36 protein-coding genes and 2 pseudogenes are annotated in these 43,638 nt (G+C 69.7%); 31 read left to right on the top strand and 7 right to left on the bottom strand.

Features of this window, described 5'->3' with window-relative positions; translation table 11 throughout:
• The first annotated feature begins 316 nt into the window (after positions 1–316).
• Positions 317–1,063, top strand: a complete 747-nt coding sequence (locus JM949_RS09270; protein WP_203148010.1) for a Fic family protein — start codon at positions 317–319, stop codon at positions 1,061–1,063.
• Positions 1,064–1,154: 91 nt separating this feature from the next.
• On the opposite strand, the gene JM949_RS09265 is transcribed toward JM949_RS09270, so the two are convergent.
• Positions 1,155–1,961 carry an HAD family hydrolase gene (locus tag JM949_RS09265; protein WP_203148009.1) on the bottom strand — a complete coding sequence of 269 codons (807 nt, stop codon included), beginning with the start codon at positions 1,959–1,961 and terminating at the stop codon, positions 1,155–1,157.
• Positions 1,962–3,383: 1,422 nt separating this feature from the next.
• Between JM949_RS09265 and JM949_RS09260 the strand changes: the two genes are divergently transcribed.
• The 7 genes and pseudogenes from JM949_RS09260 (at position 3,384) to JM949_RS09230 (ending at position 11,424) form a co-directional block, all read left to right on the top strand.
• A complete protein-coding gene (locus tag JM949_RS09260; RefSeq protein WP_203148008.1) occupies positions 3,384–4,694 on the top strand; it encodes a hypothetical protein in 1,311 nt (436 codons plus the stop codon).
• Positions 4,588–5,253, top strand: coding sequence for a GNAT family N-acetyltransferase (locus JM949_RS09255; RefSeq protein WP_309232081.1), 666 nt, complete (start codon positions 4,588–4,590; stop codon positions 5,251–5,253). The genes JM949_RS09260 and JM949_RS09255 overlap by 107 nt, the downstream gene beginning before the upstream one ends.
• Positions 5,254–5,314: 61 nt before the next feature.
• Positions 5,315–5,674 (top strand): hypothetical protein, encoded by a 360-nt coding sequence (locus tag JM949_RS09250; RefSeq protein ID WP_203148007.1) that lies wholly within the window; start codon positions 5,315–5,317, stop codon positions 5,672–5,674.
• Between the two features lie 153 nt (positions 5,675–5,827).
• Positions 5,828–6,976 (top strand): DUF262 domain-containing protein, encoded by a 1,149-nt coding sequence (locus JM949_RS09245; RefSeq protein ID WP_203148006.1) that lies wholly within the window; start codon positions 5,828–5,830, stop codon positions 6,974–6,976.
• 8 nt (positions 6,977–6,984) lie between these two features.
• Entirely contained in the window at positions 6,985–7,473 is a 489-nt protein-coding gene (locus JM949_RS09240; RefSeq protein ID WP_203148005.1) for a HEPN domain-containing protein, read from the top strand.
• A gap of 1,691 nt (positions 7,474–9,164) precedes the next feature.
• Positions 9,165–10,221: pseudogene (locus tag JM949_RS40155) on the top strand (IS110 family RNA-guided transposase).
• A gap of 75 nt (positions 10,222–10,296) precedes the next feature.
• Positions 10,297–11,424, top strand: coding sequence for an AlbA family DNA-binding domain-containing protein (locus tag JM949_RS09230; RefSeq protein WP_203148004.1), 1,128 nt, complete (start codon positions 10,297–10,299; stop codon positions 11,422–11,424).
• Positions 11,425–11,500: 76 nt separating this feature from the next.
• On the opposite strand, the gene JM949_RS09225 is transcribed toward JM949_RS09230, so the two are convergent.
• Positions 11,501–12,190 (bottom strand): hypothetical protein, encoded by a 690-nt coding sequence (locus JM949_RS09225; RefSeq protein ID WP_203148003.1) that lies wholly within the window; start codon positions 12,188–12,190, stop codon positions 11,501–11,503.
• Between the two features lie 1,542 nt (positions 12,191–13,732).
• On the opposite strand from JM949_RS09225, the gene JM949_RS09220 reads away from it, so the two are divergent.
• The 11 genes and pseudogenes from JM949_RS09220 to JM949_RS09170 all read left to right on the top strand — a co-directional run bounded on the left by JM949_RS09220 (position 13,733) and on the right by JM949_RS09170 (position 22,405).
• Positions 13,733–14,152, top strand: a complete 420-nt coding sequence (locus JM949_RS09220; RefSeq protein WP_203148002.1) for a RidA family protein — start codon at positions 13,733–13,735, stop codon at positions 14,150–14,152.
• Positions 14,153–14,263: 111 nt separating this feature from the next.
• Positions 14,264–14,956: an SMI1/KNR4 family protein gene (locus JM949_RS09215; RefSeq protein WP_203148001.1), complete on the top strand. Its 693-nt coding sequence runs from the start codon at positions 14,264–14,266 to the stop codon at positions 14,954–14,956.
• A 205-nt stretch (positions 14,957–15,161) separates the two neighbouring features.
• Positions 15,162–15,716, top strand: coding sequence for an RNA polymerase sigma factor (locus JM949_RS09210; RefSeq protein ID WP_203148000.1), 555 nt, complete (start codon positions 15,162–15,164; stop codon positions 15,714–15,716).
• Positions 15,716–16,723, top strand: a complete 1,008-nt coding sequence (locus tag JM949_RS09205; RefSeq protein WP_203147999.1) for a CU044_5270 family protein — start codon at positions 15,716–15,718, stop codon at positions 16,721–16,723. The genes JM949_RS09210 and JM949_RS09205 overlap by 1 nt, the downstream gene beginning before the upstream one ends.
• A 220-nt stretch (positions 16,724–16,943) precedes the next feature.
• The gene (ssd, locus tag JM949_RS09200) at positions 16,944–18,047 is read left to right on the top strand and encodes a septum site-determining protein Ssd (protein ID WP_203147998.1); all 1,104 of its coding nucleotides are present in this window, start codon (positions 16,944–16,946) and stop codon (positions 18,045–18,047) included.
• Positions 18,037–19,253: pseudogene (locus tag JM949_RS09195) on the top strand (TadA family conjugal transfer-associated ATPase). The gene ssd and the pseudogene JM949_RS09195 overlap by 11 nt, the downstream one beginning before the upstream one ends.
• The gene (locus JM949_RS39035; protein WP_309232084.1) at positions 19,250–20,548 is read left to right on the top strand and encodes a type II secretion system F family protein; all 1,299 of its coding nucleotides are present in this window, start codon (positions 19,250–19,252) and stop codon (positions 20,546–20,548) included. The pseudogene JM949_RS09195 and the gene JM949_RS39035 overlap by 4 nt, the downstream one beginning before the upstream one ends.
• Positions 20,549–20,772: 224 nt before the next feature.
• Positions 20,773–21,354: a type II secretion system F family protein gene (locus JM949_RS09185; protein WP_309232083.1), complete on the top strand. Its 582-nt coding sequence runs from the start codon at positions 20,773–20,775 to the stop codon at positions 21,352–21,354.
• 21 nt (positions 21,355–21,375) lie between these two features.
• Positions 21,376–21,543, top strand: coding sequence for a DUF4244 domain-containing protein (locus JM949_RS09180; RefSeq protein ID WP_151492073.1), 168 nt, complete (start codon positions 21,376–21,378; stop codon positions 21,541–21,543).
• A 47-nt stretch (positions 21,544–21,590) separates the two neighbouring features.
• Entirely contained in the window at positions 21,591–21,986 is a 396-nt protein-coding gene (locus JM949_RS09175) for a TadE family type IV pilus minor pilin (RefSeq protein ID WP_203148013.1), read from the top strand.
• Positions 21,980–22,405 carry an Rv3654c family TadE-like protein gene (locus tag JM949_RS09170; protein WP_203147997.1) on the top strand — a complete coding sequence of 142 codons (426 nt, stop codon included), beginning with the start codon at positions 21,980–21,982 and terminating at the stop codon, positions 22,403–22,405. The genes JM949_RS09175 and JM949_RS09170 overlap by 7 nt, the downstream gene beginning before the upstream one ends.
• A 369-nt stretch (positions 22,406–22,774) precedes the next feature.
• On the opposite strand, the gene JM949_RS09165 is transcribed toward JM949_RS09170, so the two are convergent.
• The 3 genes from JM949_RS09165 to JM949_RS09155 form a co-directional block, all read right to left on the bottom strand.
• Positions 22,775–23,353 carry an LURP-one-related/scramblase family protein gene (locus tag JM949_RS09165; protein WP_203147996.1) on the bottom strand — a complete coding sequence of 193 codons (579 nt, stop codon included), beginning with the start codon at positions 23,351–23,353 and terminating at the stop codon, positions 22,775–22,777.
• Positions 23,354–23,513: 160 nt separating this feature from the next.
• Entirely contained in the window at positions 23,514–23,723 is a 210-nt protein-coding gene (locus JM949_RS09160) for a hypothetical protein (RefSeq protein WP_203147995.1), read from the bottom strand.
• A 99-nt stretch (positions 23,724–23,822) separates the two neighbouring features.
• Positions 23,823–26,321 (bottom strand): DEAD/DEAH box helicase, encoded by a 2,499-nt coding sequence (locus tag JM949_RS09155; protein WP_407664718.1) that lies wholly within the window; start codon positions 26,319–26,321, stop codon positions 23,823–23,825.
• A gap of 140 nt (positions 26,322–26,461) precedes the next feature.
• Between JM949_RS09155 and JM949_RS09150 the strand changes: the two genes are divergently transcribed.
• The 10 genes from JM949_RS09150 (at position 26,462) to JM949_RS09105 (ending at position 37,786) form a co-directional block, all read left to right on the top strand.
• Entirely contained in the window at positions 26,462–26,818 is a 357-nt protein-coding gene (locus tag JM949_RS09150; RefSeq protein WP_203147994.1) for an STAS domain-containing protein, read from the top strand.
• On the top strand, positions 26,815–27,252 hold the full coding sequence (locus JM949_RS09145; protein WP_030334228.1) for an ATP-binding protein: 438 nt from the start codon (positions 26,815–26,817) through the stop codon (positions 27,250–27,252). Before JM949_RS09150 ends, JM949_RS09145 begins: the two co-directional genes overlap by 4 nt.
• A 318-nt stretch (positions 27,253–27,570) precedes the next feature.
• Positions 27,571–29,931: a sodium-translocating pyrophosphatase gene (locus tag JM949_RS09140; RefSeq protein WP_203147993.1), complete on the top strand. Its 2,361-nt coding sequence runs from the start codon at positions 27,571–27,573 to the stop codon at positions 29,929–29,931.
• A gap of 103 nt (positions 29,932–30,034) precedes the next feature.
• Entirely contained in the window at positions 30,035–30,574 is a 540-nt protein-coding gene (locus JM949_RS09135) for a nucleoside/nucleotide kinase family protein (protein ID WP_203147992.1), read from the top strand.
• Positions 30,565–31,287 carry a hypothetical protein gene (locus JM949_RS09130; RefSeq protein WP_203147991.1) on the top strand — a complete coding sequence of 241 codons (723 nt, stop codon included), beginning with the start codon at positions 30,565–30,567 and terminating at the stop codon, positions 31,285–31,287. Before JM949_RS09135 ends, JM949_RS09130 begins: the two co-directional genes overlap by 10 nt.
• A 351-nt stretch (positions 31,288–31,638) precedes the next feature.
• Entirely contained in the window at positions 31,639–34,509 is a 2,871-nt protein-coding gene (gene topA / locus JM949_RS09125) for a type I DNA topoisomerase (protein WP_203147990.1), read from the top strand.
• Between the two features lie 248 nt (positions 34,510–34,757).
• On the top strand, positions 34,758–35,393 hold the full coding sequence (locus JM949_RS09120; protein WP_203147989.1) for a TetR/AcrR family transcriptional regulator: 636 nt from the start codon (positions 34,758–34,760) through the stop codon (positions 35,391–35,393).
• Positions 35,390–35,689, top strand: a complete 300-nt coding sequence (locus JM949_RS09115) for a hypothetical protein (protein WP_203147988.1) — start codon at positions 35,390–35,392, stop codon at positions 35,687–35,689. Before JM949_RS09120 ends, JM949_RS09115 begins: the two co-directional genes overlap by 4 nt.
• The gene (locus JM949_RS09110; RefSeq protein WP_238432839.1) at positions 35,689–36,669 is read left to right on the top strand and encodes an NADPH:quinone reductase; all 981 of its coding nucleotides are present in this window, start codon (positions 35,689–35,691) and stop codon (positions 36,667–36,669) included. The genes JM949_RS09115 and JM949_RS09110 overlap by 1 nt, the downstream gene beginning before the upstream one ends.
• 16 nt (positions 36,670–36,685) lie before the next feature.
• Positions 36,686–37,786, top strand: coding sequence for a GDSL-type esterase/lipase family protein (locus JM949_RS09105; RefSeq protein WP_203147987.1), 1,101 nt, complete (start codon positions 36,686–36,688; stop codon positions 37,784–37,786).
• Positions 37,787–37,796: 10 nt separating this feature from the next.
• On the opposite strand, the gene JM949_RS09100 is transcribed toward JM949_RS09105, so the two are convergent.
• Complete coding sequence (locus JM949_RS09100) at positions 37,797–39,113, bottom strand: D-arabinono-1,4-lactone oxidase (protein WP_203147986.1); 1,317 nt, start codon at positions 39,111–39,113, stop codon at positions 37,797–37,799.
• Between the two features lie 226 nt (positions 39,114–39,339).
• Between JM949_RS09100 and JM949_RS09095 the strand changes: the two genes are divergently transcribed.
• Positions 39,340–39,945, top strand: a complete 606-nt coding sequence (locus tag JM949_RS09095; RefSeq protein WP_203147985.1) for a TetR family transcriptional regulator — start codon at positions 39,340–39,342, stop codon at positions 39,943–39,945.
• 20 nt (positions 39,946–39,965) lie between these two features.
• On the opposite strand, the gene JM949_RS09090 is transcribed toward JM949_RS09095, so the two are convergent.
• A complete protein-coding gene (locus JM949_RS09090) occupies positions 39,966–41,171 on the bottom strand; it encodes an amino acid deaminase/aldolase (RefSeq protein WP_203147984.1) in 1,206 nt (401 codons plus the stop codon).
• Positions 41,172–41,478: 307 nt separating this feature from the next.
• On the opposite strand from JM949_RS09090, the gene tmk reads away from it, so the two are divergent.
• The coding region (gene tmk, locus JM949_RS09085; protein ID WP_309232080.1) for a dTMP kinase at positions 41,479–43,638 on the top strand (2,160 nt) is incomplete at its 3' end.

Below are 43,638 nucleotides of genomic sequence, written 5' to 3'. Positions count from 1 at the left end.
CCGCCCCGGGCCTTCCGCCCCCGGGCCTTCCGCCCCCGGGCCTTCCGCCCCCGGCTTGCGGTCCGCGCTCGGTCCGGTGCTTGATCAACACGGGTTCCTGGAAAACGGGGTGTCCTACTGGCCTGGATGCCCCGACTTCCAGGAACGCGTGTTGATAAGCCGGGTCGGGGAGAGGGCGCGCCGGGTCGAGGGGAGGATGCGTTGGGCGAGGGAGAGCGCACCGGGTTGAGGGACGGTCGCGCCGGGGCGGGTGGTGCCGGTCGCGTTGCGGGCGGGTGCGACCCGCCGCGCCCGGGCGGGTCGCTAGCGTGGCGGGGTGACCACCGACCCGCTCGCGCCCCTGCTCGCGCTCGCCGACATCGCCGCCGCCGTCGAGCAGGCGCGCGAGCGGTTCGACAAGGCGCTCGGGCACCGGGCGCTGCGTCGAAACGGTGGCCAGGTGGCGGCCGAGGTCAGTCTCCGCTCCGCGGTGGCCAGCGCCGCTCTGGAGGGCGTCGGGCACGAACGCGAGGCGGTCCGGGCCGGCACCGTCACCGACCCCGTGCTGCAAGGGGCGTTGCGGGTCGCCGGGGCGCTACCCGGTCTGAGCGAGCTGTGGCCGAAGGCGCCCCGGCAGGCGTTGGCGAAGCTGCACGTCCTCGCCGCGCGGGGCATCGTGCCGGAAGCCGAGCTGGGCCGTCCGGTGGCCGACCCGGTGGTCGCCACCCGGCTGGACGGGCTCGCCGGGCTGGTCGCCGGTGGCACGAAGGTCTCCCCGTTGGTGCTCGCCGCGGTCGTACACGGGGAGCTGTTGAACCTCCGCCCGTTCGCCGGCCCGTCCGGCGTGGTGGCCCGGGGGGCCGCCCGCCTGGTGCTGCTCGCCAGCGGCCTCGACCCGCGTGGCCTGCTCGCCGTCGACGTCGGCCACCGCGAGCGGGAGCCCGAGTACGTCGGCTCGGCGGGCGCGTTCGCCACCGGCACACCGGACGGGCTGCGCTCCTGGCTGCGCCACTACATGGCGGCCGTCGAGGTCGGCGCCGACCAGCTCACCGTCATCGGCGACGAGATCCTCGCCGCCGCCTGACCGCCCGCCCTGGCGGTCTCGGGTACGCCGGCGGCGGCCCTACCAGGCGGTTCGGGTGGTGACGACGTCCTGCCGCGATCAGTCGTGGGGATCAGGCGGTGGTGGCGGCGGCGCGGGTACGCCGGTGCCGGCCATACCAGGCGATGCCGATGGCCACGCCCACCCCGACGCCCAGGGCCGCCGCGGCCACCGGCACCGCGGGACGTTCCCGCAGCCGTCGACCCAGCGGAATCGGGTGCCGGAACTCCAGCACCGGCCAGGCGTTCTCCGAGGCCAGCTTGCGCAGCTGCCGGTCCGGATTGACCACGCTCGGGTGGCCGACGCACTCCAACAGCGGACGGTCGCTGTACGAGTCGGAGTAGGCGTACGAGTCAGCCAGGTCGTAGTCCCGGGCGGCGGCCAGCTCGCTGACCGCCTCGACCTTGCTCGGGCCGGCCGCGTAGAACTCGACCTCACCGCTGTACCGGCCGTCCCGGACCGCCATCCGGGTGGCGATCACATCCGTCACCCCGAGCAGCTCGCCGATCGGCCGGACCATCTCCTCGCCGGACGCCGAGACCAGCACCACGTCCCGCCCGGCCGCCTGGTGCTCCTCGATCAGCGCGGCGGCTTCGGCGTACACGTAGGGGTTGATCAGCTCGTGGAGCGTCTCCGCGACGATCTGGCGGACCTGCTCCACCTGCCAGCCCTTGCAGAGCGCGGCCAGGTAGTCCCGTGTTCGGGCCATGGTCTGCTCGTCGGTGCCGCCCAGCCGGAACATCAGCTGCGCGTACGCCGACTTGACCACGTCACGCCGAGTGATCAGCCCGTCCCGGTAGAACGGCCGACCGAACGCCAGGGCGCTCGACTTGGCGATGACGGTCTTGTCCAGATCGAAGAAAGCGGCACTTCGGCCCACGGCGCGAAAGTCTAGCCGGATGGTCTATCGTCGGCGGGTGCCCGGGGTCATGCCACCCCTCAGACCTGCGGGCTGGCGCCACCACCTCCGCTCCGCGTGATCGCGCTCACACTCCGCGAGGAGATTTTCGCAGTGAGTGGAGTCGACACCACTCGACGTGACGGGCCCGCTCAGGCAGACTTGTCCGTACGACGAGATTTCACATCCTCGACAACAGACAAGACCCTCGGCGGTTGCACCCCCCGTGACCGCTGAGTGGTTCGGCTCGACCCCCCCGGAGCCGAACCTTCGACGACCCCCGTCTCCCCCCGACGGGGGTCGTCCCTTTCTGCTGGAAGCGCTCCACCGCTGGTCAGCGGTGTGTCCGCCCGGCCAGCCGGGTTGGGGTGACGGGCGAAAGTCAGCTGAGCGTCAGCGAAGGTCAGCCGGACCCGGTCGGCGAACACCGTTGCCCGGCCGTAGACGCTCATCGGAGCGAGCCCTCCGGTGGCAGCTTGCTCGCGCGTACCAGGATCTGTGCCTGAGGGCCGCGACGGCCCGACGGAGAGAGCCTGATGCCCTCGACCCAGATCCACCCGTCTTGGGGAGGGCGGTTAGCCACCAGCCGTACCCCGGTCACCCACAACCGCACGGGCCCGTCCGACGGCAGAAGGCGATCGGCCGCGTCGATGTCCAGCACTGCGCCGAGTCGTACCCGAACGTCAAACACCGCGTCTCCTCGTCGTTGACGCCGCGTTGTGGCGAGGCGGCGCGCTTCCAGTCGTGGGTCGCTGGATCTGAAGACCGGTGATCTGAGCGAACACCTCCCGCCGGGCCAGAGCCTTACCGGTGGCCAGATCGATGGAGTAGCCGGTCAGCCACACCCATCCGTGGTATGTCGGCTTGTCGCAGACCGAGGTCACCCGCAGCCACAGAGCCCGATCACCGCCAAACTGCACCGACGCTCGATCGTCAATCAGCACCAGGTCGCCTGGAACGGGGACACCTGGCCGGCGCGGCGTGGCTGTGCGAGGCACCGGGGCTGGTGGGCCACTCATTGACCGTCGTTCGGGTCGCGGTCCCACGCCAGCACCCACTCCGGGCCAGCCTCGGCAGGTTGCCGCTCGTCCGGGACCGGCACAGCCCAGGCAGGACCGACGCACTTATGGGCCTGGATACCACCCTCGACCGTGTTCGCAACCGAATCGGCACGGGCACGAGGGGTGGGGTGCCGTTTTGCCACGTGCATTTCAGCGGCGAGTACACGCACAATTGCGGTGGGTGAGAGGTCCATGGTGGAGATAGAACACCCGGTTGTGGAGATCGATCGAGGACCGAAGCAGCACCTCTGACGGACCTCGGGCGGACACCATGAGGACCTGCGTTGTGTTCAGGACCTCGCGTAAGTGAGCGTGGAGATAGCCCATCAGGAAGGCGTCGACGATGGCCCGAGATCGCCGCGAACCTCGCACCGTCCTGGAGTACCTGATCCAGTGCAGCGACCGTACGTACGAGGAACTGGCTGACGAGTTCAGCCGCATTGACTCCCGCGCGGCGATCAGCGCGCGGCACCTCGGCCGGCTAGCTCGCGGCGAACGGGACCTGGCCTCATCAACCCCCGCCACACGGCGGGCGTTGCAGGCCATGTTCGGCAAGCCGGTCGATGAGTTGCAGCGCCCCTGGGCATCCCACCAGTTGACCCCTGCGCCGGCCCGACACCTCATCGTCGAGCCCACCGGCGCCGGCCCGGAAAGGAACCTCCTCGCCATGGCCGCACAACGCGCCCGCCAGTACGCAATGCTCGCCGCCGAAGCCACCTCCCCGGCAGCCATCGACCAGCTCACCGAGGATGTGCAACGCCTCGCTCTGGCCTACCCACAACGACCGGTCAGCCAGATCCTGCCGGACCTGGCCGAGACTCAGGACACCCTGTTCACGCTGCTCGAACGTCGCCAACAGCCGACCCAGTCGCGTGACCTGCACTTCCTCGCCGGCATCACCAGCGGCCTACTCGCCAAGGTCTCGCACGACATGGCCGACCCGCACTCGGCCATGCTGCAAGCCCGAACCGCTGTCCTCTGCGCCGACCAGTCGGGCCATCCCGGGTTGCAAGCCTGGCTCCGCGGACTTCAATCGCTGGTCGCCTACTGGGCCGGTCGGTACGCCGAAGCCGTCCGCTATGCCGAGGCCGGACGCGAGTACGCGACCCAAGCAGGCGGCACCTCCGCCGTCTGGCTGCCCGTCAGCGCCGCACGCGCCTACGCCGCACTCGGTAACGCGGAACAGGCCAAGGCCGCCATCACCGAGGCCGAGGACGCCTGGTCCCGGGTACGCCCCGACGAGATGGACGAGATCGGCGGCATCTGCACCTTCAACCAGCCCCGCACGCTCTACTACGCCAGCGACGCCCTCGCCTGGCTGCCCGGCGAAGCCGACGCCACCGAACGCTACGCCCTGCGTGCCGTTCAGGCGTACTCCGACCGCTACGACCCGGCGTGGGCCTTCGGCGACCAGGCCGGCTCCCACACCAACCTCGCCATTGCCCGCGTCGCCAGCGGAGAGCTCGATGCCGCCGCTGATGCCCTCGCCCCCGTACTCGACCTTCCCGCCGACCAGCGCATCAACGGCGTCATCCACTCCGTCCGCCGTGTCCACCAGGCCATCACCCGCGCAGGCCACGCCAACGACGCCCGCGACCTCATCGACGGCATCGAGCACTTCACACACACGCCTGCCAACGCCCTTCCTCGATAAGGCACCATCAGCACATGTACCCGATCACCATCCCCGCCGCGTCATCACCCTTCGCGAACTGCGACCCGATGACGCGGCCGACGCTTTGGCGATCGTCGGTGACGACCGGGTCACACAGTGGCTCTCGTTCGACAGCCGCGACCAGGCCGCCACTGTCGCCATGGTTGAGGGAGCTGTAAGCCGTGCGCAGCTCCACCCGCGCACTGAGTACTACCTAGCCGTCGCTGACACCTCAGATCGGATGATCGGCTTCGCCCGCCTCGGACTCACCGGGCACCAGGCCGCCAAGCTTGGCTACGCCATCGGCGCCGATCACTGGGGCCACGGCTATGCCACCGACGCAGCCCGAACCATCATCGACTACGGCTTTCGAGAGCTGAAGCTTCACCGCGTCACCGCAGCTATCGGCCCCGACAACGCTTCCTCCATCGGCGTTGCCAAGCGGCTCGGGATGCAGTACGAAGGCCGGCTACGCGATCACGTCTTCACCAACGGCGCCTGGCGCGACTCCCAGCTCTACTCGGTCCTCGCCCCAGAGTGGAACGACACCGCCGGCTGACGCCATTGTCGCTCTGCACGCGGCGAGCAATTCCGATCATGGCACCGGTACGATCGCCGCCATGCGCGACGCCGACACGCCGCCGCAGGATCCCGCCGACCGCCCCTACGCCCGCACCGAACTCACACCTCGCCAACGAGCGGCCGTCATCCGAACCGCCGCAGCCGAGGTGCGCCAGCGTGTGCAGGAGTGGCGTAATTCGCCTGGCTGGCAGGACAAACCGACGAACGCTTACCGGTATCAGGCGACCTTCGTCGCAGTCGCGGCGCTTGACGCTGTGCCCGAACCGACCACTGCGGTCGAACTCACCAGACTCGTCGATGCCGTTCGACCCCTACTTGTTGAGTGGCGGCCGAGTCGACCTGGTCCCGAACAGCAGATCTTTGTTGCGGTCGAGCGACTTCGGAAGGCATGCGGGTAGCGCCGGCCGCGCGGAATCTCTACGTCGTCAAGGCAGCTCTTGACAGGGCAGCACGAACGCCGCCCAGGCGCGCACGCCGGTCGCACCGCTGCAACAGTCACAGAAGGGCGGCGGCGTCCAGTTCGACCTGCGGTCGTCGCTAGAGTCATCGTCATGACTGAAGCAGCGCCGTGCAGCGGGCAGCCCGAGGAGGAGACGGGACCAGCCGAAGCCGTTGATCTAACCAGGGAGGACCGAGAGTCTCTGGAGGAGGCCGAAGCGGAAGCGCGTCCGGTCTCGTACAGCGGCACGGACTTCGACGTAGAGGGCATCGTTCGGCGTCTGAAACGGGGCGACATTGTCATCCCCAGGTTCGGAGATGAATCGGTAGAAATTGAGACTGACCGCTTCCAGCGAAGTTTCGTTTGGCGTCGCCCCCAGATGGATCGCTTTATCGAGTCATTGCTTCTCGAGTATCCTATCCCCGGCATCATTCTGGTTCAGCAGTTGGATAAGCGCTACCTCGTTTTGGACGGCCAGCAAAGACTGAACACCTTGGCGGAGTTCTATCGCGGCATGCATCGAGAGCGCGAGTTTTCACTCGTCAATGTCGCAGATAGATTCAAGGGGTTGACATATGAAACGCTTCCTCCGGAGCTACGACGAACCCTTAATAACACGTTTATTCAGGCAACAATTGTTAAGACGGATGGCTCGGCGGGTTCCCTCGACGCAATCTACCAGGTTTTCGAACGCTTGAATTCCGGCGGCACTCAGCTTACCCCTCACGAGATTCGGGTCGCGCTTTACGCTGGAGGTTTCATTGGGCTGCTTGGTCAGCTCAACGACCAACCGGCGTGGCGAAAACTGTACGGCAACAAGTCACCCAGGCTCCGGGACCAAGAGCTCGTGCTGCGCACCTTGGCGTTGTATGTTTCTGCTGCCACGTATCGACGACCCTTGAAGACTTTTTTGAACGACTTCGTTGGGGAATACCGAGAAATCACGAAGTTCCCGGTGGACCGGATTGTGCAGCAGTTCGAAACTGCGGCCCGCCTACTCGAGGCGGGACCCGGGCGGCGCGCACTGCGGTGGGCTGGCAACCGGGCTGTAAATGCTGCCCTTGCTGAAGCTGTTTTTGTGGGCTTGATGCGCCGTTTGGATCTCGGCGGCACCGAGCCGACTCCGGAAGCAGTGGCAGCGGCAGTCGAGCGGTTTCAGGGGGACGAGAGATTGGCCAACGCCGTCACTCGTGCAACCGCAGATGAAGAGAGTGTTCGGACTAGGCTCGCTATCACCACTCGCGAATTCGCTTCGATCTAGGGAGAATGGTGACCTGGCCACCCCTCGAGGTCCGGAACTTAGAGCGAAAGCTGGATGAGCTTATAGCTTTGACTGATGATCGAAGAGATGTAACGGACGAGATCAGGGCGTGGCTGGCTCGGTTACTAGTCGTTAGGTCGTGCGGCTACTTGGAGCAAACGGTCGTCGAGACTCTGCGAGCCTACGTCAGGGAGAAATCGTATGGGATGGTTCGCGCCTTTGCTCATTCTTACCTAGAAAGGAGCAAGAATCCGTCTCTTGCGAACATGGACGATCAGCTAGGCAGGCTCGATGCAGGCCTGCAAGCCGACTTCAGGGAATTTCTAGAGGCGGATGACCAGAGGCTGGCGCGGGAACTTTCTTTCTTGGTTGACCGTCGCCATAAGATTGCTCACGGTCTAAACGAGGGCATAACGCCAGTGCGTGCGCTCCGGCTGGCAGCATCCTCGAAAGAGGTCGCTGATTGGCTCATCCTCCGTTTGAACCCATTTCCTTGACGGGGGTGCGGCACGAGGCGGTTGTCCGGCATCCACGGCGAGCTCCAGAACGTGCGCGCGAGGCTAGCGTGAGCGCTGGTCACAAATGGGCATTCTTCCTCCTCGAAGGGGCCGGGCGAGGGTGAGGGAATAGCAGGGCGCGTGCCCAGAGCTACCTGTTGCTCATACGGTTCCAGATAGCCAAAATCAACTATTGTCTGAACTTTTGGAAGTTTTTTCAGCCGGGTAAATCTCACCGCCCGAATCTCGGCACTTGCCTCGTACTGCAACCACACCAGCGCAGGCGCGCCGGTAAACTCCTATCCAACGCGTTCCAGTAGAAGTCTCTCAGCGTCAAGATCACGGTCTGGGAGGGATGCGCGATGTGCGGACCTCGTGCAATCCACCCGACAGCAGCCCAGTTCATTCCTCCCAAAAATGCTCCCCAGTGATCTTGCTGATACAAGATGACAATTTTGGCATCAACGATCGGCACATGAGAGTCATTGACGATATGGATCGTCGTCCTGCCGTCATCATTGGCGACCCAAATGCGGACTGCACTTCGCTCAGCGCGACGACGTCGTGAGACTTCGCCTAGATACACCGTGAGGGCCACGAGAGCAGCGGCGAGAGTGCCGAGGGCCTCAAAGGCACCCCACCCTGACCAAGACCAGAACGATGTGGACGACACGTACTCAAAATAGTGGACGCTGTCACGAGGGCTAACTTCCCGCGTCGTGAGCAGGCGGCGGTCGACCGCTCAGCAGGTGACTAGCTGGTTGGCGACGCAAAAACCCCTCCAGCTCAGGCAGCCGCTCCACCCGATTGAAGCGATCGACGACGGTCGAGGAGGGTCCGGGAATCTAGTCTCAGTATTGCCGAAACGTCCTCTCTTGGATCAAGGCGCTCCGCGCGGCGCGGGCCGGGGCGCGGCAAACGGCTCCTGCGGAGCCGCCGCCCTGGCACAAGGGCGCCGGGGCGGAAAGTCAGCCGGCCCGAACCCCACGCCCCGCCCCGCGCGTCAGCCTGGGTCAATGAAGTGACCCGGTGACGAGTCCCGGAGGACGACCGGGACCAGGACGACAACGTCTCCCTACCGGCCTCTTCCCACCCCGTGACGTCTCACCGCGGACCGGGTCTGCGGTCGACCTGGGGGCGAGTTGCCGAACGGAATCCGTCGGCCGCGCTCGGGTCCGAGGTGGGGAAAGGGTGAGGGTGAGAAGGGGGTGGTGGGTGGGGGCGGGGTTGGGGTTAGAGCTGCCTCCGGCGGGGGCCAGACGACTCCAGGATGGAGTTGCCGAACGGTTCCGGGTTGTGGGTGGTTCAGGGGGGATGCCATCCCGCCAGCCACCGACTCAGGCAAGCCGAGCAGACCAGGGCCAGGGTGACAAGGTCGTACGTCCGGTAGGGCGCTCCACCTTGTCACCCTGGCCCTGGCCCGCTCCACGATGTGTGGGTCGGCGGCAGACAGTGAGGATGGTGGGGTGTGTCGCCGGGTTGGTCTGACTCACCGGCAGACCGACGGTTACTGTCCTCATCCCGATTCGTCGGCTGGCCCGGTGGCCCCGGCAGCCGCATGTCACCGGACAGGCGTCGTGACCTGATAGGAGCCTGTGCGAGAGGCGCCCACCACTGTGTTGTCCGCATCGCCTGACCGGTGACGTGTCCACGTGTTCTCGACGCGACCGAGAAAGGCGGACCTCACCAGCATGGCAGCGAAGAAGCGATCTCTCATCGGCGGTGTTGACACCCACCGCGACACCCACCACGCCGCTGTCATCGACAGCACCGGCGGGCTCCTGGCCGACGCCGAGTTCCCAGCGACCACCGCCGGCTACATGGATCTGCTGGCCTGGATGCGCTCCTTCGGGCGGGTGACTGCCGTGGGCGTGGAGGGCACCGGCAGCTACGGAGCCGGCCTCGCCCGCTACCTGACCAGCAGAAAGATCGCTGTCATGGAGGTAGACCGGCCGGACCGCCGCGCCCGCCGCGCACAGGGCAAGTCCGATCCGATCGACGCGATCGCCGCCGCCCGGGCGACCCTTGCAGGCACCGCGATGGGCACGCCGAAGGCCCGCACTGGGCCGGTCGAGGCCATCCGCGCCCTTAGGGTCGCCCGTCGAGGAGCCGTCAAAGGCCCGCACCGCAGCGCTCAATCAGATGCGCGGCCTGGTCGCCGCCGCCTCCGAACCGCTGCGAGCCCACCTGACCAGGGTCAGCGCTGCCGTGCTGGTCAGCCGGTGCGCTGGGCTGACCTACGACCCAGCCAGACTCCACGAGCCGGAACACGCCACCGCCGCAGCCCTGGTTGGGCTCGCCCGCCGGGTCACTGCCCTCACCGAGGAGATCACCGCCCTCGACCAGCAGGTGGCACCCATCGTCCGGAAAACGGCGCCCCGCACCTCGGCCCTGTTCGGTGTCGGCCCCGACGTCGCCGCCCAACTGCTCACCACCGCCGGCGACAACCCCGACCGGCTGCACTCCGAAGCCGCGCTGGCGCACCTCTGCGGCGCAGCACCCATCCCCGCCAGCTCAGGACGGGTGCGCCGCCACCGCCTGCACCGAGGAGGCGACCGCGGCGCCAACCACGCCCTGCACACCATCGCGCTCTGCCGCCTACGCTACGACCAGCGCACCCGCGCCTACCAGCAACGACGCATCACCGAAGGCCTCAGCAAACAGGAGATCCTGCGCTGTCTGAAGCGCTACATCGTCCGCGACGTCTACACCGCCCTACGCGCCGACTTCGCCGCCCTCACCTCTTGACCTCCATAGGAGCATCGGGATGGCGAGGGTCAACAAGCTAGCTAGCCATCTGCCTCATCTGCCAGGATTACCACCATGGCTGCCGCAGCGGAATTCTCTCCCCAAACCTACCGACTCCAGTTACAAAACGGCGTCGAGATTTCGCCAATAGCCGTAAGCATTCCATACGCAATAGCACCCGTGGACCTTACGTTCGATTTCAACGGAAAAGGGTTCGTTGAAGTGGCGGAACTTATTCCCTTCATCCTCAAACATAAGAGCGATGCACGCTGGAGGACCGTCCGCCTAGACCCGCTGTCACGCTATCGGAACCCTGATGACTACTACACTGGACTCACTGGCGGACTGTCGATTGAGATCAACGAAGAAGATTTTCGCGTCGGTTTCGATAACGCGTGTCGAGTGGTTTTGAACATCTTTCTTGAGGGCTTGCCTCTTAACTTGAATGAACATGAATTCGAGGGAAGGATCGCGCGACTCCTTGACTCGACCGCGTATGAACTCCTATACGTCCTTGCAGGTGAGGAGGGGTGGGAAGTTGTCTTCAAGGTCCCAAGCGAGCACGTTGCCATCGCGGATGTAGCCACCTTTGTGGGGGAAGTCCGGCTTGCTGCTTTCATTCCACTCCCCGTAGGGGATGATCCGAGAAGCCGCCAAGCAGCAAAGGGCCTCCTCTTGGCAGGCAAAGCAGAATCGCTAGTGGGGCTTGCTGAGTCCTCTTGGATGGAAGCAAAGAGCCAAGCCTACAAATTGGAGACCGAGGCGGGGAAGGTAGAACTAGCGCAGGACGCCGCTCGCTTCGCAAACTCCGAGGCTGGAGGGATGCTGATAATTGGTCTAAGGACGAAGCGGCGATCCGGTCGAGACGTGGTCACCAAGGTGACTCCAGTGGAACTTGAAGCGACTGCGCCGGAGCGCTATAGGAGCATAATTGATTTTCGCGTATTCCCTGTTATACGTGGCCTAGGGGTGCATGTCATCCCCTGCAACGGTAAAGCTTTGCTACTAGTGGACATTCCTCCGCAACCTGACCGGGACAAGCCGTTCCTGGTTCATGGCACAATAGTCGACGGCCGAATCGAAGGGGCTTTCGTCTCCATAGTTCGCCGACGTGGCGAGGATTCCATAACGATCTCGCCGGCCGCGATTCACGCGATGCTGATAGCAGGAAAAGCGCAGCTCGAACAAAAAGCAATCGAGTAGTTCGCAGAGTCTCAGCGATGAACCACAAGTGGATAGTCGACCACCGACGACTGGTTGCGATACAGGCAGCACCAGCCTACCTGGCCGTCTGCGGCGAATGCATAAGACGGCGATCGGCGGCTCGATTAGCCCTGAACCCGGGTGCTTGGACGGTGGCCAAGGTGCGATCCGCGATCCAGCCTTCAGAAAGAATTGCCAAGTGCATCAACACTGGCCGAATGTAGGTGCTCTGAATTTCCACAACCCAACCGAAGTGAGGCTCCAGCAGATCTCGAAAGCGCACCGCACCAGTCCAGATCGCCGATGCAGGCCCAGCCGTAACGAGAATTTCTTCATAGGAGGCGTTGCGGAAAACTTGGAGCCGATCTTCCAAAGGGCAAAAAATTGCCGCAAGATAGTCCACGACATCGCGCGCTGTCCCCTCAGGCGCCCATCGCATGACGACAACCGCTTCCTCGATCAAATCAGCACCAACAGCATCGACGCCCAAGCGCTTTGCGGCCAGCACATGCTGGTATGAGGTGCGCATCTGTTCGAGTTCGGCCCTTGACACCCTCTTATTCAAAGTTCGAATACAAGCAGTTATGAATTTGTCGGCCATTGCCTCGTCAAGTGAGATGGCGTAGGCATCATCTTCAGATGAAGAACTGCCACGATCCTCAAGCGAGAGCGAGGCATTTAGCGCGGCTCTAAATGTTGCCTCAGGAATTCGCGACAGCAGTTCTACGTCATCCCGGTCTGCGACTTGATAAAAGTAGTCCACCACGTTATGGGGGTACTGAAGCCTTGATAACCCGCCATAGCAACTGTCCTAGCTCTGGCCAGGGCGTCCGGCGGCGCGACGGAGACCGAGCCCTTCCCCCTCCCAAGAGAGCGACGTAGGTTTCGCGGGACGAGTCCCTGCCTCCGCCAGCGCTCCAGCTGGAACACCGAGACATCGAGGCCTTCCAGCGCGAGGGCTTCGATGAGCAGCCGGTCTGCTTCACTCTCCGGGCCACGAGGCATCCCTCAGTTTTAGAACCCCGCGAACGTTACCGCCAGCGCTCCGGGCACGCTGCTCTACTTGACCTGTCAGCAGGGCAGCGACGAGCTGCTGCTCCACAGACGACTTTGGCCCCCGGATGCGTTATCACCCGAGGGCCGACCGCTCATCATCCCGTCGTCCGTACGAAGGAGGTTGTGGCGTGTCCAGACTACGTCGCCAGGCTGGGAACGTGCAGAATCATCAAGTGGATCACTACGAGCAGGCACCCCGGCGACTGCCGCTACGCTGGGCTGTCATTGGTGCCCTCACAGCGGCTGCGGGGACTGTCGCGAGTCTCGCTGGCGGCCCAGTTGATGCTTTCACCGTGTCCGTAGGCGTCGCAGCACTGCTACACACCATCCTGGACTAACCCATGAAGGGTTGCCCTTGACGAATCCCTGCGAGGGTTGGCCTGTCAGAGAGATGCCTGCGGGGTGCGTGGTAGAGGCAGCGAGGAAGCAGCGGCACGACCGGTAAGACCTGAAGTAGTTCGTCGTCCATCGGCGCGTCCACCACGACCAACGGCACTACTTGGCAGTGGATGACACCACAAGGTGCCCCACATCCGCGATCGGGACGAAGAGGTCTTGGCTGTACAGCGACGCACAGCCAAGCCGATCGACAAACGTGGTCCGAGAGCGACGACGGGCGACACGGCGAGCAGGCCAGCGGCGATCCCCGGCACTGGCCGACAGAAGCTTTGATCTTGCAAGGCGAGGATCGCAAACTGAGCGCACGCGCTCGCGGACTGCCCTGCGGGCGGCCTCCGGCCGTCCTCGGGCGCCCGCAGCGCTTCACCCTTGAGGTCAGCGGATCGTCAGCGAACGCCATACCGCGTGGCGGATCTCGATCATGCTCGACAGCACGACCAATACGTCTGCTCACGCGGTATGGCACCGGATCACACTCGTTGCTACCTCAGGTCACTTTCCCCCCGACGGGGGTCGTCCCTTTTCGCTGGAAGCGCTCCACCGCTGGTCACAGGCTGTCCTCGTCTCCAGGATCCCCGACACTTTCCCGATCGGGCCACGCAACGCGATACCGGTGCGTACCGGTGTCGGCGACCGGCTGGAGCAGCCCGGAGCGAACCAGCGAGGGCAGCCAGATCCGACACCGGAACGTTCGACCGGCCAAGCGGGCGGTCTGCCCGGTCGCGGAAGACGAGCGTGCGAGGGTCCGGATTGTCGGCAGCGGTGTGCGGCTCGCGGAGCGCGGCCAGGAGGAAGCCGGGCAGCGGCACGGCGGGGGCATCAGGATGATCGCTGCTCTGCGATGCTACGACCCATGTCCTCCTCGCGTCGCTTGGTCAGTTCAGGCTCACCGCTGGAGCCGGAAATCGGCTTCTCTCGAGCCGTGCGGATCGGGCAGTACGTGTCCGTGGCCGGGACCGCGCCGATCGCGGACGACGGCGGCACGGCCGGTCCGGGAGATGTGTACGCCCAGTCGGTTCGCTGCCTGGATATCGCCGAGCAGGCGCTGCGCGAGGCCGGTGCGACGCTCGCTGACGTCATCAGAACCAGAGTCATGCTCGTTGACATCACCCAATGGCGCGACGCGGCGCGCGCCCATGGCGAACGGTTCGATCAGATACGACCGGCATGCACCTTCGTCGAGGTGTCCCGCTTCATCGACCCGGCGTGGTCGGTCGAGTTCGAGATTGACGCCGTCGTGGCGACAAGCGATCCTGCTGCCCAGGCCTCCTGACCTGCCGCGATCAGCGCGCTGAGGTGTCGCGGATCAGGTGGCGGAGGACATGCCCGGCTGGCGGCCTTCGGCCGGCCTCGGTCGGACTGACCGGCGGAGGACACTGGGCGGATGCGCGAAGACGACGTGTTCCGGGGCATCGCCGCTCGGGTGGCAGCTCGCGACTACAGCGACGACGTGTACATCCGACCTGGCTGCCTCGACGCGAACGGCGTCTGGGTGGTGAACCCCATGCCTGAGAACACCCGCTGGCTGGTGGAACGTGGTTCGCAGGAGCACCTTGCCGCGCTGGCAGCCGACGCCGTCGACCCGCTGCCGCCGCTGGAGCCCGCCCCTGTGCAGGCGGTGGAGGACGCCGAACGGGTGCTCGGGCATCCGCTGCCGCCGCTGCTCCGACGCATCTACCTGGAGGTTGCCAATGGTGGCTTCGGTCCCGTACTAGGCGTCGCGGGCGGTTGCACTGACGATCTGGGGCGTACCACTGTCGATCGGCTTAACCCTCGAGAACCCGCCGGCTTGCTGCCGATCGCCCACTGGGGCTGTGCGATATACTCGTATGTCGACTGCGCGGGCCGGGGAGCGATGATGTGGGGCTACGACCCGAACTCGGGCCTCGCCGAACACTCGTTCTACGCGGAAGGCATCTCTCTCTTGGACTGGCTCGGTGAATGGCTGAAGGGAAGCCTTGAGCCGCCGCACCTTGAGCCCGACGGTGAGAGCGGGTGGGGCGCGACCGGCTCTCACCGCGCGCCCGGTCAGCCTGGCCACCTGCTCAATGACCCGTCCCAGCTGACCCTCTTCTGAGTCGGCGCCGACCCTTCGGACAACCTGCGGAGATCGACGAGCCGGCTGCCTGAGGCGGCACAGCGTCCGCCTGCGACTCGTTCACCGTTCGCCCTGACGAGGCCGAGTGCGCCCGTGTCGGCCGGCGAAAGTCAGCCTGGCGGTAATCCTCGGCCCCGTCGCGACACAAACCAGGGTGAGGGTCACCGAGGCAGTGGGGGTTTGGGTGGGTCCACCGAAGAAACGCGACGAGGCCTGGTTCACCAGCCTCTACGCCGCCGAGTACGCGCACATTGTCAGGTACGGCCTGCGCCGGCTCGGTGACGCGGATGCCTCGGCGGAGCTCGCTCAGGAGGTCTTCGTCGTCGCCTGGCGTCGGCGGGGCGAGGTTCCGGACCGCAGCCTGCCCTGGCTGTACGGGGTGGCCCGGCGTCTCCTGGCGAACCAGTGGCGGTCGAGGCGTGCCGCCCCGGACCTCCTGCCGATCGCCGATGTCGACCTGGCGCGGCTGGCCAGATCCTCAGCTGCCGATGCGACCGTCGGAGTCGCCGACGTTCAGGCTGCCCTGGCCGTCCTCAACGATATTGATCAGGAGATTCTCCGGCTGGTCGGCTGGGAGGAGCTGACGGTGTCCGAGGCGGCCACGGTGCTGGGCTGCGCCCGGACGACCGCGGCGGTGCGCCTGCACCGCGCCCGCCGCCGCCTCGCCGAGGCGATGTCTGACCGGCCCGTGGAGTCTCGGCACCGCCGGATGTTGGTGACCATTCGAGAGGACCTGTGATGTTCGGAGCAGAGCGCACCCGTACCCTCCTCGCGGCCGACCCGGCCCGGACCACCGCCGTCGGGCCTGCGCTGGTCTCGGCGCGCGAACTGATCGACCGGGCCGAAGCGGACGGGCCGGTGGTTGGAGGTCGCCGCGCACGTCCGAGTCGTCGGCTGGTTCTGACGGCCGGGACGCTGACGGTCGCGGCCGGTGCCGTAGCGGTCCTCCAGCCGTTCGGCGGGCCCACACCCCAGCGCCCGGATGACCCGGGGGTGGTGCCGGGCTCGGTGCTCGTGCCGGTCGCGTACCAGTTCGCCGCTGATCCGCCGGCCGCCGGCCCGCGCCTGCGTGCGCTCGCCGACACGGTCGTCAACGCCGGGTACGACAACCGGAGCGGGCGCTACATGTATCACCACACGAAGGTGTGGGGCGACCCGGTGATGACCTCCGCCGACGGCCGCCACCACGTGGCCTTCGCTGACGAGACGAAGGTCTGGCAGGCCGCCGACGGGACCGGTTACCAGGTCGACACCCAACTGGAACCGCAGTACCCGGACCAGGAATCTCGGGACTACTGGCAGCGTGCGCACGAGACGCGACCAGGCCCGGCCGGCACCCCCGCTCCCACCCTCATTCCGCTGCCGCCGATGGAGGTCAGGCCGCCGTCGGCCGATCCGTCCGAGCTGCGGGAGCTGCTGAAGGTCGAATACGGCGGGGGCGCGGCGAGCAAGGAGGTCAGCACGCTCTACGCGCGGTACGTCGTACCGCGGGCGACCCGTGCGGAAATCCTGCGGGTCCTCGCCGACGTGCCCGGCTTTCGCTGGCGGGGGCAGGTGACCGACCGCGCCGGCCGGAAGGGAGTCGCGGTCACGTTCGACGACCGCGATCATGCCGCGCAGTCTCTCCTGGTCTTTGCGCCGAAGACGGGCGAACTGCTCGCGCACGAGCGGCTGACGCTGTCGCCCACCCGGATCAGCGCGTACCAGGTGATCCTCGAGACCGCCTGGACCGATCGGGTCGGCTGACCGCTGATTCTCGGGGCCGCTTCCTTCGGGGAGCGGCCCGACGCATTTCCCGGCGATTGCGAGCTGCGGAAATGCCCGCGCTCGTAGCAGATCAACTGTCTCCGCGGGCGTTGTCCACAGCCCACCGGGTTGTCCACAGGCAACCCGGTCGGGGAGGTCCGTGGGGCGGGGTGACGAGCACTGTCGACGGCATACCAGAGCCCGACCGCTGGAGGCCGCGATGCCATCCCGTACCTCGGTTCCACCGATCCGCCGGCTTCCGCTGGTCGTCACCGGCGACGACGAACTGCTCGATGACGTGCTCCGGCTCGCCGCCGCCGGCGGGACCGAGGTGGAGCTCGCCGGTGACCCAGCGGCCGCCCGTACCCGTTGGCTTCCCGCGCCACTGGTGTTGCTCGGGGCCGATCAGGCGCAGGCGTGTCTACGTGCCCGCCTGCCCAGGCGACCCAGGCTGGTGCTGGTTGGTCGGGCTGGTCAGCTCGACCCCGGGTGGCAGGTCGCCGACCTGATCGGGGCCGAGCACGTGGCTATGCTGCCCGCCGCGGAGTCGTGGTTGGTGGACCGGTTCGCCGAGCACGATCCGGATCGTCCGGACGGCGTCGGGGCCCGAATCGTCGCCGTTTTCGGTGGTCGGGGCGGTGCGGGGGCGAGTGTGCTCGCCGGTGGTCTCGCCGTGACCGCCGCCCGGGCCCGGTTGCGCACGCTGCTGGTTGATGCCGATCCACTCGGTGGCGGCCTCGACCTGGTGCTCGGCTGGGAGCAGTTGGAAGGCCTGCGCTGGCCGTCGCTCACCGGTGCCGACGGCCGGGTCGACGCCCCGGCGCTGGTGCGGGCGCTGCCCAGCAGGGGCGATCTGGTGGTGCTCTCCTGGGACCGGGGCGAGATGCTGGCGCTGCCGGCGACGGCGATGGCGGCGACCGTCGACGCCGCCCGACGTGGGCGGGACTTCGTGGTCATCGACCTGCCCCGACAACTGGACGACGCGGCAGTGGTGGCGTTGCAGGCGACCGACCACGCGTTCGTCGTCGTTCCGGCAGAGTTGCGCGCCACCGCGGCGGCCGCCCGGGTGGTGGCCGCCGCCGCCCCACACTGCGGTGCGCTCTCGGTGGTGGTGCGCGGGCCCGCCCCGGGCCGCCTGCGCGCTACCGAGGTGGCCCGTGCCCTCGGCCTCCCCCTGGCCGGCACGCTGCGCCCCGAGCCGGGGCTCTGCCGTGGGCTGGAGCGGGGCGAGGCTCCCGCCGCCGGCGGCAAGGGCCCGCTCGCCGCACTCTGCCAGCGGATCGTCGCCGACCTCACCGGTGCGCCGGCGACGGGTGCGGCATGAGCGGCCGGCCGGAGGACGCACTCTCGCCGCTCGGGTCCGACAGCGGATCGCCGCCGCTACCACCCCGGTCACCTCGGCGGCGATCGTCTCAGCGGTGCGGGCCGAACCCGCCGCCGCGGTTCTCGGCGACACCACAGTGCTGCGGATCGCCGACCGGGTGCGTGACGACCTCGTCGGCGCCGGGCCGCTGGCACCGCTGCTCGCCGACCCGGAGGTGACGGACGTCCTCGTCAACGGCGCCCGGGTCTGGGTCGACCGGGGGTCGGGGCTGCACCAGGTCGCGGTTCCGGTGGGCACGGTGGAGGACGTCCGCCGGTTGGCGCAGCGACTGATCGCCAATGCCGGGCGGCGGCTCGACGACGGCTCCCCGTACGCGGACGCGCGGCTGCCCGACGGCACCCGGCTGCACGCCGTGTTGCCGCCGGTGGCGACCGACGGCCCCTACCTGTCGCTGCGAACGTTCCGGCACCGGCCGTTCACCCTCGACGAGTTGGTGCGGCAGGGGACGGTGCCGCGACCGGTGGCACCACTGCTTGCCGCCGTCGTCGCGGCACGGCTGGCTTATCTGGTGACCGGTGGCACGGGCTCGGGCAAGACGACCCTGCTCAACACGTTGCTGGGGATGGTGCCGGCCACCGAACGGATCGTGTTGGTGGAGGACGCCGCCGAGTTGCGTCCGGGGCATCCGCACGTGGTGGGCCTCCAAGCGCGTACCGCCAATGTGGAGGGCAGCGGCGTGGTCAGCCTCGCCGACCTGGTCCGCCAGGCGCTCCGGATGCGTCCGGACCGGCTGGTGGTCGGGGAGTGCCGGGGCGGTGAGGTGGTCGACTTGCTGGCCGCGCTGAACACCGGCCACGACGGAGGCGCCGGCACGCTGCACGCCAACACACCATCAGACGTGCCGGCCCGGCTGGAGGCGCTGGGCATGTTGGGCGGGCTGCCGCGCGCGGCGCTACACGCCCAGGTGGCCGCCGCGTTGCAGGTGCTCTTCCAGGTACGGCGCGGCGACCGGGGACGCGTCCTGGAGTCGGTCTGCCTGCTGTTGCCCGAGGGGCCCGAACGGTTGGTGACCGTGGTGCCCGCCTGGGTTCGCGGCAGCGGGCTCGGGCTGGCGGCCCGAGCCCTCGGGCACTCCTGCGGGAGCGTGGGGTGGCGGTGCCGCCGATCCTCAGCACCCCGTGGCCGGGATCGGCGGGCCCGGCATGACCGGCGAGACGGTGCTGGTGGCGGCGCTGCTCCTGGCCGCCGCCGCGCTGGTGGCGTGGCCCGTGCAGAGCATCCGACTCCGTCGACGCCGGGTTCTGGCGACGGGGCGGACGAGCGGTGGTGTCGATCCGGATGACGCTCTGGTGGAGTGGATCAGGGAACTCGGCCGCGCGCCGGACGGGCCGGTTGACGGCGGTGCCGGCGCGGCCTCGGGTCACCCGGTCGGCATCGCCCAACGGCCATACCTCACCGCGAATGCCAGCGGGAGGAGGACGGCGCTCGGCTGGCCCAGCCGGGACGTCACCGGCAGCCCGAACTGGTTCGAAGCGACGGGCGGGTTCACGCGTCCCGAAGGCCCGACCCGCCCGCCGACGCGGCGCGATCCCCGACGCCCGGGCGGCACCGCCCGACCGGAGGTCACGACTTCGGCTAAGGAACGGCAGGCTGGACTGGCTGCGGCGGCGACCACGATCGGTGTTGGCGACGAGGCGGCGAACGGCCCGAGCAACGGCAGCGAGTTACCCACTGTCGAGGTGCGCGCAGCGCGCGAGCCGGAGTGTCGCGGCGGCGCGCCCAGCGTGACAGTCGCCGAAAAGCGCGGGGCCACCGAGCACCTGGACCACCGGCACGTCGGTCCGGTCGACCGAGCACCAGACGCCTTGATCGCGCCGGTGTCGACTCGTACCGCGCGTTCGACACCCCGGCTGCTGCCGCTGGTCGGCCTGCTCGGAGCCGGTGTCGGTGCCGTGCTCGGTGGGCCGGTGGCGGCGGTCGCGATGGCCGGGTACGGCACGTTGGCAGTGCGGGCCGTGCGGCGCTGGCGGATGAACCGGAGGGGCGAGCGGGTCCGACGACGCGGGTTGGACCAACTGTGCGGCCTCGCGGCGGACCTTCGAGCGGGCATGCCCGTCCCGCACGCCCTTGGGGCCGCCGCCCAGCAGCACGACGGGTCGGACCGGCTGCGCCAACTCACCGCCGCGGCGGTGCGCCTGGCCGACCGGACCGGCGCGCCGCTGGCGGACCTCGTCGAGCGGATCGAGGCGGACGCTCGCGCGACCGACCGGGGTCTGGCCGCTGCGGCGGCGCAGGCCGCTGGTGCCCGGGCCACCGCCTGGTTGCTGGCCGCGCTTCCCATCGGCGGCATCGGGCTCGGCTACGGAATTGGCGTCGACCCGATGGCGGTGCTCCTGCACAGCACTGTCGGCGGCGCCTGCGCGGTCACCGCGGTCGCACTCCAGGTCGTGGGCCTGCTCTGGGCCGAGCGGTTGGGGGCGACACCGGGGCGGGCCGGATGATGGCCCGAGGCCCAGCGGGCCGACGCAGCCCAGCGAACGTAAGCAGCCCAGCGAATGAACGCAGCCCAGCGAACGAGCGCGGTTCCGGTCGCGGAATCCGCTCAGGGCGCGGACGCGGTCAGGCGAGCCAGCGCGGCTTCGCAAGCGCACACGACTCGGCGGGCGCGCCCGGCTCGGCGAGCCAGGGCAGGCGAAGTCTTGCCCTACGGCGTCGGCCGGACGCGATCCGGCTCGCGGCGGCGCTGGGTGGGCTCGCCGTGGCCGTCGTCGTCGAGGGTTGGTTCGGGCTGCTCGCCGCGGCTCCGACCGCGTTCCTGCTGGACTTCCTGCTCCGGCAGATCGAGCCCCCCGGTGTGCGCAAGCGGCGGTACCAGGAGGCCGCGGATCTGCCGCTCGCCGCCGACCTGCTGGCGGCGGCGATGCGGGCGGGTGCCCCGGTGGATCGCTCGGTGCTGGCCGTCGCCGAGGCAGTGGACGGGCCGCTCGCCGGACGGTTGGCCCGGGTCGGCCGCACACTGCTGCTCGGCGGTGGCCCGACGGAGGCGTGGTCCGCGCTGGATGGGGTGCCCGGCGCGGAGCGCTTGACCGCGGCGGCGTTGCGCTCGGCCAACAGCGGCGCGGCCCTGGCCGGTGCGCTCACCCGGCTCGCCGACGACCTCCGTGCCGACCGGGCCACCGCTGCCGAGGCGTCAGCCCGTCGGGCGGGGGTGCTCATCGTCCTGCCGCTGGGGCTCTGCTTCCTGCCGGCGTTCATTCTCGCCGGCCTGGTGCCGGTGATCGTCGCCGTTCTCGGCGACGTGCTCTGACCCATCGAGAAGGGAAAAACCATGCGCAAACTGATCGGTCGCCTGCGCGGTGACGCCGGAATGAACACCGCCGAGTACGCCGTCGGCACACTCGCCGCAGTCGCCTTCGCCGGGATCCTGTTGAAGGTGCTGACCTCCGGCAACGTCCAGTCGGCCTTGACCGCTGTCATCGACCGGGCGCTGAAGTGATCGAGCGCCGGCGGGTCGGCCGCGAGCCACGGCCGAGCACTCGTGGGCTGGCAGGTGCCAACGGGCGGGCGTGGCGCGCCGTCCGACGGGCCGCCGGTGGGGAGCGAGGGTCGTTCACCGCCGAACTGGCGGCCGGCCTGCCGGCGCTGCTCCTGCTCCTGCTGGCCGGCCTGACCGCGGTCAACGCCGTCAGCGCACAGGCGAGTTGCCTGCACGCGGCCCGGGAGGCGGCGCTCGCCGCCGCCCGTGGCGGGGACGGCAGCGCGGAGGGCGGGCGGGCGTCGCCCCCGGGGGCAGCGGTGTCGGTGTCCGTCGACGGCGATCGGGTGCGAGCGACGGTACGCGCGCCCGTCCGGACGTTGGGTGGCCGACTACCGAGGATCACCGTGGTCGCCACCGCCGTCGCCGCCGTGGAACCGGGTGTTGGAGAGGGCGGTTGGTAGTGCGCCAAACTGTCGGTACGTCAGCTCGCACCACTCACGGACCAGCCGCCGCGCGACCCGACCGGGGCCGCCCCGACGCGGAGCGAGGCGGTGCGACTCTGCTGCTGCTGGCGCTCGGGCTCGGCTTCGTCCTGTTCGGAACGTTCGGCGCCGCCATCGCCGCCGCCGGGCTGGCCGGCCAACGGGCGGCGGTAGCAGCGGATCTCGGGGCATTGGCCGGGGCCGCTCGGGCGTTCGACGGCGACGCGATGGCGTGCGCGTCCGCGTCCGACATCGCTGGCCGCAACGCTGGTCGGTTGGTCGGCTGTCACCTCGACGGGCTGGACGTGCTGGTGACCGTCGAGGTGGCGTTCACGCCACTTCCCGGTCTGCACCGTGTCGCCACCTCGACCGCCCGCGCCGGCCCGGTACGCGGTTGAGCGCGAACGCGACGCATCGGTGCCCGCTGATCGAAAGTCGCGTGCGCGTCGGTGGGCGCTGGACGGGGGTGGGATGCGTCGGTGGGCGGCGGAGTGAGCGAGGTGGGTCGGCGGGCGGCGGAGTGAGCGGGGTGCCTTGATACCGGACAGTGGGTGCTGTGGAGCTGATTCGCTTACGACATCGACGCGATGCGTTGACGACATCAGCTCACAGGGCATCCGAACCCCACCCCGATGGGCTGGTCGAGCCACCGCCAGCGGGCGGCACCGACGACCTCCGGCCGGCACCGACGACCTCCGGCCGGGACTGGGCTGAGGGCCTGTCCCGGCCGGAGGTCGACGGGTAAGTGGCCCGTGGGCCGGGTGGTCTCAGCGGGCCTGGAGCGCGTCGAGGGCGACGGCCATCGCGATGATCAGGCGGCGGTCGATCTGCGGGTGCTGCACCTCGACGACGTACTTGTCGCGCAGGCCCCACTTCTTCACCACAGTGAAGACCGGCTGGCCACCGGTGGTGAAGTCGAAGTGGTACGGCAGCCAGGACAGCGAGTCGACGAACCGGCGCAGCAGTGCCACCGGCATGCTGCGCTCCTGGCCGGTCACCTGGGGCAGGCCAGCCTGCTCGACGTGCCAGGTGGACCGCAGCAGCGACTGGGCGAAGTCCTTGCGGAACAGGCCGATCGGGTTGCCGGCGGCGTCGGTGACGTCGTAGGTGGCGCCGAGGTCGATGCGCTGGCGGGCCTTGAAGCCGAGCAGTGGCTGCTGCTTGGAGTCGTCGGTGTAGATGGTCACCTGCTCCTTGAAGGCGAGCCGCTTCTGCTGCGCGAACGCCAGCAGTTCACCTTCACTGCCGTCCGGGGCGACCGCCCGGACCTCGTACTGGTTGACCATCATCCGCAGTCGCTGGCGGATGTGGAACTGGTGCTGGCTCTGCAAGTTGTCGAGCTGCATAAAAACTCCTCCGGGTTGGTGCGCCGGAGTCTCGCACAGCCCGCCGACCGTCATGCTCCCCGCTGTCCATGATCAGTTGATGGTGGGTAGTCGTCGGGGCGGTCAGACGACTACCCGGCATCAAGTGGTCTTGGTGCCCGTGTTGCTCCGGAATGGGTCGTCAGCGGCCGTCGACGGTGGTCGCGGCGCGCAGCGCCCAGGTGTTCAGGACCTGGTGGATGCCCCGTAGCCGCTCGTTGATCTGCTCCAGCCGTTCCGCCTGAGCCAGGGCGGCGAGCGCGGACCCAAGCGCGATCTGCTGGTCGAGCGTGAGGTGTTCCTGGTCGATGGTGTAGAGCAGGTCGACGGTCTCGGCGATGGTGTCGGCCACGGTTTCTCCTCGGGAACGGGAAACGATCAGCAACATAGGCATCGATGGAAGCGCTCCCACACCATTGTGCCCCGTGCCGTGCCGGTTCATGCAACCTGCTCACCCGGGCAGGTTCGCCAGCACCACGTCGAGCACCCGGATCGCCCCCGGCTTGGAGAGCGGGTTGTTGCCGTTGCCGCATTTCGGCGACTGCACACACGACGGGCAGCCGGTCTCGCAGCCGCACTCCGCGATCGCGTCCCGGGTGGCCCGCAGCCACGCCGACGCCGTCCCGTACGCCCGCTCGGCGAACCCGGCGCCGCCCGGGTGTCCGTCGTAGACGAAGACGGTCGGTGCCTCGGTGTCCGGGTGTACCGCGGTGGAGAGGCCGCCGATGTCCCACCGGTCGCAGGTGGCCATCAGCGGCAGCAGCCCGATCGCGGCGTGCTCGGCGGCGTGCAGCGCACCCGGCACGTCGGCCGCCTGGACCCCGGCGTTGGCCAACGACTGCGGTGACAGGGTGAACCAGACCGCCACCGTGCGCAGCTCCCGGGTGGGCAGGTCGAGCGGCCGGGTGTCGATCACCTCGCCGGTGGCGATCCGCCGCCGCTGGTACGACACCACCTGGCTGGTCACGTCCACCTCGCCGAGGAACATGCCGACCGGACCGGCGTCCACGTAGGAGCGCACCGACACCACGGACAGGTCGGTGACGTCGCGGGCGTGGGTGGACCAGTCCGGCTCCTCGGCGTGCACCAGCGCGCACCCGTCGGCGAGGTCGAGGTCGTCGACCACGTACGAGACGCCCTGGTGCAGGTAGACAGCGCCGGGATGCAACAGGAAGTGCGCCGAGCCGCCGTCGACCGTGCCGAGCAGCCGGCCGGTCGACGACTCCACCACGCAGACCGGGGCGCCGCCCTCGCCACGCAGGTCCACCTCGGGCCGCTCCCGGTGCCGCCAGTACCAACCGGTGGGCCGCTGGCGCAGCGCCCCGGCCGCCACCAACTCGTCGACCGCCTCCTTCGCCCCGTCGCCGAAGAGCGCCAGGTCGGCCGGGGTGAGCGGGGCCTCCACCGCCGCGCAGGCGAGCTGCGGCGCCAGCACGTACGGGTTGGCCGGGTCGAGCACCGTCGCCTCCACCGGCGCGCCGAAGATCGCCTCCGGGTGGTGCACCAGGTAGGTGTCCAGGGGGTCGTCCCGGGCCACCAGCACCGCGAGGGCCTCCTGCCCGGAGCGTCCGGCGCGACCCGCCTGCTGCCACAGCGACGCCCGGGTGCCCGGGTAGCCGCAGATCAGCACCGCGTCGAGCCCGACCAGGTCCACGCCCAGCTCCAGCGCGTTGGTGGAGGCCAGGCCGAGCAGGTCGCCGTGCAGCAGGGCCCGTTCCAGCTCCCGCCGCTCCTCGCGCAGGTAGCCGCCCCGGTAGGCGGCCACCCGGTCGCCGAGCCCGGGCACCGCGTCGTCCAGCGCCCGGCGGGCGTTGGCGGCCACCACCTCGGCGCCCTTGCGGGACCGGACGAACGCGAGGGTGCGTACCCCCTCGGCGACCGTGTCGGCGAGCAGGTCGGCGGTCTCCCGCAGCGCCGACCGGCGGACCTGCCGGAGGTCGTCATGACCACCGTCCGCCTGCGGGGGCACCGAGGGGGAGGCGTCGTCGCCGTCGAGCGGCTCGGGCACCGAAGAGCGGCGGGGCGCCGAAGAACGGTTGGTCGCCGGTGGGGACGACGAGCCCGGGTCGGGTGGCAGCAGCGGCGGCTCCCAGAGCGCGAAGGTCACCCCGCCACGCGGGGAGGCGTCCTCGGTGACAGCCGTCACCGGCAGACCGGTCAGCCGGGCGGCGGCGGTGGCCGGGTCACCGGAGGTCGCCGAGGCGAGCACGAACATCGGGGTGGCCCCGAACCGGGCGCACTGCCGGCGCAGTCGCCGCAGCACGTGCGCTACGTGCGAGCCGAACACCCCGCGGTAGGTGTGGCACTCGTCGATCACCACGTACGCGAGGCGGCGCAGGAAGCCGGACCACTGGGCGTGCCCGGGCAGGATGCCGTGGTGCAACATGTCGGGGTTGGTCAGCACGAACCGGGAGTGCCGGCGGATCCACTCCCGCTCGGCGCGCGGAGTGTCCCCGTCGTAGCAGGCGGGGCGTACCCCCTCCAGCTCCAGCGCGGCGACGGCGCGCAGCTGGTCGGCGGCGAGCGCCTTGGTCGGCGCCAGGTACAGCACGGTGGCCCGGGGGTCGGCGAGCACTGTGGCCAGGGCCGGGAGCTGGTACGCCAGGGACTTGCCGGACGCGGTGCCGGTGGCGACCACCACGTGTTCGCCCCGGTACGCCAGGTCGGCCGCCTCGGCCTGGTGCTGCCAGGGCGCGACCACGCCGCGTCGGGTGAACGCCGCGCGCAGCTCCGCAGGCGCCCAGGACGGCCAGGGTGCGGGCACCCCGGCGCGGGCCGGCACCCGTTCGACGTGGGTGACCGGGTCGGCGGCACCCCGGGCCCGCAGCCGGCGCAGCAGGTCGGCCGGGGTTGGCCCGGGGCGGGAATCAGCGGATACGGTGGCCGCGGACGGCGACTCCAGGTCGTGGCGCGGCGCGGGCCGCGCTGAACCGAAGTCGTTGGAGGTCACGCCCTGCACTCTCGCACTGGTGTTCGGAGATGAAAAGTCGGGCCGGTGGGTAAGGGGAAGCCTCCGCTGGCGTCCGCAGGCCGCACCGGCGGTAGTGGTTAGATGCCCACGAGAGTTTACGGCTCTGGCGAGGAGGACCGATGGAGCTGTCGCTGGCGACCCGCACCGTGGGCGAGCACACGGTGCTCGAGGTCGGTGGTGAGGTGGACGTCTACACCGCGCCCCGGCTCCGTGAACGACTCCTCGAGTTGATCGACGGTGGCGCTCGTCACGTGGTGGTCGACCTCGGTCGGGTCGACTTCCTCGACTCCACCGGGTTGGGCGTGCTGGTTGGCGCGCTCAAGCGGCTCCGCTCGGCCGGCGGTTCCTTCGCCCTGGCCTGCGACAAGGAGCCGTTGCTCAAGATCTTCCGGATCACCGCGCTGGACCAGGTGTTTCCGTTGCACCCGACGGTCGACGCGGCGATCAGCGCCGACTCGGCGGGCGCCGGCGCGTGATGGCGACAGTCAAGCTCTCGTTCTCGCCCGCCCCGGTGCACGTGCGCACCGCCCGCCTGGTCGGCGTCGCCGTCGCCCGGCGGGCCGGGGTTCGGGAGGACCTGCTGGACGAGGTGCGCCTGGCCATCGGCGAGGCGTGCACCCGCGCGGTCGCCCTGCACCGGCAGTACGGCCTGGCCGACCCGGTGCTGGTGGAGATGTCCGACGGCGGCTCGTACGCGGTGCGGGTGGTGGACCGGGCGCCGATCGAGGCGGGCATCGGTCTGACCGCGCTGCCGCCGGACGAGTTGGCGAACGAGTCACTCACCGACGAGGCGCTGACCACAGGTGTCGGCTTCGCGTTGCTCGCCGGCTTCGTGGAGGACCTCCAGGTGCGTCCGGTCGACGAGGGCATCGGCACCGAGGTTCGGATGGTGTGGCCGGTAGGCCGCTGACAGGTTCGAGTTGGTAGGCCGCGTCCCCGCTGGGGATGCGGCCTTTTCTTCATGGACCGGGCCCTATATCAGATTTCGTTTCATAACACAGCGATGAAGATCATCACGACACGGTGGGACCTGGGTGTGACCTCCAACACTGGAGAGGGCTACAGTACCCGGGTTGTCAGCAAGTGATCCATCCCGCAGCCAGCGGGTATGGGTGGTCATCGCTGGTCCGCTGGAGTGGGTTGGCGCGGCGCTTGCGAGTCCGCATCCAGGCGCCGGTCGGTGCGTCTCCACTCACCGGCGCGAGTGTTCGGTAACAGGAGGACACAGATGTCCGAGACCTTGGCCGCCGACGGCGGCGGGCTTTCCCTTACCGGAAGCAATGTCACCTACGTCATCATTGCCGCGGTGATCGCGCTGGTGGCGCTCGCTTTCGCCGCCGCGCTCACCAAGACGGTGTTGGCTGCCGGTAAGGGCACCACAAACATGCAGGAGATCTCGGAGGCGGTCCAGGAGGGCGCCTCGGCCTACCTGCTCCGTCAGTTCCGTACCCTCGCGATCTTCGTCGTCATCGCCGTGGTACTGCTCTTCCTGCTTCCGGTGCACGACACCGACGGCAGCGAGGTCGCGGTGAAGGTCGGCCGCTCGCTCTTCTTCGTGGTGGGCGCGTTGTTCAGCGCGTTCATCGGCGGTGCCGGCATGTGGTTGGCCACCCGCGCCAACCTGCGCGTGGCCGCCGCCGCCCGGGAACGAGAAGGTGGCCGCGAGGGCGCCATGAAGATCGCGTTCCGCACCGGCGGCGTGGTCGGCTTCCTCACCGTCGGCCTCGGCCTCTTCGGCGCCGCGCTCGTCGTCCTGGTCTACCGGGGTGACGCGCCCACCGTGCTGGAGGGCTTCGGTTTCGGTGCCGCGCTGCTCGCGATGTTCATGCGGGTCGGCGGTGGCATCTTCACCAAGGCCGCCGACGTCGGCGCCGACCTGGTCGGCAAGGTCGAGCAGGGCATCCCCGAGGACGACCCACGTAACGCCGCGACCATCGCCGACAACGTGGGCGACAACGTCGGTGACTGCGCCGGCATGGCCGCCGACCTGTTCGAGTCGTACGCGGTGACGCTTGTCGCCGCGCTGATCCTCGGCCGTGCCGCGTTCGGCGAGGAGGGTCTGGTCTTCCCGCTGATCATCTCCACCATCGGTGTGCTGATCGCGATCGTCGGCGTCTTCATCACCCGGCTGCGCGCGTCCGACCGCAACGCCCTGACCGCGATCAACCGGGCCTTCTACATCTCGGCGGTGCTCTCCGCGGTGCTGGTGGCGATCGCCGCCTACGGGTACCTTCCGGCAACCTTCGGTGAGTTCGACAGCGGGCTGACCGACGCGCCCGGCAACCCCCGGCTGGTGGCGATCGGCGCGGTCGTGATCGGTATCGTGCTGGCCGCCGCGATCCAGGCGCTGACCGGTTACTTCACCGAGACCAACCGGCGTCCGGTGCAGGACATCGGCAAGAGTTCGCAGACCGGTGCCGCCACCGTCATCCTGGCCGGCATCAGCATCGGCCTGGAGTCGGCGGTCTACTCGGCGCTGCTCATCGGTGCCGGCGTCTTCGGCGCGTTCCTGCTCGGCGGCAGCTCCATCACGCTGTCGCTGTTCGCGGTGGCGTTGGCCGGCACCGGCCTGCTCACCACGGTCGGCGTGATCGTCGCGATGGACACCTTCGGGCCGATCTCCGACAACGCCCAGGGCGTCGCCGAGATGTCCGGCGACATCGACGAGCACGGCGCTCGCACGCTCACCGAGCTGGACGCGGTGGGCAACACCACCAAGGCGATCACCAAGGGCATCGCGATCGCCACGGCGGTGCTCGCGGCGACCGCGCTGTTCGGCTCGTACACCGACTCGCTCCGCAGCGCGTACGCGACGGCTGGCGTGGGCGACGTCGGCAACGAGATCCTCAACTCGCTGAACGTGGCGAACCCGCGCAACCTGGTCGGCCTGATCATCGGCGCGGCGGTGGTCTTCCTCTTCTCCGGGCTGGCCATCAACGCGGTGTCCCGCTCGGCGGGCGCCGTGGTGATGGAGGTCCGCCGGCAGTTCCGTGAGCTGCCCGGCATCATGGACCGCACCCAGCGCCCGGAGTACGGCAAGGTCGTCGACATCTGCACCCGGGACGCGCAGCGCGAGCTGATGACCCCCGGCCTGCTCGCCATCCTGGCGCCGATCGCGGTCGGCTTCGGCCTCGGGCCCGGCGCGCTCGCGGCGTACCTGGCCGGCGCGATCGGGGCGGGCACCCTGATGGCGGTCTTCCTGTCCAACTCCGGTGGGGCCTGGGACAACGCCAAGAAGCTGGTCGAGGACGGCGCGTACGGCGGCAAGGGCTCCGAGGCGCACTCCGCCACGGTCATCGGTGACACCGTCGGTGACCCGTTCAAGGACACCGCCGGCCCGGCGATCAACCCGCTGATCAAGGTGATGAACCTGGTCTCGCTGCTGATCGCGCCGGCCGTGGTGGCCTGGAGCGTCGGCGACGACCGCAACGTGGGCCTGCGGATCACCATCGCGCTGGTCGCGACGCTGATCATCGCGGCGTCCATCGTGTTCAGCAAGCGCAAGGGCATCGCGATGTCCGACTCCGACACCGGTGGCAACACCGGCGCGGGCAGCGCCGACCACCGGCCGGAGGCGGTCAACGCCTGATCCGGCAACGGCACCGGGTCCCCGGTCGGCGTACCGCGTCGACCGGGGACCCCGGCCGTCCGGCCCGGTGCCACGCCTGGCCAAAGGCCGTACGCTGCAACGCATGCGTACGTGCCGGGCGTCTGCCGCCGGAAAGCTCACGGTGGTCCTGGCCACGATCGTCGTCCTCGCCGGCTGCGGCGGGGGCCCCAGCCCACGGGCCTGGGCGGCGTCGGTCTGCGGCGCGCTCACCCCGTGGCGCTCCGAGATCAGCAAGCTGACCAGCAGCACGGACGAGCAGATGACCGCGCAGACCACGCCGGCGCAGGCCAAGGAGAACCTGGTGCGGCTCTTCGCCGGGGCGGAGCAGGCCAGCGAGACCGCGCGCCGCAAGGTGGAGCAGGCGGGCGTGCCGGAGACCGACAACGGCGCCGCCGTCTCCGACGGTTTCCGCAGCTCACTCGGGAAGATGCGGGACGCCTACGGCCGCGCCCGGGACACCATCGACGGGTTGGACACCGGCGAGCCGACGGTCTTCTACGACGGCGTGCGGGCCGCGGTGGCGACCCTGAACAAGGAGTACGACGCCAGCGCGCTGGACACCAGCAAGCTCAACTCCGAGGAGTTGAAACAGGCCTTCGACGAGGTGCCGGAGTGTCGCTGAGCGGGCTCGGTGAGACCGGGGAGGCGCAGCCAGCCCCGGCGCTGTTTCCCGCGCCCGAATCCGGCGCTCCCGCACCCGCGCGACGTCGTGCCGGCTCGGCCCCGCCCGGCCCGGCCCGCGGTGCCGAGGCGGACCGGCAACTGGTCTTCTTCGGTGCGGACGCGGCCGAACCCACTGTCGCCGACCTGGCCGGCCTGCTCGCCGGGCCGGGTGAGGTGGTCCGGATGGGCGGCACCGCCCGCCTCTCGGTGCGGGTGGACGCCGCCTGGCGGGTGCACGTGCTGGTCGCCGAGTTCGCGTCGCGCGGGTTGGCGGCGAGTTGGGAGCCGACCGACGGCGAGCGGCACACGGTGCGTACGTCGTACACCCGGGTCCTGAAACCGCTCGCGGCCGCGTGGCTGCACGGTCCGGTGAAACGCCCGCCGGCCGCCTTCCACCTGACCGGCCGGCGGCTGCGGCTGTGGCTCACCGCCGCCGGGACGCCGGAGCCGCCCGACGGCTTCCTGCTGCGGTTCGGCGCGGACGACCGGGAGCACTGGGAGTCGATCGGGGTGGCGCTCGCCGCCGCCGGGCTCGCCGGCACGTTGATCAACCCGGCCGAGGGTGGCCCGACGTACCGGATCACCGGTCGGCGTCGGTTGAGCCGGCTCGCCGAGCTGGTCGGCGAGCCGCCACCCGCGGCGCCGGTCGACGCCTGGCCGACCCGACCCTGAAAACGCCCATTCCGCCCAGGTCGCCGCCGACGCCCGGGTGTCCGGTGCCGGACAGCTGACGGGCCGATCCAGGCGGAAAACGGGCGGGTCGGACCTCGGTCATGGGTCTGCCATCGTCACAGTGACCCGCTTCGAGCCCTACCCACGGTGTACGGTGGCGCCGTCCGGCAGTGCCGAGCGCGGCGGGGCGGTGTCCGCCGCCGCGCCGAAGCGGTTTGCCGCCCGCGAAACCCGAAACGCGGGCGGCGCGTTACGTTGGACATCCGGACCGCCGGTGCGACGGCGGGGTCGAAAGCGGTCGCTGTCGCAGGCGCCGGCAGGCCACGAGCAGGAGTGAGGTCGGGGAGAGACGTGCCGAGCAACGCCGCAACCACCCGTCTGGTCATCGTCGAGTCGCCGGCGAAGGCCAAGACGATCTCGGGCTACCTCGGCCCGGGGTACGTCGTGGAGGCCAGCTTCGGTCACGTCCGCGACCTGCCGCGCAACGCCGCCGACGTGCCGGCCAAGTACAAGGGCGAGCCCTGGGCCCGGCTCGGGGTGGACGTCGACAACGGCTTCCACGCCCTCTATGTCGTCTCCGCCGACCGGAAGCAGCAGATCAGCAAGCTGGTGAAGCTGGCCAAGGAGGTCGACGAGATCTTCCTGGCCACGGATGAGGACCGCGAGGGCGAGGCGATCGCCTGGCACCTGGTAGAGACGCTCAAGCCCAAGGTTCCGGTCAAGCGGATGGTCTTCCACGAGATCACCAAGCCGGCGATCCAGGCGGCGGTGGCGAACCCTCGGGAGATCGACCGTGACCTGGTCGACGCCCAGGAGGCCCGGCGCATCCTCGACCGGCTCTACGGCTACGAGGTCTCCCCGGTGCTGTGGAAGAAGGTCATGCCGAGGCTGTCGGCCGGCCGGGTGCAGTCCGTGGCGACCCGGATCGTGGTCGAGCGGGAGCGCCAGCGGATGGCCTTCCGCACCGCCGAGTACTGGGACATCCTGGCCACCCTCGCGGTGGCGAACGCCGGCGAGGGTCCGCGAAACTTCAACGCCACCCTGATCGCGTTGAACGGCGACCGGATCGCCACCGGTAAGGACTTCGAGCCGACCACCGGCAAGGTGAAGCCCGGCGCCGGTGTGGTGCACCTCGACGAGGGTGGCGCGCGGGGTCTCGCCGCCCGCCTGGAGGGGCGGCCGTTCACCGTCACCCGGGTCGAGGAGAAGCCCTACCGTCGCCGCCCGTACGCGCCGTTCATCACCTCGACCCTCCAGCAGGAGGCGGCCCGCAAGCTGCGCCTGTCGTCACAGCAGACGATGCGCACCGCGCAGCGGCTGTACGAGAACGGCTACATCACCTATATGCGTACCGACTCGGTGAACCTGTCGGAGACCGCCATCTCGGCGGCCCGCCGGCAGATCGTCGAGCTGTACGGCGAGCGCAGTGTGCCGCCGGAGCCGCGCCGCTACACCGGCAAGGTGAAGAACGCGCAGGAGGCGCACGAGGCGATCCGCCCGGCGGGGGACAACTTCCGCACCCCGGGCGAGGTGGCCAAGGAGTTGTCCGCCGAGGAGTTCAAGCTCTACGAGCTGATCTGGCGGCGCACCATCGCCTCGCAGATGACCGACGCGGTCGGCTCCAGCGTGTCGGTGCGCATCCGCGCGGTCTCCACCTCGCAGGAGGAGGCCGACTTCGGCGCGACCGGCAAGACCATCACCGACCCGGGCTTCCTGCGGGCGTACGTCGAGTCGAGCGACGACGAGAACGCCGAGGCCGAGGACGCCGAGCGCCGGCTGCCGACCCTGGTCAAGGACCAGCCGCTGACCGCCGACGAGCTGGCCGCGCAGGGCCACCACACCCAGCCGCCGTCGCGTTACACCGAAGCGTCGCTGGTCAAGTCCCTGGAAGAGCTGGGCATCGGCCGCCCGTCCACGTACGCGTCGATCATGCAGACGATCCAGGACCGGGGGTACGTCACCAAGCGCGGCCAGGCGATGATCCCGACCTTCCTGGCCTTCGCGGTGATCGGGCTGATGGAGCGGCACTACCCCCGCCTGATCGACTACGACTTCACCGCCAGCATGGAGAACGAGCTGGACGAGATCGCCGGCGGGGACCACGCCGCTGTCGACTTCCTCACCGCGTTCTACTTCGGCAGCTCCAACGGCGCCGGCGACCAGGACATCGCCCGTTCCGGTGGGCTCAAGAAGCTGGTCACCGAGAACCTCAGCGACATCGACGCCCGCAGCGTCAACTCGATCCCGCTCTTCACCGACGACGAGGGCCGCGAGGTCGTCGTGCGGGTCGGCCGGTACGGGCCGTACCTACAGCGGGCGGTGCCCGGTGAGGCCCCGGCGACGCCGGCCGAGGGTGAGGAGGGTGGTGCCCAGGGCGACCGCGCGCCGATCCCCGAGGGTCTGGCCCCGGACGAGCTGACCCCGGAGAAGGTGCACGAGCTGTTCCTCGGCGGCGGCGGCGAGCGCAAACTCGGCGACGACCCCGCGACCGGCGAGCCGATCGTGCTCAAGTCCGGTCGGTTCGGTCCGTACGTCTCCAGCGGTGAGCGGAAGTCGTCGCTGCTGCGTACCCAGACACCGGACTCGCTGACCCTGGACGAGGCGCTCAAGCTGCTCAGCCTTCCCCGGCTGGTCGGTGTCGCGCCGGACGGCGTCGAGGTCTTCGCGAACAACGGCCGCTACGGCCCGTACGTCAAGCGGGGCGAGGAGTTCCGTTCGCTCGAATCCGAAGAGCAGATGTTCACCGTCGGCCTGGACGAGGCGTTGGCCCTGCTGGCCGCCCCGAAGACCCGTGGCCGTCGGGCCGCCGCCCCGCCGCTGCGCGAGATGGGCGTCGACCCGCTGACCGAGAAGCCTTTGGTGATCAAGGACGGCCGGTTCGGCCCGTACGTCACCGACGGGGAGGTCAACGCGTCGCTGCGGCGCGGGCAGACTCCGGAGGCGTTGAGCATCGAGGAAGCGTCCGAGATGCTCGCCGAAAAGCGGGCGAAGGGTCCGGCGCCACGGAAGAAGGCGGCGGCGAAGAAGGCCCCGGCGAAGAAGGCCGCGACCACGGCGAAGAAGGCTTCGGCTACGGCGAAGAAGGCCTCGGCCACCAAGAAGACGGCCGCTGCCAGCAAGTCCACCGCCGCCAAGAAGACCACCACCGCGAAGGCGACGGCGGCGAAGAAGGCCCCGGCCAAGAAGGCCGCCCCGCGCAAGGCCGCCACCAGCACCGAGTAAGCCCCGGCGCGAGCTGGTTGATCGGTGCCGCACCGGTCCGACTTCGTAGATCTTGGACAGTTTCCGTTCCGTGAGGACGGAAACTGTCCAAGATCTCCATCCGGCGGCTGGCAGCGCGGCCTCGCCGCTCGCACGTTGGCGCGGCTTCACGTGCTCGCGCCGTCGATTCGGCCTGGAAACAGGTGTTCCGTGTCACGCTCGCCGTGGAGCCGTTCGCCGCTTTGTCGGTATGGTCGTACCGTATGGCCATGCCAGCCAGCCGGAAGAGGCGCGCGGGCGGGGAGAGACGGACCGCCGTGCTCGACGCCGTGGCCGACGTGCTCGCCACGCGTGGCTACGAGAACACCCGCTTCGCGGACGTCGCGGCGGCCGGAGGTGTCGCGATCAGCACCTTGCAGACCTACTTCGGGTCCCGGGAAGACATGATCATCGAGGCGATGGAGGTCTGCACCGACCGGGAGGTGGCCGCCCTGGAGTCGGTGTCCGCCGCCGAGACCGATCCGTGGCGGCGACTGGTCGGGCTGGTGGACCGCAGCCTGCACAACTCGGAGAGCACCCGGCAGATCCTCGTCGAGTTCTGGCGCTCGGCCATGCGCGACGACGAACTCCGCGAGCACAGCACCGACGTGTGGACGCGCTACCGGGCACCCTTTCTGGCCGCCGTTCGGGAAGGCGCGCAGCGGGGTGCTTTCACGCTCACCCACGACGCCGAAGCGGTGACGGATCTCCTCCTCTCGGCGCTGGCCGGTCTGATCGTCTTCCGGGTTCAGCACCACCCCAGTCCCACAGTCACGGATTTCCGCGCGGTCCTCCTGGCCCAGCTCAAGCTGATGCTGGGAACAACGGGCGCGGCGCCAGCACCCGAACGGAATGAGGAACGATGACCACCGTCGAGATGACCCGCTTCCGGGTGTCCGCCGAGCGCGCCGAGGCTCTGCTGGCCGCGCGACCGGCGATGTTGCGTGACTTCCAGGCCGACCGTGCCGGCTTCCTCGAAGCCCGACTGATCCGACTGTCGGCCGACGAGTGGCTGGACATCGTCTTCTGGGGCTCCGCCGCGGACTTCGCCGAATCCCGCCGTCGGGGCGCGGACCGGCCCGGTATCCAAACCTTCTTCTCCCTGATCGACGCGGTGATCAGCGTCGAGGAGGGCACCACGACCGAGTCGGCGGGCTGCTGATGCGCGCGGCGTGGTACGACCGGCAGGGCCCGGCGCGGGAGGTGCTCCAAATCGGTGAGCTGCCCGATCCGTGGCCGGCTGAGGGCGAGGTCCGGGTCCGCGTGTCGGTTTCCGGAATTCACGTCGGTGACCTCGGCAAGCGGCAGGGCTGGTGGGGATCCACCATGTCGTTTCCCCGGGTCGTCCCGCACGGCGACGGCGCCGGCGTGATCGACGCGGTCGGCCTGGGTGTCGACCCGTCCCGCGTCGGCGAACGGGTCTGGGTCTACCTCGCCCAGTCGTACCGCCCGTTCGGCACCGCCGCGGAGTACACAGTGGTGCCGGCTCGGCACGCCGTGCCGCTCCCCGCCGACGTGCCGGACGAGCAGGCGGCCGGGCTCGGTATCCCGGGCATCACCGCGCACCGGGCGATCTTCGCCGACGGTCCCGTGCGCGGGCAGCGGGTCGTCGTCACCGGTGCTCTCGGCGCGGTCGGACGGGCCGCGTTGGCGGTGGCCCGCCGGGGCGGCGCCATCGTGATCGCGACGGTTCGCCGGCCCGACCAGGTGGGATCCGCGCTGGCCGCGGGGGCGCACCACGCGGTGGACACCGCCGGTGGCGGTGTCGCCACCCGGATCCTCGAATACACCGGTGGGGAACCGGTCGACCGGGTGGCCGAGCTGGCCTTCGACGCGAACCTCACGACCAACCTGGAGATCCTCCGCATCGGTGGCGTGATCGCGACCTACGCGACCGGGGCCGCCGAGCCGTCCATTCCGTACTGGCCGCTGGGCTTCCAGAACATCACGGTCCGGTTCCTGAGCAACGACGACTTCCCGGAGTCAGCGAACGAGGCCGCCGCGACCGAACTGACAGCCGCGCTGGTCGCCGGTGACCTGCGCTACCCGATCGCCGCCCGGTTGCCGTTGACGGAGATAGCGAAGGCGCACGAACTGGTCGAGCAGAGCTCGACCAGGGGCCGGGTCGTCCTGGACATCTGAAGGGCAGGCAACGACCATGATCTGGACAGCCGGTTTCCGTACCGCGGTGATCAGCCCCTACGAGCGGTTGCAGTTCAGCGCACCTCGGCGCTTCGCCGACCAGACCGTCCGTCAGGTGCTGCACCTGGCCGGCGGTGGGGACGCCTTCCGGGTACGCCTGACGAACCGTTACGGCCGCACTCCGCTGACCATCGGGGCGGCCACCGCCGGCGTCGGCCACCGGCAGGTCACGCTCACCTTCGACGGTGCCGAGCACCGCGTCGTCCCGGCTGGTGAAGAGGCCGTCACGGACCCGGTCGACGTTTCCGTGCGGGGCGGCTCGGACCTGGTCGTGAGCCTCTACCTCCCGGAGCGGACCGATCTGGCCACCCATTCGCACAGGCCGACGGAGATCGCCCGGATAGCCGACGGCAACCACGTCACGTCGCCCGTCCTGCCGGGGACGGAGCAGGCCGAGGCCCGGTTCTACCTGTCGGGTGTCGACGTGCTCGCCCCGCAGGGCACGTCGATCGCGGTGGCCTTCGGCGACTCGTGGTTCGAGGGGGTCGGCACCACGATCGGCGCGAACCGCCGTTCCGTCGACGTCCTCAACCGGCGGCTGCGGCACGGCTGGGTCGTCAACCAGGGCATCGCCGGAAATCGCCTGCTGCGCGACACCGTCGGCGAACACGGGCTGGCCCGCTTCGACCGCGACGTCCTCTCGATCGCGGCGGTGAGCCACGTCCTGGTCCACTTCGGTATCAACGACCTCGGCCTGCCCGCCATGCTCGGCGAGCCTCCCGTCTCCGCCGCCGCCCTCGTCGACGGCTTCACGACGCTGGCCGCGCGTGCGCACACCGCCGGACTGAGGATCGTCGCCGCCACCATCGGCTCCTTCGCCGGCGCCGGCCCGGAGATCAGCACTCCGGCGGGCCTCGCCACCCGGCGCGAGGTGAACGACTGGATCCGCACGACGGACGTCTTCGACGCCGTCGTCGACGTGGCCCAGGCCGTCGCCAGTCCGCACGCCCCCGACCACATCCACCCGGCGCTGGACAGCGGCGACGGCATGCACCTGAACGACAAGGGCGCCGAGGTCATGGCCGCTGCCGTCGACCTGGACGACCTGGCGCTGTAGCACCCCGCCGTCAGGCACCCAGGACGTGGTTCAGGTGGGGGTTGGTGAAGACGCGGTGCGGGTCGAGCCGGTCGCGGACGGCCTGGAAGTCGGTGAAACGGGGGTACGCCTCGGCCAGCGAGGCGGCGTCGCGGTAGTGCAGCTTGCCCCAGTGCGGGCGACCGCCCAGACCGGCCGCCACCTCCTCGAAGGCCCGGAAGTACGGCTCGTACGGCATGCCGACGTACTGGTGCACGGCGATGTAGGCGTTGTCCCGGCCGTAGCCGTGCGACAGCCAGATGTCGTCGGCGGCGGTGAACCGCACCTCCACCGGGAAGAGCACCTTGAACGGTAGCCCGGTCACGATCCGTTGGAGCGCGGCGAGTGCCTCGGGCAACGCCTCGCGGGGCAGGCCGTACTCCATCTCCACGAAGCGGACCCGACGCGGGGTGCAGAAGACCCGGTCGGAGCGGCCGGTGTAGTGGCGTTCGGTGAGCGCGCGGGCGGACACCGCGCTGATCGTCGGGGCCAGCGCCGGCACGGTCCGGCCGAGGCGGCAGGCCCCGGCGAAGACGGTGTTGGACAGGAAGTCGTCGTCCAGCCAGCCGCGCCAGCGGGGCAGGGGCTGGTCGTCGGCGGGTACCCGGTCGTTGGTCTTGACCTGGACCCGTTCGGTGTAGGGGAACCAGTAGAACTCGACGTGGTCGTGGCGGCCGATCAGCGCCGGCAGGTCGCCGAGCACGTCGGCCAGGGCGGCGGGGCGCTCGTGGGCGTGCAGCACGAAGGCATCCACGCAGCGCAGTGTCACCTCGACCAGGACGCCGAGCGCGCCGAGCGACACCCGGGCGGCGGCGAGCACGTCGGGATGCTCGTCGGCGGAGCAGCGCAGCACTTCGCCGGTCCCGGTGACCAGTGTGATCGCCTCGACGAAGGTGGACAGGCACCCGTATCCTGCCCCGGTGCCGTGGGTGCCGGTGGAGATCGCTCCGGCGACGGTCTGTGCGTCGATGTCTCCGAGGTTGGGCAGTGCCAGCCCGTGCCGGGCGAGCAGGCCGTTGAGCGCGTGCAGGGTCATGCCCGCCGGCACGGTGACCAGTCGGTGGGCGACGTCCACGCTGACCAGCGTGTCCAGGTTCGACAGTTCCATCCGTTGGTCGTCGGCGAGCGCGACCGCGGTGAACGAGTGCCCGCTGCCCGTCACCCGGATCCGACCGCCCGCCGAGGCGGCGCCGCGGACGGCTGCCACGACGTCGGTCGGCGAGCCGGGGCGCAGGACGGTGGCGGCGCTGCCACGCTGGTTGCCGGCCCAGTTGGACCATCGAGCGGTGAGCGGTGCGGTGCCGACCATGCGCGCTCCTCATTCATGAATATGAACTGACTTCATATCAGGAACGTTCTAGCTGGTAAATACCGCAATTGCGATCCGCTCGTTGTACCGGTAGTCACGGACTCGTGACGTGGAGATATGTTCATCCGTCGAAGGGGGGTGGCGCAGAGTGTCCACACCAGCCGCCACGACCGGGCCGCTGCGCCGCGTACCGGTGCAAGGTCGAAGTGTCGCGCGGGTACAGCGCATGTTGGATGCCTGCGCCGAACTCGTCGACGAGGTGGGGTACGAGGGGCTGACCACGACCCTGCTCGCCGAGCGTGCCGAGGTGGCGATCGGGTCGGTCTACCAGTTCTTTCCGGACAAGCGGGCGATCGTGCAGGCGTTGACCCTGCGGACGATGGAGTCCTACCTCCAACGCCTCGACGAGCGGTTCGCCTCCGACGAGATGACCCACTGGTGGGACGGCGTCGACGCGGGGATCGACGAGTACATCACGATGCACCGCACCGTTCCCGGCTTCCGTACGCTGCACTTCGGCGACGTGGTCGACCTGCACCTGCTCGACGAGCAGCGGGACAACAACGGCGTGATCGCCGACCAGTTGGCCCGGGTGCTCACCGAACGTTTCGGGCTCACCGACGTGCCCCAGCTGCGCTTCGTGCTGGAGATCGCGGTCGAGGCGGCAGACGCGCTGATCAAGCTCGCCTTCCGCCGCAAGTCCGACGGCGACGAGCGGGTGCTACAGGAGGCGAAGGCGCTGATCCGGGAGTACCTGCACCGCCAGGTCGACGGTCCGGAGAGCGGCCGGTCCAGCGCGGAGGCGCCGGCCGAGGCGGTGCAGCCGGTCTGAGCCGGCGCGGGGCGCGGGCCTCAGAGGAACGCCTGCCCCTCACCCCGGTAGGTGGGGACGGTCGCCACGACCGTGTCCCCCTCGACCAGGTGCAGCTCGTTGACCCGTTCACACAGCTCGCCCGCCTTGGCGTGCCGGAACCACACCCGGTCACCGACGCGCAGGGTGGCCGCCGCCGCGCCGGACAGCGGGGTCTGCACCTCGCCGGCGCCCTCGGTGCCGACCAGCTTCAGCCCGGCCGGTAGCCACGGCCGGGGCAGCCGGCTGTCGGCGGCGGGGCCGGAGGCGATCCAGCCACCGCCGAGCACCGTCGCCAGCTCCGGCGTCGGTCGGCGGACCACCGCGCAGGCGAAGAACGCCGCCGGGGTGGGTCGCCAGGCGCGGTACGCGTCGAACAGCGTCGGCCCGTACAGGCCCGATCCCGCGGTGACCTCGGTGACCGCGGGATCGGCGCTGGTCGCGGCCACGCTGCCGGTGCCGCCGCCGTTGACGAACTCCAGGTCGGCGTGCTCGCGTACGGCGGCCACCGCCGCACCCCGGCGGGCCAGCAACTCGCGGTACGACCCGCGCTGGGCCAGCCGGATCGCGCCGGCCAGCAGCGTCCGCCCCGGCGGCGCGTCGCCCAGGCCAGCGATCTGCGCCTCGTACGACATGAGCCCGACCAGCCGGAAGCCAGCTCGACCGGCGACGGCGGCGGCGAGCGCGCCCGCTGCCCGCGCGCTGTGCACCGGTGACCGGCGGACGCCGACGTGCACCCCGCGCAGCGGTCGCCAGGACGCGTCCAGGTCCAGGCAGAGTCGTAGTTCGGAGCGCTGGCCGGGTGCCCGCACGGAGTCGACCAGGTCGAGTTGGCCGGTGCCGTCGATCATCAGGGTGATCGCGGCGGCGAGCACCGGGTCGGCGCCGAGTTCGGCGAGCGCGGCCCGGTCCGCGCTCGGGTACGCGACCAGCACGTCGTCGCTCACGCCGGAGCGGACCAGCCAGATCGCCTCGGGCACTGTGAACGCCATCACGCCCCGCCAGCCGGACCGGGCGAGAGCTCGGGTGATCAACTCCCGGCTGCGCACCGACTTGCTGGCGAGCCGGATCGGCTTGCCGGCGGAGCGGTCGGCCAGGGCGGCCGAGTTGGTGTCGAAGGCGGTGAGGTCGACCACCGCGTACGGCGGGTCGAGGTGGGCGGTCGCCCGATCCAGGCGCTCGCGAAGTTTGTCGCTTTCGATGGCCACGTGTGCACGCTAACTGTCCGACGAAGAATGCGAAATCCCCTCGCGTACGTCCGGGCTGCGATCGGTACCTCCGGCGGCCTAGGCTCAGCGAGCAGGAGAATGTCACCGGTGGGGCGGCCCTCACCGGGTCTAGAGTGTTGCACCGGGGGTGCCCAGCGATGGGCCGGCACGTGGAGGTACGGCCATCGAAAGCCAGAACAGCGGCGAGTCGCCCGGCGTGTCGCGCTCCGGCGACCAGTCGGGTAACGCCGCCAACCAGCCCAGCGGCGGTCAGGTAGATCCGTCGGGTTATGCCGCCATCCGGTCCGTGCTGCGCATCCAGCCGTTCCGCCGGCTCTGGATCGTGCTCGGCGCGGCCTCCTTCGGCGACTGGCTCGGCCTGCTGGCCACCGCCCTCTTCGCCGCCTCGCAGGTGCAGGGCAGCACCGCCCAGGGCGCCGCGTTCGGTGGGGTCACCGCGATCCGGCTGCTGCCCGCGCTGGTGCTCGGACCGGTGGCCGGCGTCTTCGCCGACCGGTTCGACCGACGCTGGACGATGGTCATCTGTGACCTGCTGCGCTTCGTGCTCTTCGCCTCCATTCCGCTCTACGCCCTCACCGGCGCCGCAGGCGGCCTGGTGGTCGGCTGGGCGCTGATCGCCACATTCCTGATCGAGTCGCTCACCCTGCTCTGGATCCCGGCCAAGGAGGCCGCGGTCCCCAACCTGATCCCGCGCGCCCGGCTGGAGGCGGCCAACCAGCTCACCCTGATCACCACGTACGGCCTTACCCCGGTCGCCGCCGCCGTCGGCCTCGCCGTGCTCGACCGTGGCGTTCGCGGTGCCGTCGGCGGCGACCTACCCTCCTGGGCCGAGCCGGCCCAGCTCGCGCTCTGGATCAACTCCTTCTCCCGGCTCGCCACCGCACTGGTGGTGGCGTTCGGGATCAAGGAGATCAGCGATGCCCAACGCGGTGAGACCGAGCGCGCCGAGCAGAGCATGTTCCGGCAGTTCTCCGAGGGCTGGAAGTACATCGGGCAGACCCCGCTCGTCCGTGGCCTGGTGCTGGGCATCTTCGGCGCGTTCGCCGGTGGCGGCATCGTGGTCGGCACGGCCAAGTTCTTCGCCAACTCGCTGGGCGCTGGCGACGCCGCGTTCTCACTGCTCTTCGGTGCGATCTTCGTCGGTCTGGCGCTCGGCATCGGGCTCGGTCCGATGGTCGTCAAGGAGATGTCCCGGCGTCGCTGGTTCGGCATGAGCATCGTGCTGGCCAGCGCCGCCGTGATGACCCTCGCCTTCGCCATCCACCTGTCCATGGCGATCGTCGGCGCGGTGCTGGTCGGCGCCGGTGCCGGGATGGCCTTCCTGGCCGGCACAACCCTGCTCGGCGGCGAGGTGGCCGACGAGGTGCGCGGCCGGGTCTTCGCCGTGGTGCAGATCGGCACCCGGCTGGTGCTGATCCTGGCCATCGGGTTGAGCAGTGTGTTGGTCGGTGTCGGCGGCTCCCGCAAGCTGACCATCGCCGACCTCGGCGTGTCCATCTCCTCGACCCGGCTGCTGCTGCTCGCCGCCGGCGCCGCCGGCATCTTCGCCGGGATCAGCGCGTTCGGCCAGATGGACGACAAGAAGGGCGTCCCCGTCCTCGCTGACCTCTGGGGCTCGATCCGGGGTCGCCCGCTGATGCCCTCCGAGCCGTTCGTGTCCACCGGGCTGTTCGTGGTGTTCGAGGGCGGCGAGGGCGCCGGCAAGTCCACCCAGCTCGCCGCGCTCGCCGAGCGGCTGCGCGGCAAGGGGCGCGATGTCGTGGTCACCCGCGAGCCGGGCGCCACCGGGGTCGGCCGGCGAATCCGGTCGCTGGTGCTGGACACCTCCGGCGACGAGGCGCCGTCCCCCCGGGCCGAGGCGCTGCTCTACGCCGCCGACCGGGCGCACCACGTGGCCGCCGTGGTCCGGCCCGCGTTGGCCCGCGGCGGTGTGGTGATCAGCGACCGGTACGTCGACTCGTCCCTGGCGTACCAGGGCGCCGGCCGGACACTGCCGGTGGACGAGGTCTCCTGGCTCTCCTCCTGGGCCACCGGTGGGCTCAAGCCCGACCTGGTGGTGCTGCTGGACGTCGAGCCGCGCACCGGCCTGTCCCGGGTGGCCTCGCGCAACGCCGGCGCCGACCGGCTGGAGGCCGAGTCGGTCTCCTTCCACGAGCGCGTCCGGTACGCCTTCCTCGACCTCGCCGCCGCCGACCCGAAGCGCTACCTCGTCCTCGACGCGTCCCGGCCGGCCGACGAGATCACCGGGCAGGTGGTCCGGCGGGTCGAGGAGCTGCTCGGCAGCCCGGGCGGCATCGTGCACCCCCGGCCGGCACAGGGCCCGGACACCTCGGTGCAGCCCGAGTTATCCGACGCGGAGCTGGTGACGATGGAGCACGAAGACCTGATGCCGGACGTCTTCGCCGACCTGGTCGGCCAGGACGAGGCGGTGGTCGAGCTGCGTCGG

This window comes from Micromonospora tarensis (assembly GCF_016803395.1).
GTDB lineage: Bacteria > Actinomycetota > Actinomycetes > Mycobacteriales > Micromonosporaceae > Micromonospora > Micromonospora tarensis.
The sequence above is the reverse complement of the archived record's forward strand: the minus strand, read 5'-3'. Positions and strand labels throughout refer to the sequence as shown.

Bases quoted from the DNA above. Each gene is read 5' to 3' on its own strand.
- JM949_RS09260 (WP_203148008.1), top strand. From the start codon at position 3,384: ATGGCCCGAGATCGCCGCGAACCTCGCACCGTCCTGGAGTACCTGATC.
- JM949_RS09250 (WP_203148007.1), top strand. From the start codon at position 5,315: ATGCGCGACGCCGACACGCCGCCGCAGGATCCCGCCGACCGCCCCTAC.
- JM949_RS09245 (WP_203148006.1), top strand. From the start codon at position 5,828: ATGACTGAAGCAGCGCCGTGCAGCGGGCAGCCCGAGGAGGAGACGGGA.
- JM949_RS09230 (WP_203148004.1), top strand. From the start codon at position 10,297: ATGGCTGCCGCAGCGGAATTCTCTCCCCAAACCTACCGACTCCAGTTA.
- JM949_RS09220 (WP_203148002.1), top strand. From the start codon at position 13,733: ATGTCCTCCTCGCGTCGCTTGGTCAGTTCAGGCTCACCGCTGGAGCCG.
- JM949_RS09215 (WP_203148001.1), top strand. From the start codon at position 14,264: ATGCGCGAAGACGACGTGTTCCGGGGCATCGCCGCTCGGGTGGCAGCT.
- JM949_RS09205 (WP_203147999.1), top strand. From the start codon at position 15,716: ATGTTCGGAGCAGAGCGCACCCGTACCCTCCTCGCGGCCGACCCGGCC.
- ssd (WP_203147998.1), top strand. From the start codon at position 16,944: ATGCCATCCCGTACCTCGGTTCCACCGATCCGCCGGCTTCCGCTGGTC.
- JM949_RS39035 (WP_309232084.1), top strand. From the start codon at position 19,250: ATGACCGGCGAGACGGTGCTGGTGGCGGCGCTGCTCCTGGCCGCCGCC.
- JM949_RS09180 (WP_151492073.1), top strand. From the start codon at position 21,376: ATGCGCAAACTGATCGGTCGCCTGCGCGGTGACGCCGGAATGAACACC.
- JM949_RS09165 (WP_203147996.1), bottom strand. From the start codon at position 23,353: ATGCAGCTCGACAACTTGCAGAGCCAGCACCAGTTCCACATCCGCCAG.
- JM949_RS09150 (WP_203147994.1), top strand. From the start codon at position 26,462: ATGGAGCTGTCGCTGGCGACCCGCACCGTGGGCGAGCACACGGTGCTC.
- JM949_RS09140 (WP_203147993.1), top strand. From the start codon at position 27,571: ATGTCCGAGACCTTGGCCGCCGACGGCGGCGGGCTTTCCCTTACCGGA.
- JM949_RS09135 (WP_203147992.1), top strand. From the start codon at position 30,035: ATGCGTACGTGCCGGGCGTCTGCCGCCGGAAAGCTCACGGTGGTCCTG.
- JM949_RS09120 (WP_203147989.1), top strand. From the start codon at position 34,758: ATGCCAGCCAGCCGGAAGAGGCGCGCGGGCGGGGAGAGACGGACCGCC.
- JM949_RS09115 (WP_203147988.1), top strand. From the start codon at position 35,390: ATGACCACCGTCGAGATGACCCGCTTCCGGGTGTCCGCCGAGCGCGCC.
- JM949_RS09110 (WP_238432839.1), top strand. From the start codon at position 35,689: ATGCGCGCGGCGTGGTACGACCGGCAGGGCCCGGCGCGGGAGGTGCTC.
- JM949_RS09105 (WP_203147987.1), top strand. From the start codon at position 36,686: ATGATCTGGACAGCCGGTTTCCGTACCGCGGTGATCAGCCCCTACGAG.
- JM949_RS09100 (WP_203147986.1), bottom strand. From the start codon at position 39,113: ATGGTCGGCACCGCACCGCTCACCGCTCGATGGTCCAACTGGGCCGGC.
- JM949_RS09095 (WP_203147985.1), top strand. From the start codon at position 39,340: ATGTTGGATGCCTGCGCCGAACTCGTCGACGAGGTGGGGTACGAGGGG.